A 56,529-nucleotide genomic window follows, 5' to 3' on the forward strand; every position below is an offset into this window, starting at 1 on the left:
TGACCAGCACCTCGGCGATGCCGCTCATGCCGATGCCGCCGATCCCGACGAAGTGGATGGGTCCAATCTCGCGCGGCAGTCTCATGCTCTGTTCCGTCGTTCCGTCGTCATGCCCGGGCATAAGCGCGAAGCGCGTCTTTGCGCAAGGTGCTCCCGGGCATCCACGAATCCCAAGCTACTTCATGCAAGACGTGGATGGCCGGGACAAGCCCGGCCATGACGGCAAAAATACGAAAATCGGTCCGTTTAGGCTCAGATTCCCGCGACTTTGACCACCAGATCGGCCAACCGCGCCGCCGCATCGAGCCGGCCGGCGCTACGGGCCGCCCCTGCCATGGCGGCAAGACGCGCGGGTTCGGCGGCGAAGGCGGAGATCTCGGCGGCGAGCCGGTCGGACGAGAACTCGGGCTGCGGGATGCGAATGGCGCCGTCAACCTTGGCCAGCACGCCGGCGTTGGCGAACTGGTCCTGGTCGATCGAGCCCGGCAGCGGCACCAGGATCGAGGGCCGGCCGATCGCGGCGAGCTCGGCCACGGTGCCGGCGCCGGAGCGCGACACCACCAGATGGTTGGAGGCGAGCCGCGCCGGCAAATCCGTGAAGAACGGCGCGAGCTCGGCATTGATCTTCAGCTTGTCGTACACCGCGCGCACGCGCGCCATGTCCTCGTCGCGCACCTGCTGGGTCAGGATCAGCTGGCCCCACAGCGCGGGCTCGAGCCGTTCGATCGCGCCCGGCACGACATCGGCCATGATGCGTGCGCCCTGGCTGCCGCCGACGACGAGCAGGCGCAGCGGACCATTCACTTCGGGTGCGGCATATGGCATGGCGGCAGCGGCAAGGACCGCCGGCCGCATCGGCGTGCCGACCGTTGTGGTCTTGCCCGATAGCGCGGGATCGCGGTCGAGCACGCCCGGCAGAGATGTTGCGATCGCGCGGACGCGGCCTGCGAGAAACCGGTTGGCGCGGCCGAGCACGGCGTTGGCCTCGTGGATGATCCCGGGCACGCCAGCGAATTTTGCAGCGACCAGCGGCGGCAATGTCGGATAGCCGCCGAAGCCGACCACAGCGACGGGCTTCAATCGCTTGATCAGGCGGTACGCGGACAGCGTGCCTGTGGCGAGCGTGAGCCCGGCATAGGCGAGCTGCAACGGATTGCGGCCGCGCGCGGTTTCACTCGCGACGACGTCGATCATGTCCTTGCTGAACAGACCGCTATAGCGCAGCGCGCGCTCGTCGGTGACGAGGCGCACGCGAAAGCCGCGCCGGATCAGTTCGACCCCAAGCGCCTCGGCGGGAAACAAATGGCCGCCGGTGCCGCCCGCGGCGAGCAGAATCAAGGGAGAATTGTCCATGCTGGGGAAGTTTTACAGTGTCTCTCCCGTCATTGCGAGCGCAGCGAAGCAATCCAGACTGCCACCGCGAAAGGATTCGTGAATTGCTTCGCTGCGCTCGCAATGACGAAGAACTATGCGTAGCTGCGCATCGCCTCGGCGTGGCCGCTTGCCTCGACCTCGGTGCGCGGTCGCAGCCGGGTCAGCGCCAGCATCATGCCGACGCCGTAGGAGAGTGACACGATCGAGGAGCCGCCATAGGAGATGAAGGGCAGCGTCATGCCCTTGGCTGGGATGAGCTGGAGGTTGACCGACATGTTGATCGCGGCCTGCACCCCGAACAGGATCGCAAGGCCGGACGCCGCAAAGCGCGAGAACATGTCCTCATTGGAATAGGCGCGCGACAGGGTGCGGATCACGACGAAGGCGAACAGCGCCAGCATGGCGAGGCACAGGATGATGCCGAACTCTTCGGCGGCCACCGCGAACACGAAGTCGGTGTGGCTGTCCGGCAGGCTGCGTTTCGCGATGCCCTCGCCCGGCCCGAGCCCGAACCAGCCGCCGTTGTAGAACGCCTCCATCGCGGTATCGACCTGGAAGGTGTCGCCGGAGGCCGGGTTCATGAAGCGCTTGATGCGTCCGGCGACGTGGGGAACGAAGAGATAGGCGCTGAACAAGCCCGCGGCGGCGGCGCCAGCGAGGCCGAACACCCAGATCATGCGCATGCCCGCGATGAAGAACAGCGAGCCCCACACCATCAGGATCAGCATGGTCTGGCCGAAATCCGGCTCCATGATCAGCAGCGATACCAGCATCAACAGCAGCACCAGCGCCATCGAGGTCGCGGGCATCTCCGGACGCTTGGTCGATTCCGCGAACAGCCAGGCCGCGATGACGACAAACGACGGCTTGGCGATTTCGGAGGCTTGGATGTTGACGCCGAGCAGCGTGATCCAGCGCCGCGAGCCCTTCACCTCGGGGCCAATAGCCAGCGTCACCACGATCAGGATGATGCTGACGGCAAAGATAATCAGCGCCGAACGCCGGATCGCCCGCGGCGACAGGAAGGAGACGCCGACGAGCACAATGCAGGACGGCAACAGGAACAGCACGTGGCGGCTGAAGAAGTGGAAGGGATCGAGCCCGATGCGGGTCGCAACCGGCGGGCTCGCGGCCAGCGACAGGATGACGCCGGTCAGCATCAGCACCAGAATCGCGCCGAGCAGCGGCTTGTCGACGGTCCACCACCACTCGGTAAAGGGCGTGCGTTCTTCACGGGAGAGCATGGGCGGCCGACTTTCGGACAGAGATCAGCCCATTGGTCGCCGACGTTGGTTACCGGGGGGTTAAGGAACGGTGGATGTTTGACGATAGAAGGAGAGTGCCACCTCAAATGCTCGTCATGCCCCGCGAAGGCGAGGCATCCAGTACGCCGCGGCTTCTCGATGAATCACAGCTGTCACGGAGTACTGGATCGCCCGCCTTCGCGGGCGATGACTGCGGGCATGAGGAGACTGCGCGTCTCACACCGCCGGCTTCACACCCGGCAGCGCCTGCACCAGCTCGCGGAACCTGGTGCCGCGGATTTCGAAGTTCCGATACTGGTCGAAGGAGGCGCAGGCCGGCGACAACAGCACTACCGGCTCGGTCAAGCCTGATGCTTCCGCATCGCGCGCGGCCTGCGCGACCGCGACATCGAGCGTCTGACTGATCTCGTGCGGGACCCTGGCACCCAGCGTGGCGGAAAATTCCGACGCGGCTTCGCCGATCAGGTAGGCTTTTCGGATCCGCGGGAAGTAGCCGGTCAAACTGGTGATCCCCCCCGCCTTGGGCTTGCCACCGGCGATCCAGAAGATGTCGGCAAAGGACGACAGCGCATGTGCAGTGGCATCCGCGTTGGTGCCCTTGGAATCGTTGACGAACAGCACGTTGGCGCGGCGGCCGACCTGTTCCATGCGGTGGGCGAGGCCCGGAAAGCTGCGCAGGCCGTCCTGCAGCACATCCTGGCTGATGCCCATCGCGAGCGCGGCGGCTGCGGCGCACGCCGCGTTCTGCGCATTGTGCAGGGCGCGCAACGAACCGATGCCGCCGAGCTTCGCGACCTCGCTCTTCGCGCCGCCCGCGGCGCGCACAATCGTGCTGTGCTCGACATAAATGCCGCTCGCCAGCGGGTTCTTGACCGAAATGCGCACAACGTTCTTGCCCGCGCGGTCGAGCCTGTCGGCGATATCGCGGCAGAAGCCGTCGTCGACGCCGACGATCGCGGTGCCAGCGGCCTGCACCCCGGCAACAAGGCGCTCCTTCACCGCGGCGTAATGCGCGATGGTGCCGTGGCGATCGATGTGGTCCTCGCTGACATTGAGCAGAATGCCGACGGAGGGATCGAGCGAGGGCGTGAGGTCAATCTGGTAGGACGACATCTCGATGACGTGGACGCGGCCCATGCGCGGCCGCTCCAGCGACAGGATCGCGGTGCCGATGTTGCCGCCCATCTGGGTGTTGTAGCCGGCGACCTTGGTCAGGTGCGCGATCAGCGCCGTCGTGGTCGACTTGCCATTGGTGCCGGTGATCGCGACGAACGGCGCATCAGGCGCATGCCGCCGCCGCTCGCGGCAGAACAGTTCGATGTCGCCGATCACCTCGATTGCGGCCTCGCGCGCCTTCAGCACGCTCCAATGCGGCACAGGATGAGTTAGCGGCACGCCAGGCGCGAGCACGAGAGCCGCGAAATTCCCCCAGGAGACGTTGCGCAAATCCGCAGTGACGAACCCGGCCTGGGCGGCCCTGGCGACATTCTCGGCGCTGTCGTCACCGGCGATCACCTCGGCGCCGCCGGCCTTCAGTGCATGGCAGGATGCCAGCCCCGAGCCGCCAAGGCCGAACACCGCGACCGTCTTGCCGGCAAAGGAGGTGACGGGGATCATGATGGCGGCTCTGTCATTCCGGGGCTCGCGAAGCGAGAACTATGGTGCGCAATTGCGCACCAGAGAATCTCGAGATTCCGGGTTCGACGCTGACGCGTCGCCCCGGAAAGACGGCAAGTTTGATTCACCGAGACCATCATCACCGCAGCTTCAACGTCGACAGCCCGGCGAGCGCCAGCATGACCGAGATGATCCAGAACCGGATCACGATCTGCGGCTCGGTCCAGCCGAGTTGCTCGAAATGGTGGTGGATCGGCGCCATGCGGAAGATGCGCTTTCCCGTGAGCTTGAACGACACCACCTGCACGATGACCGAGACCGCCTCCAACACGAACAATCCGCCGATCACCGCGAGCACGATCTCGTGCTTCACCGCGACCGCAATCGCACCCAGCATGCCGCCGAGCGCAAGCGAGCCGGTGTCGCCCATGAAGATCGAGGCCGGCGGCGCGTTGAACCAGAGGAAACCGAGGCCCGCTCCCAATAGCGCGCCGCAGAGCACCGCGAGTTCGCCGGTGCCCGCGACATATTTGATCTGGAGGTAATCGGCGAACACCGCGTTGCCGGCAAGATAGGCGATCATGGCAAAGCTCGCGGTCGCGATCATCACGGGGACGATTGCCAAGCCGTCGAGGCCGTCGGTGAGGTTCACCGCGTTGCCGGCGCCGACGATGACGAAGGCGCCGAAGACGACGAAGAACCAGCCGAAATGCAGGACCGTGTCCTTAAAGAAGGGAATCGTCAGCGCTGTGGATGCTGGATCGCGGTTCAGCCGCACCAACGCGTAGCAGGCGACCAGCGCGATCAGCCCCTCGATCAGCAGGCGAAGCTTGCCGCCGAACCCGGTCGTGGTCTGTTTCGTCACCTTGAGGTAATCGTCATAAAAGCCGACGAAGCCGAAGCCGAGCGTCACCGCGAGCACGATCCAGACATACGGGTTGAGCGGATTGGCCCATAGCACCGTGCCGACCGTGAGGCCGGACAGGATCATCAGGCCACCCATGGTGGGCGTGCCTTTCTTGCTGAGATGCGATTGCGGGCCGTCGGCCCGGATCGGCTGGCCCTTGCCCTGGCGGATGCGCAGATGATCGATGATCCAGGGCCCGAACAGGAACACGAACAGCGCGCCGGTGACGACGGCGCCGCCGGTGCGGAATGTGATGTAGCGGAAGACGTTCAAGACGGTGCGAATCGCACCAAAGCCCGGAAATGTGTTGGAGAGTTCGATCAGCCAGTAAAACATTCAGACGATCCTATGGCGCCTTTCGCACGCGGGCTTCTTCAGACGCAGACTCGCCTCGCGCGCATTGGCTGGTCTTCATCATGGGGCGGGCGACCTCTAGCAAACTTCACCACAAGAAACCTGCTAGCGTCGCTCCGCAACAAGCTGGGAATGGGAACAGCGCTTCCAAGCAGTTTACGCCTTTGCCTGCAAGGCGGCCACTAGGGCAGGCACAAACTTGTTGACCCAGAACATCTTCTTGCTGCCCTTGACAACCACGACATCGCCTGTCTTCAGAAGCGACGCAACATCGTTCGGCTTCAGCGTGGCGGGATCGTCGTGCCAGCCGAGGCCTTTGCCGGCGGGAAGCACGTCGTAGAGGTGGCGCATCAGGGGACCGACGCAATAGACGCCGTCGATACCGGCAAGATGCGCGGCCATGCCAGTGTGATAGCCGGGCGCGTCGTCGCCCAGCTCGAGCATGTCGCCGAGCACCGCAATGCGGCGGCCACCGCTCATGTGTCGCGCCTGGAGGCTTTGCAGCGCAGCAGCCACGCTGGCCGGATTGCCGTTGAAGCTGTCGTCGATCACGGTGACGCCGCCGACCGCCTGCTCGACACCTCGGCCGGTCATGATGCCGACCCGATCGAGCTTGATCGCGAGCGTCGCGGCATCGAGCTTCGCGGCATGGATCGAGGCGAGCGCAGCCAGCGCATTCTGCACCCGGTGCGGCGCCCCCGGCGTCAGGCTGAACGCGATTTCCGTCTTGCCGATCGCGGCGACCACTTGCCAGCTCTCGCCGTGCGGCGCGTGCGTGATCTCGTGCACCTCGGCGCTCTCGCCGAAACGGACCACCTTGCCCTTCCAATCGGGTGCCTTGATCCCGGCCGGCAGCACCAGCACGCCATCCGACGGCAGACCGAGCGCAATCGACACCTTCTCGCGGCGGATCGCGTCGAGCGAGCCGAGCTTCTCCAGATGCACGGGCTGGACGTTGACGACCAGCGCGACCGTCGGCCGCGTCAAGTCGCTGAGCCGCGCGATCTCGCCTCGCTGGTTCATGCCCATTTCGACAACCCAGAGACTGGCATCGGGCCTGGCATTGCACAGCGTCAGCGGCACGCCCCAGAAATTGTTGAAGCTCGACGGGCTCGCATAGGCGCCGGGATAGGCAGCGAGGAATTCCTTGGTGCTGGTCTTGCCGGCGCTGCCGGTGAGGCCGATCACAGGTCCGTTGAAGCGCGCGCGTGCAGCGCGCGCGAGACCCCACAAGCCATCGATCAGCGTATCCTTGACGACGATCTGGGGAATGCGGATGCCCGCGATCTCGTGCGGTACGATCATCGCCACCGCACCGGAGGCTTCCGCCTTGTCCGCGAACTCCCAACCGTCGCGCGCGCTGGCGAAGGCGGAGATGAAGCCGCCGCTCGGGGTGCCGCTCAGTGCGACGAAAAGGCTGCCCGGCTTCACCAGCCGGCTGTCCTGGGTGACGAAGTCGATCGGTGTGGCCGGAAATGAACCCGCAGCGCCCAGCGCGCGCGCCACTTCGGCCACGGTCCAGATTGGCGCGCTCATGCGACCCTCGACGCTAATGCGGCGGCGACCGCCTCGTGATCACTGAAGGGGAGCACCTCGCCGCCGACGATCTGCCCGGTCTCGTGGCCCTTGCCGGCGACAAGCAGTGCATCGCCCTCTTCCAGCTCCTCGATCGCCGTGCGGATCGCGGCGGCACGGTCGCCGATCTCTCGGGCGCCCGTCGCGGTCGCGAGAATCGCGGCGCGAATGGCTTCCGGCTTCTCGCTGCGCGGATTGTCGTCGGTGACGATGACACGATCGGCATTGTCCGCCGCGATCTCGCCCATGATCGGCCGCTTGCCGGCATCACGATCTCCGCCGGCGCCGAACACGACGACCAGCCTGCGCTTGGCGTAAGGCCGCAACGCCTGCAATGCCTTGGCCAGCGCATCGGGCTTGTGCGCGTAGTCGACGAAGATCGGCGCGCCGTTGCGCTCGCCGACACGCTCCAGGCGCCCCTTGGCGCCTTCGAGATGTTCGAGGCTCGCGAACACAATGGCCGCATCGCTGCCGGTGCCAATGGCAAGCCCGGCCGACACCAGCGCGTTCTCGATCTGGAATTCGCCGACCAGCGGCAGCCGGATCGCATGACGTTTGCCGCGATGCTCCAGTGCAAGCTTTTGCGAAAAACCATCGACCTCGGCTTCGGTGAGGCGGATGCCCTCGCCGGCGCCATCGCCGTTGCGGCCGACCGCCATCACACGCAGGCCGCGGGCCTTCGCCGCATCGATCGCTTCGGCCGAGCAATCATGATCGGCCGAGATCACGGCCGCGCCGCCCGGCGCGACCAGCTCCCGGAACAGCCGCAGTTTCGCTGCAAGATAGTGCGCGACGGTCGGATGGTAATCCATGTGGTCGCGCGAGAGATTGGTGAAGCCGCCGGCCGAGACGCGCACGCCGTCGAGGCGATATTGATCGAGCCCGTGCGAGGACGCCTCGAACGCAAGATGCGTGACGCCGTCGTGTGCGATCTGGTCGAGCTGCCGATGCAGCGCGATCGGATCCGGCGTCGTCAGCGAGCCATAGACTGTCCGCTTCGGCGAGACCAGGCCGATGGTGCCGATGCTGGCCGAGGCATGCCCAAGCCGCTCCCAGATCTGCCGCGTGAACGCGGCGACGGACGTTTTGCCGCTGGTGCCAGTGACCGCGGCAATGGTCGCAGGTTGGGCGGGGAAGAATTTGGCCGCGGCCAGCGCCAGCGCGCGGCGCGGATTGGCAATGGTGATGAAGGGCACCTTGCAACCGGCTGGCGCATGATCGCCGACGACCGCCGCCGCACCTGCAGCAATGGCAGCATCGACGAAGCGTGCACCGTCGGTCTTGCTGCCCGCGAGCGCAAAGAACAAATCCCCCGGCTTGACCGCACGGCTGTCGAGCGCAAGCCCGGTCACGTCGAGCGCCGCAACGGCGGGCTCGATTTCGGCATCGGTGCCCAGGACATCCTGACCTAAGAGGTCGCGCAGCTTCATGGTCTTCCAGTCGAGACGCCGTGGTGGAGGCCCAATCTTCGGGAAACCCCGACTCAGCGGCGGCAATGGCCTCCCCGTTTGATTACTGAGTTGTTCTCGATGCCGCAAGAATAAGGCGGTCGGACGGCGGCAAGTCGAAGCGGGGTTCGATGCCCAAAAGCGGTCCAATACGGGCAATGACATTGCCGGCCGTGGGCACGGCGTTCCAGCCCGAGGTGATGAAGCCGTAGGTCTCCTTCAGCGGCTGCGGCTCGTCGAGCATGATCAGGAGCTGATAACGCGGCTTGTCCGCCGGAAGGATCGCGGTGAAGGCGGTCAACACGCGCTTCTTGGCATAGCGGCCATTGACGACCTTCTCTGCGGTCCCGGTCTTGCCGCCGATGTAGTAACCCTTCACGTCGGCCTTGCGCGCAGTGCCGATTTCGGCGTTGAGCCGCATCAGGAAGCGCATCTTTTCCGAGGTCTCAGGCTTGATCACGCGCTTGGCGATGGCCCGTGCTTCCTCCTCCGAGCGTTTGAGGAAGGTCGGGGGAATCAGAAGACCGCCGTTCGCAAGCGCGCTGACGCCCATCACCGCCTGCAACGGCGCAACCGCCATGCCGTGGCCGAACGCGATGGTGATGGTGTTCAGCTCACTCCAGCGCCGCGGCAGGATCGGCGAGGCACTCTCCGGCAGTTCAGTGCGCAGCCGATCGAGCTGCCCCATCTTGCGCAGAAATGCCTTGTGCGCTTCGACGCCCTGCGCAAGGGCAATCCGCGCCGCACCGACATTGGAGGAGAAGGTGAAAACCTCCTTCATGGAGAGGAAGCGGCCCTTGGGCTCATCGTCATGGATAGCGAATTTGCCGTAGTGCAGGGCCCCTCGTGCGTCCCACATCGAGTCGAGACCGTACTTGCCGGTATCGAGCGCCATCGCCAGCGTGAAGGCCTTGAAGGTCGAACCCATCTCGTAGACGCCCGTGGTCAGGCGGTTGATGCGATCGGGATCGTGGGCTTCTTTCGGATTGTTCGGGTCGAAATCCGGCACCGACACCATCGCCACGATCTCGCCGGTGTTGACGTTGGTGACGAGGCCGGACGCGGCCTTGGAGTGGAACTTCGCCTTGGCCTTCAACAGTTCGTCACGCAGCGCGTGCTCGACGCGCAAATCGACCGACAGCTCGATCGGCTTTTGCAGGCGGTCGGTGGCAAAGCCGGCACGGTGGAGGTCGGCGAGCCCTTGATTGTCGAGCCACTTCTCCATGCCGGCGATGCCCTGGTTGTCGATGTTGACCAGGCCGATGAGGTGGGCGACCTCGTTGCCGCTCGGATAGACGCGCTTGTTCTCGCGCAGGAAGCCGATGCCGGGAATGCCGAGCTTGTGGATGTCCTGCTGCTGCTTCGCCGTGATCTCGCGCTTCAGCCAGACGAAACCCTTGCGCGACGACAGGCGCTCGCGCACCTCGGCCTCGTCGAGGTCGGGCACGGTCGCGGTCAGAAGCTCGATCGCCTCGTCCTTGTCGATGATACGGCGCGGCTCGCCGAACAGGCTCGACGCCTTGACGTCGGTCGCGAGGATCGCGCCGTTGCGGTCGACGATGTCGGGCCGCGCGGTCGCAACCACCTCCTGCGCCGCAGCGCGCCGCGCACTGTGGGCGTCGGCGCCGATCGCGAACATCACGAGCCGGCTGCCGATCAGGAGGTAGACCACCGCAAAGGCGAGTATTGCGAGCCCGACGCGTGCCCGCGCCTTCGCGGCGCGATCGACATTGCGCCCGTAGAGCAGGCTGCGGATCAATCGCTGCCGCCACGGTTCAACGGGTTTCGCAGGGGTCGCGGGACTCATTGCTTGTCCTCGGGATGAGGCACGGAGCCCGTCACCGTATCCGGATCGCTCGCGGCTTCGATGGTGCTGATCATGGACCCGATCGGATCGGGCTCGCCCGGCCTGAACAAGCGCGGCGGCCGCTCGGGCAGGTTCTTCAATGAGTCATATTGCGTGGCGTTGATCGGCTTGAGCGGCAGATGCCGCTCGGCGAGGCCTTGCAAGCGTAACGGCGCGTCGAGCTTGGCCCAGTCGGAACGCAGCGACGCGATTGCGTCGCGCTGCTCGCGGATTTCCGCATGCAGCCGCAGCACCTTCTCGGTGCGGGCGGTGGAGTCCATCTTGATCCGGTAGACATAGGCCGCCGCGAAGATCAGCGCGCCGATGACGAGGAGGTGGATGATGCGCATGCGCTAGCCACCCCTCATGACGTCGGAGAGTTTTGGCCAGGAGGACGGCTCGCTGTCCTCATGCGCCGGCGCCGAGGTGCGTTCGGCGGCGCGCAGCTTTGCGGAACGGGCGCGCGGATTGTGCGCGATTTCCTCCTCGCCGGCGACGACCGGCCGCCGCGTCAACAGCTCGAAGCTCGGCGCCGCCTGCGCCATTTCCGGCAGATGCCGCGAGCCGCCGCCGGTCTTTGAGCGCAGGCTAAGGAAATTCTTGACGATGCGGTCTTCCAGCGAATGAAACGAGACGACCACGAGACGGCCGCCCGGCCTGAGCACGCGCTCGGCCGCCGCAAGCGCGGTCTGAAGCTCCTCGAGCTCTTCATTGACGAAGATGCGCAGGGCCTGGAACGTCCGGGTCGCGGGATGAATGTCCCCGGGCTTGGAGCGAACCACCCTGCCGACGAGATCGGCGAGGGCTCGCGTCGTCGTGAAGGGAGTCTCCTGCCGGTCCGCCACAATGGCGCGGGCCACGCGTCGCGAATGCCGCTCCTCGCCGAAGAGATAGATGATGTCGGCGAGATCGCTTTCCGAGGCGCGGGCGACGATGTCAGCCGCGGTCGGCCCCGCCTGCCCCATCCGCATGTCGAGCGGCCCGTCGAGGCGGAACGAGAAGCCGCGACCGGCCTGGTCGAGCTGCATCGAAGAGACGCCGACATCCATCACCACGCCGTCGACGGCGTCGATGCCCTGCGCCACGCAGACCTCGGCGAGATTCGAGAAGCGGTCCTCGACCAGCGTCAGCCGGCCGGCGGAACGCTCGACCAGCTCGGCGCCACCGGCGATCGCCGTGCGGTCGCGATCGATCGCGATCAGGCGGGTTCCCGGCACGTCGAGTATCGCTCGGCTATAACCGCCGGCACCGAAGGTGGCGTCGATATAGATGCCGCCCTCGCGTGGGGCGAGATGATCGATCGCCTCGCGGCCAAGCACGGGAATGTGGGGCGCGGAGCTCATGCGCCGCGCCTGCCGAACGACCGGATGATATCGGGGGCGACAAAGCCCATCACGCCTCGAATGATTCCGCGTCGCGGCGGTTCCACGACCCAACCCCTGTCCAGCATGCTTGCCGAGCCCGGTCGTCCCTGATGGCACGCCCGGTGTTCCCAGTGGAATTTGTCGGGCAGCCATGGGATTTCGAGCCAAAAACGCTTTGGCCGCCTCCGGACGCGGGTCGGCTCTTCACCTCTTAGTAACGGCCCTTAGCGTTAAGAAAGTGTTGATCGCTCGGTTACAAGTCGAAAAGGTGAATGGACGGTGATGCCTCATCCACACACTAAGCCCAAAATGCACCCGTTAACCGCACCGCGCGATTGCGCGAAGCGGACGGTAAAGGAATAGTAAAGAGAAGGGCTTGGCCCACTCTCCTGTCCGACTTGAGCTGTTTATGCCGTCCGGTCCGTCCACGCCGTCTGGAACTGATTCGAAGCGTCAGCGCGTTCTCCCGGTTCCCAAGGCCGCGGCGAACATGCGGACGTTCGAGCCGGATTCCTCGATCGTCTCCGACATCATCCCCTCGCCCAATCACGGCGAGCGCAACAAGGGACGGCAGCCCGACATGATCGTGCTGCACTACACCGGCATGCCCGATGTCGAGGGCGCGCTGGCGCGTCTGTGCACGGCAGGGACCGAAGTGTCGGCGCATTACGTCGTGCTCGAGGACGGCCGCATCGTGCAATGCGTACCGGAAGCCAGGCGCGCCTGGCATGCCGGCGTCTCGTCCTGGGCCGGCGAGGACGACATCAACTCCTGCTCGATCGGGATCGAGATCGTCAATCGCGGCCACGATTGGGGCTATCCCGAGTACCCGCTGCGCCAGATCGCGGCCGTGATCGCGCTTTGCCGCGGCATCATGCTTCGCCGAAAAGTGTCGGCGCAGCGGGTGCTCGGTCATTCCGACGTGGCGCCCGCGCGCAAAAAGGATCCCGGCGAAAAATTTCCGTGGCATTCGCTGGCCAATTCCGGCGTCGGTCATTGGGTCACGCCCGCACCCGTGGTGCGCGGCGAAAGCCTGATGCTCGGCACCATCAGCGACGAGGTGCTGAGCCTGCAGCAGGCACTCGCCCGATATGGCTATGGCGTGCCGCTGACCGGCAAATACGACGCATCGACGATGGAAGTCGTCACCGCCTTCCAGCGCCATTTCCGCCCGGCGCGACTCGACGGTGTCGCCGATCACTCGACGCTGTCGACCTTGCAGGCGCTGCTGGCGAGCCTGCCGGCGGAAGGGACCAACGTCGCATCAAAGTGACGATGCTAACCACAGGCTCGTCATTGCGAGGAGCTCTTGCGACGAAGCAATCCAGACTGTTTCAGAGGAGGCAGACTGGATTGCTTCGCTGCGCTCGCAATGACGGAGGATGTGGCCGCTAGTCCATCTCCCTCACCCGCCGCGCATACAGCCTCCGCAGCGGCTCCAACTGCGTCGCCCCGGTCGCCGCTGCGTACGCTTCGCGCGCTTCCTCCTTGCGCCCAAGCCTTCGCAACAAATCCGCGCGCACCGCCGGCAGCAGCTCGTAGCCATCGAGCCGACCGCGTGCCGCGATGGCATCCACGAGATCGAGCGCGCGCGCAGGACCGTCGACCATCGAGACTGCGGCAGCGTGGTTGAGCTCGATCACCGGCGACGGACTGATACGCAGCAGCACTTCGTAGAGCCCCGCGATCTGCGGCCAATCGGTCTGCTCAAAGCTCGGCGCCCGGGCATGCAGCGCGGCAATCGCCGCCTGCACCACATAGGGCTGCGGCCGGCCGGGCACGCGCAACGCGTCGTCCACCAACTGCAATCCCTGCTCGATCTGCGCGCGATCCCACAGCGAACGGTCCTGCTCTTCCAGCAGCACGATGTCGCCCGCAGCCGTTTTGCGCCCGGCGCGGCGCGCATCGTGCAGCAGCATCAACGCAAGCAGGCCCTTGATCCCGGCGCGATCCGGCATCAGCCGGTCGAGCAACCGGCCGAGCCTGATCGCCTCGACTGCGAGATCGGGCCGCATCAAATCCGCGCCTGAGGTCGCGACATAACCTTCGGTGAAGACGAGATAGATCACGGCGAGCACGCCGTTGAGCCGCGGCGCCAGCGCAGCGTGCTCCGGCACCTCGTAGGGAATGCCGGCGAGCCTGATCTTCTGCTTGGCGCGGACGAGGCGCTGTGCCATCGCCTCCTCGCCGACGAGGAACGCGCGCGCCACCTGCGCTGTGGAGAGGCCGCAGACCGTGCGCAGCGTGAGCGCGACCTGGACTTCGGCCGCGAACGCCGGATGGCAGCAGGTGAAGATCAGCCGCAGCATATCGTCGTCGGGTGTCGCCGCCGCCTCGTCGGGCCCTTGGGCGTTGAGCTCGAGCTCGTGCACCAGCGCCTGCTGCCTGGCGCGAAACGCAACCTGGCGGCGGATGCGGTCGATTGCCTTGTTGCGGGCGACGTTGACCAGCCAGGCGCGCGGATTGTCGGGGACCTCGCACGCCGACCAGCGCTCCAGCGCGACGGCAAAGGCGTCCTGGAGCGCGTCTTCGGCAAGATCGAAATCACCGACGAGGCGGATCAGCGTGGCCAGCGCCCGCCCCGCCTCGTCGCGGAAGATCTTTTCGATGTCGGCAGGAGAGATCACTTGTAGATCATGATCGGCCTGACCTCGATCGACCCTTCCCTGGCTTCGGGAATCCGCGCAGCCAGGGCAATGGCAGTGTCGAGATCCTTGGCCTCGACCAGATAGTAGCCGCCGAGCTGCTCGCGGGTCTCCGCAAATGGGCCGTCGGTCGTCAGGGTCTTTCCCTCGCGCACGCGCACGGTGGTCGCCGTCGTTGTCGGCTGAAGTCCGTCGCCGGCCTTGAAGTTGCCACTCTGGATGATGGACTGCGTATAAACGCCGTACTCCGCCGACACCGCCTGACGGTCGGCGGGGGACATGTTGCTCAGTTTCGCTTCGTTCCGGTAGATCAGCAGCAGATATTGCATTCCTTAGCTCCTGTTGTTCGGCTGGATCGCCGACACCCAGTCGAACGGGGTGCACACCAGACGACATCTTCAGGATAAATTATTTGCAGGCCGCGTGCGCGGCGATCTCCGCTTGACGGAACCGTCACAAATGGCCCATGCGTAAGCCGTCAGTCGGCCGGACGGCCGCCCCTGCAAGTGCCGAAAGGCCGCCGGGGAGGAAAGTCCGGGCTCCCTTGACATGCGGTGCCGGATAACGTCCGGCGAGGGTGACCTCAGGGAAAGTGCCACAGAGAACGAACCGCCCGCCTTCGCCCCCTTCGGGGCTATGGCGTGACAAGCCCTCGGGCTCGCCACGCCGAAGCAGCGCAAGCTGCGCAGGCGGGTAAGGGTGAAAAGGTGCGGTAAGAGCGCACCGCGGCTCCGGCAACGGAGCCGGCATGGTAAACCCCACCGGGAGCAAAACCGAATAGGGACGGCAAATGCGGGCCGATCGCGCAAGCGATAACGCCGCGGGGCGATGTCAGGCCCGCCGTCCGGGTAGGTTGCTCGAGGCCATGTGCAAACATGGTCCCAGAGGAATGGCCGTCACGTATCGCCGGCGCAAGCAGGCGGTGCCCTACAGAACCCGGCTTACAGGCCGGCTGATACTCTAAAGCGTTTTCGCGCGAAGTGGTTTTCCGGTTCGCGTGAAGAAAACGCGTCTTGGTAAGGAAGCAACGAGGGGTTCGATGCTAACGCATCGGGCCCCTCACCATTTTGGCACCGTCATTCTGGGGCGCGACAAAGTCGCGAACCCGGGCTCTCGCTTCGCGAGCCCCGGAATGACGGCTGTGAGTCAGCCGACGATCTCGCTCAACATACCCATCAGCGCCTCCGGCGCCGTGACGTTCGGCGCATGACTCGCATCCAGCTCGAAATAGCGCCAGCCATCTTCGTTCTTGGTCCGCTTCGCGAACTGCCCGAACACATCGCCTGGTGGAATGCGCTTGCAGTAGATGTAGCTGCGCGGCATCGCCGGCTCGCCGTGTTGGAACTTCAGCCTCGTCTCGAAACATTTGATCGGCATGGCCACCCTGCGCGCATTGAGCCAGTCGAGATCGGCTTGCGGCGTATCCGGCGGCGGCGGGTTCGGCGGAATGCGATAGCCGTCACCCGAGCTTGCTGCCTTGCGCATCGGCTCACGCCCGCCTTCATTGAGATCAAACAGCGACTGGCCGTCGCGCGGCACGAAGGCGTCGAGATAAATCAGTTGCGTGATGCGCTCTCGCGCGCGATCGGCAACACCCGTGGCGACCATGCCGCCATAGCTGTGGCCGAGCAGCACGAGGTCACTGAGGTCCTCGAACTTGATGACGTTGAGGATGTCCTGGATATGGGTATCGAGATCGATCGCGGGAGTAGCCAGATGCGCGCGCTCACCGAGCCCGGTATAGGTCGGCGTGACCAGGCGGTGCCCGGCCTGCGCCATCAGCGGATGCATCTTCTTCCAGGACCATCCGCCGGACCACGCACCGTGACAGAGCAGGAAGGTCTTCGAGCGTGCGGTCATCGGCGTTTCCATCGCTTTTGTTGATGCGATGGAGTGTAGCGGCCGAGCCCGGGATGTAAACGTTGCTTAGGCCGCGCGCGTCTGCGCCTTCACCAGAACCGGCGCAAGCAGGCCGGCCTCACGCCGCAGCTTGCTCGCTTCGAAGCCATGCATGCCGATCTGCCATTGCAGCCCGACGATCGCGCCCTTGGTCGGTTGCAGCAGCGCGAGCGAGGCGAACAGCGTCACCGGGAGCCACACCGCGAGCTGCAGCCAGACGGCCGGCGCATAGGCGGTCTCGACCGCGAGGATCGCCGGCACCACGAGGTGGCCGACAACGACCATCACGAGATAGGCGGGAAAGTCGTCGGCGCGCTGGTGAGACAGCTCCTCGCCGCAATGGTCGCAGCTATCGGCCACCTTCAGGAAGCGGCCGAACGCATGCCCTTCGCCGCAGTTCGGGCACTTGCCCCGAAAGCCGCGCCACATCGCCCTTGCCAGAGAGACCGTCGCCATGGCCACACCTCTTCCCTTTCCTCGATCCATACAATAATGTCTTGCATCCATACATTCAAACAATATGGACTCACATTGCATGGATTGGACCCCTACAATCTCGGAGCTGAGCGGGCCGCGCTACCAGCGCATCGTCGAAGCCATGGAGGCCGACATCGCCGCCGGCCGTCTGGTGCGCGGACAACAATTGCCGACCCAGCGCGCGCTGGCAAAAGCTCTCGGCATCGACCTCACCACGGTGACGCGCGCCTACACCGAGGCGCGGCGCCGCGGCATCATGGAGGCCCGCGTCGGCCAGGGGTCGTTCGTGTCCGAGACCAGCGCGCGCCGCGCGGTCGACCTGCCCCATCCCGTCGCCATCGACCTCTCGATGAACGTGCCGCCGCATCCGCTGGAGGCGCAGCTCGACGAGCGCATCATGACCGGGCTGGAGGCGATCCGCGCGCAATCGGGCCTGACTGCGTATCTCAACTACCAGCCGCCCGGCGGCAGCGCACATGAGCGCGAGGTCGCGGCGAGATGGCTGCGCGCCCGCGTTCCGCATGCGCGCGCCGACCGGCTCGTGATCTTTCCGGGCGCGCAGACGATTCTGTTCAACCTGCTCGCCGATCTCGCGCGGCCCGGTGATGTCGTGCTGACGGAAGCGCTCACCTTTCCCGGCATCAAGGCTGCCGCTGCACGGCTCGACGTCAAGCTCGTCGGCGTGGCGATGGATGAGGGCGGCATCGTTCCCGACGCACTGGCAAAGGCCTGTCGCACGCACAAGCCAAAGGCCATCTACCTCATTCCGACCCTGCACAATCCGACCACAGCGACGCTCTCCGCCGAGCGGCGTGGCGCGATCGCAAAGATCATCCGCGATGCCGGCACTTTGCTGATCGAGGACGACGCCTATGGGCTGCTCGATCGCGCGGCGTCGCCAATCGCCAATCTCATTCCGGAGCGGACATATCTGGCGACCACGCTGTCGAAATGCATCGCGCCGGCGTTGCGTGTCGCCTATCTGCTGACGCCCGACAGCCATTCGCAGCAGGAGATGCGCGGCTATCTGCAAGCCAATGTACAGATGCCGGCGCCGCTGATGGTCGCGCTGGTAACGCATTGGCTGGAGAACGGCATCGCCGATCGCATTATCGCCGCCATCCGCAACGAGGCCGTCGGGCGCCAGCAACTGGCCCAGCGCGCGCTGAAGGGCTTTCAGTTCCTGGCCAAGCCAACTGCCCATCATCTCTGGCTCACACTACCCGATGGTCGGCCCGACGTCGCGGCGCATCTGTTGCGAAATGGGCTCGCGGTCGTTACCGGCGATGCCTTCGCAGTCGACGGAATACCGCCCCATGCGGCGCGTGTCTCGCTCGGCGCGGCGCGCAACCGACCGGAATTGACGGAGGCGCTGCGCATCCTCGTCGGCGCGCTGCACAGGCCCGCCGACGCGAGGCAGATCGTGTAGCAGAATTCGTTGATGCTGATACGGGTGGTGGGAGCGCAACGCAGGCAAGCGGCGACGGATAGCACTGAATTGACGCTCCCCGCCGCCGCCGTGCTATGCCGCAGACGGCGATCAACCGTTCGCGATGGCCGGTAACGACAGGGATTGATTGGTGGACACGTCCAACTACGCGCTGCTGCTGTTCGGCGCGCTGGCCGGCGGCTTCGTCTCGGGGCTGGCCGGATTCGGCACGGCGCTGATGGCGCTCGGCATCTGGCTCTACGTGCTGCCGCCCTCGCTCGCGGTGCCGCTGGTGCTGATCTGCTCGGTGATCGCACAGACCTCGACGTTGCCGTCGATGTGGAAGAGCTTTGACCTCTCGCTGGTCTGGCCGTTCCTGATCGGCGGGCTGGTCGGCGTGCCGCTGGGCACCATGATGGTGGCTTCCGCCGATCCAAAGGTCTTCAAGCTGAGCGTCGGCGTGCTACTGCTGATCTTCTCGACCGCGCTCTATCTGAACAAGAAGCCGCTCGCCATCAAGTTCGGCGGCCGCATCGTCGACGGCGCGATCGGCTTTGCCGGCGGCATCTTGGGCGGCCTTGCCGGATTGTCCGGGCCGCTGCCGATCCTGTGGGCCAACATCCGCGGCTGGAACAAGCACGAGCGGCGCGGCATCTTCCAGCTCTTCAATTTCACGGTGCTCGCGGCCGCGTTGGTGTTGCAGACGACGTCGGGCCTGGTCGCGCTGAAGGTGGTGTGGCTCGCGCTGGTCGCCTTTCCCGGCACGCTGATCGGCGCATGGGCCGGCGCGCGCGTCTATCACGCGCTGAGCGACAAGCATTTTGGCGACGTCGTGCTCGGCCTCCTGTTCCTGTCGGGCGTCGGCCTCGTCTGGAACAGTATCAGTACGCTCTAGCGACACCTGACAGCCCCGGCAAATGAGCCGGAGCTGCTGGGATGAAACATGCTGTCGTTACGCGGGCTCACGTGCGAGCGGCACGACGGGCTCAGGGCTCGCCGGTTCTGCAACTTTCTCTTTCGGACGCCCCAACTGCTTCCTGAATTCGCGGCGCAGCAGCCACAAGCTGAGAGACGCCTGCAACGTGGTCGCCGCGAGCGACAGGTACCAGACGTGCTCCATCCGAAAGCCCGGCCGCGTCGAGAGCCAGAGGGCAGGCAGCGAGTAGGTGAATACGCGCGTTGCCGAGCTCCACAGCACCGGCTTGGTGTTGCCGAGGCCCTGGAACATGCTCGAGCAGGTGAAGATCAGGCCCTGGGCCACCATGTTGAGCGAGATGATCCGCAGGAACAGGAAGGCGATCGCCATGGTTTCCCGGTCGTTCGAGAAGCCGGCGAGCAAGAGCTCCGGCTTGAACTGCGCAACGCAGAGGAAGCCGATCATCACACCGCTAGCGATCAGCGCGGCCTTGACGAAGGTTTCCCGCACGCGCGCGCTATTGCCGGCACCCACGTTCTGGCCCGCGATCGGTCCCGCGGCGAGCGCAACCGCAAGCGCGGGCATCTGGATCAGGCCCAGGACGCGCTGCCCGATCCCGAAACCCGCCTGCGCCGTCGCGCCGAAATCGCGCAGCACGTAATAGACCACCGCCATGAAGATGAACATCATCGCGAACTCGCCGCCGGCGGGCAGACCGACATTGAGGATGCGCTTCAGATGGCGGAGCTGCGGGCGCCACTGCGCCGGATTGAACGCGACGTAGCGCTCGACCTTGCGGAAATAAGCGAGCAGCATCGCAACGCCGATCAGCACCGCGATCGAACTTGCCAGCCCCGCACCGGCAACGCCGAGCGGATAGCCGGTGCCCCAGCCCATGATCAGGACCGGCGCCAGCGCGATGTTGATGCCGACGGCAAGCGCCTGCACCATCATCGCGGGCCGCACGATGCCGGTGGCCCGTAGCGCGGATGCCATCACCTGGGTCGCGAATTGCAGCGCGAGGGCCGGCATGAACCACAACAGATAAGTGGTCCCGGCCTCGATCGTGGCCTGGTCCGCGGCGATCGAACGCATGTAGAGCCGCGACAGCGCGGCACCTGCGACCAGGGTCAACACGCCGAACACCACGGACAGCACGATCGCCTGATTGAAGATCAGGTTCGCATCGTCGCGGTCCTTGCGTCCGACGGCGTGCGCGATCAGCGCCACCGCGCCGACGCCGAGCACCTGCATCAGTGCGTTGACGAGAAAGCCCGCATTGCCGGCCCCGGCGACCCCCGCAACGGCGGCGTCGCCCAATCCGGAGACGAAGTAGAGATCGACGAGCTGGCAGATCATGATCGTGACCATCCCGACCATGATCGGGGGCGCCATGTGCAGGATGTGGCTCACGATGGAGCCGCGTGTCAGGTCTTTCATGTCAGTCCATTCCTGGCGGCGTGGCTTTCCGGAGACTGCTCCGTCGGCCACGCGCCATTTTTCATTCCGCTGCTGCGATATGCCCGAGCTCCACCACCTGGCGCTCGAACAGGCTGCGATAGATGCCGCTCGGTTTGGCCGCGAGCAGGCCGTGCGTGCCCTGCTCGACGATCTCGCCGCGGTCGAACACCAGGATGCGATCGAGGCTGCGTACCGTCGACAGCCGGTGCGCGATCACGATCGAGGTGCGGCCTTTCATCAGCCGCTCCACGGCCTGCTGGATCAGCGCCTCCGATTCCGAATCGAGGCTCGACGTCGCCTCGTCCAGGATCAGCACCGGCGCATCCGCCAGGAAAGCACGCGCCAGCGCCACACGCTGCCGCTCGCCGCCGGACAGTTTGACGCCGCGCTCGCCGACCAGCGTGCCGTAGCCCTTCGGCAGACGCAGGATGAAGTCGTGCGCATTGGCGAGCCGTGCCGCCTGCTCGATCGCCTCCAGGCTGGCACCAGGCCGGCCATAGGCGATGTTCTCGGCGAGCGAGCGGTGAAACAGGATCGGGTCCTGCTGCACGATCGCGATCTGGCTGCGCAGCGATTGCTGCGTGGCCTTGGCGATGTCCTGCCCGTCAATCAGGATGCGGCCGCCGCTGACGTCATAGAGCCGCTGCACCAGCTTGACGAAAGTCGTCTTGCCGGAGCCGGAGCGGCCGACCAGGCCGACGCGCTCGCCGGCACGGATCCTCACCGACAGCCCGTCGTACAGCGGCGCGCGATGGCCGCCATAGTGGAACGTGACGTCGTCGAACACGATCTCGCCGCCAACGATCGCGATCGGCCGCGCCCCGGCCGCGTCAGCGATGCCGATCGGCTCGTCATGGATCGCCACCAGCTCCTCCATGTCGTTGACCGAGCGCTGGAGGTTGTTGATGTGCATGCCGACATCGCGCAAGTAAGCGTGGATGACGTAGTAGCTGGTCAGCACATAGGTGACGTCGCCGGGCGAGGCATGCCCGGACATCCACAGCAGCACCGATCCGCCGATCACCGACCCCCGCAGGCACAACAACAGCGAGAGCTGCGTCATGGCGGTGTAGTTGTAGCGCAACCAGGTTCGCCGCACCCGCACGCGCCATCGCTTGATCACGCGTGCAAGCCGCGCATCCTCGCGCGCTTCGGCACCGAACGATTTCACCACCGCATTGCAGGTCAGCGCATCCGCCAGCGTGCCGCCGACCTTGGTGTCCCAGGCATTGGAGACTCGAGCGGCCGGCGCGATGTAGCGCGTCGAGAACAGCACCGTCGTGATGACATAGGTCGCCGCGCCGAGCGCGATCACCGCGCCGAGCGAGGCCCAGTGCACGCCGAGCAGGATCATCGAGCCGACCAGCACGAACAGCGAAGGCAGTAGCGCCAGCAGGATGGTGTCGTTCAACAGGTCGAGCGCCCACATGCCGCGGGTGACCTTGCGCACCGTGGAGCCTGCGAACGAATTGGCGTGCCAATCGGTCGAGAAGCGCTGGACACGCATGAAGGCATCCTGCGCCACATCGGACATGATCTTGAGCGTGAACGGCACGATCACCTGGAGCCCGGTCAGCCGCAGCACCATCGAGGCCGCGCCGAGGACGACGATGCCGCCCAACGCGATCAGCGCCGCGTGACGCGCCTCGGGATCGGACGGGCCGCGCGTCAGCGCATCGATCAGGTGCCCCGAGAACACCGGCATGAACAGGTCGGCCACGGTCGCCCCTAACAGGCTGCCGGCAACGACGAGCGTACGCCCCGGCTGCTTGAGCCAGTGCCGGAATACGAACGGCAGCACCACGCGGATCGCCGCGGGCCGTTTGGACAGAGTGGTCATGGCATCATCCGGCCGCTCTGGCGCGGGCCGGCTCCATCGATGGACGCAGCCCGGCCGCGAGGGCCGAAACGGCGTCATTCAACTTTGACTTGGACTTGGGAAGCGGAGAGATCGGGACCCTGGGGCCCAATCGAAACTGGCGGAAAGGGCCTCTACAGGGCCGAGCACATACCGAGCCAGAACATCATCGAGCGCGGGCGTACGATCTGCGAATGCGACGAAATCATGCAAATCCCTCCCCGGTTTCAATGAATGAGGCGCGCTTTATAGATGTGTCGTCCGCGATTTGCAACGGGGCCCGCGCGAGATTGCGCGCGAGTATTGCAATTTGATGCGGGATGCCGTGGTGTGCAACCGCCGCTCCCCCATTCTGCGCTGTCATGCCCCGGCTTGACCGGGGCATCCAGTACGCCGCGGCTTCTCCTTAAGCTACTGATGTCTCTGGAATACTGGATCGCCCGGTCGAGCCGGGCGATGACACCGAGTGTATGGCTCGTCCTATTTGCGTAGCGTCAGTGCGCGTCGCCGCCGGCGCCGAACGGCGAGGCCGGCTTGTTCAGCAACGTGACCAGCAGGCTGAGGCCGAGATAGAACAGCGTCAGGATGAAGAAGGCGTCGCCGAAGCTCATCACCACGGCCTGCCGGTGCACGATCTGGCTGAGCTGCTTCATCGCCATCAGCGAGGAGTCGCCGAGCCCCTGGAATTTCTGCATGAACATGTTCAGCGTTTCGGTCGCGGTCGTGTTGCCCCAGGTCACGCGGTCCTGGAGGCGGGCGATGTGGAGGTCGGTGCGGTCGTTGAGCACGGTGTTGATGACGGCGAGCCCGACCGCGCCGCCGAGATTGCGCATCAGGTTGAACAGGCCGCTCGCGTTCTTCACCCGTTCCGGCGCCAGCGTGCCCAGCGCGATGTTGTTGGTCGGCACCATCGCGAACATCATGCCGATGCCGCGCAGGATCTGCGGCACGAGCAGCTCGTAGAAGTCGTAGTCGCGCGTGATCCAGGTCATCTGATAGGAGCCGAGCGCGAACACGACCAGGCCGAACGCGATCATGTAGCGCATGTCGACGCTCGCCATCAGCCGGCCGACCAGCGGCGCGACCAGGAACATGGTGATGCCCGACACGAACAAGGTGTCGCCGATCATCAGCGCGCTGTAGCCGCGCACCTCGGCGAGATAGCGCGGGTAGATGTAGGTCAGGCCGTAGAGGCCGATGCCGATGCAGAATTGCAGCGTCGAGCCGACGGCGAAATTGCGGTCGGTGAAGGTGCGCAGATTGACGATCGGCTCGGCGGCGGTGAAGACGCGCACGAAGAAGGCAATTGCGCAGACGAGGCAGATCCACGCGCAGATCGCCACGGTCGTGTCCTGCAGCCATTCATATTGCGGACCTTCCTCCAGCACATATTCCAGCGTGCCGAGGAAGCCGGCCATGAACATCAGGCCCCACCAGTCGAAGCGGTCGAGCAGCTCGAAATGCGGCTCGTCGAAATCGACCAGCGCCAGCACGCCGAGGGTGATGCCGATGCCGGGCACGACGTTGATGAAGAACAGCCAATTCCACGACATCAGATCGGTGATGTAGCCGCCGACCGTCGGTCCGATCGTCGGCGCCAGCGTCGCGACCAGACCGATGATGGGACCAACGATGTGGAATTTCGAGCGCGGGAACACGGTATAGGCGGAGGCGAACACCGTCGGGATCATGCCGGCGCCGAGAAAACCCTGGAGCGCGCGCCAGAGGATCATCTCCTCGATCGTGGTGGCAAAACCGCAGGCGAGGCTCGACAGGGTGAATCCGGCCGCCGAGATCGCGAACAGCAGCCGCGTGCCGAAGGCGCGCGACAGGAATCCCGACAGCGGGATCGCGATCACTTCGGCGATCAGATAGGCGGTCTGGACCCAGGAGACTTCGCTCGAGCTCGCCGACAGGCCGGCCTGAATCTCGCTCAAGGACGCCGAGACGATCTGAATGTCCAGGATCGACATGAACATCCCGAACACCATCACGATGAACGCGATCAGCCGCTTCGGCGCGATGCGCTCCGAAGCGGCGGCCGCCATCATGGCAGGTGAAGCAGTCGTGGCGGTTGCCATCTGTCAGCTCTGATCGCTGCAAGCCGCGGGGTCGGTGCACCTCTCCCGCAAGCGGGAGAGGGAGCGCACCTGCGCCTGGAGCAAGAGTGCGTATGACCTCATTGCAGCAATCCTACTGCGGATGGATCATGGTGGGATCGTCGAGATCGATCTCGCTGTCGGCGTCGGCGGCACCCTTGTTGGTGTCGACGCTCGCATAGACCGACATGCCGGCGCGCAGCAGGTTCTGCCTTGCGACCGACTTGGGCACGCGGATGCGGACCGGCACGCGCTGCACGATCTTGGTGAAGTTGCCGGTGGCGTTGTCCGGCGGCAGCAGCGTGAACACCGAGCCCGCGCCCGCCGCGATGCTGTCGACGACCCCGGAGAACTTGCGCATGCCGTAGGCATCGACCTTGATCGTCACCGGCTGGCCGGGGCGGATGCGCTTGAGCTGAGTTTCCTTGAAATTGGCGTCGATATAAACGTCGTCGAGCGGTACGACATTGCCGAGCCGCTGGCCGACGGCGATGAAGTCGCCCGCGCTGACCAGACGGTTGGAGAAGATGCCGTCGACCGGCGCGCGTACCGCGGTGAAGGAGAGGTCGCGCTCGGCCTTGGCGAGCGTGGTCTTGAGCTCGGCGAGCTGCGCCTGCGCTTCGGCCTGCTGCGCCTTGGCGACGTCGACATTGCTGACCGAGACGTCGTAGGCGGCCTGCGCGGCCTTGACCGCGGCGGCGCCCTGATCGCGTCCGGCTTCCGAGGTTTCGAACGTGGCGCGCGAGGCAAAGCCCTTGCTGCTCAGCGCCTGCTGGCGCTCATAGTCGAGATCGGCGCGCTTGAGGCCCGCTTCCGCCGAGACGAATTGCGCCTTGGCCTGCACGACCTGGCTGTCGAGCGCCGCGATCTGCCGACCGATCCGGTCGATGGTGGCCTGCTGGGTCGCTATCCTGGCCGCCGCGGCGTCGACCGCGATCTTGTAGTCGCCGTCGTCGATGCGCAGGATAGTGTCGCCGGCATGCACCAGCTTGTTGTCGGCCGCCAGGATCGTGGAGATATGGCCAGCCACGCGCGCGCCCAGCATGGTGTTGTTGGCGCGGACATAGGCGTCGTCGGTCGAGACGAAGAAGCGTCCGACCAGCGTGTAGTAACCGGCATAGCTCGCCGCCGCGAGCGCCAGCACGAGGCCGATGCCCATCATGACGAATTTGCGTTTGCCGGATTTGGGAGCACCCGCAGCAGCAGTCGGGGCCGGCTTGTCGGTCACGGGCTTCTCCGGCGCTTCGCTGGTGCGGCGCTTGGTCTCTTCGGCCACATGAGAGCGCAATTGCTCGGTGAGCACGGCCGATTTCTCGGTCGCAGCTTCGCTGCCCGCCTGCTCCGCCGCCGTCTCCACCGGTTCCTGACGGAGGACGCGCGCAGCCTGATCTCTCGACACGGCCATCACGGCCTCCCCAATAAAGAGCACGAACAGGGAGGGCCGTCATGCAGCCGAGTCCCCCTCGCCCATCCCAAATACCATTGACCGAACGGTTCGGTCAATATAGAAAATGTCCGGGACGAACCCTACAGGGCCGAATCCTTTGTTCGGGCTTCAAGGCCCTGGACCCGACCCAAAAACCTTTCGAGACGCTGAACCAATGGTTGTCACCAGCCGCGAACATCGGGACCTCGTCCCGGAGGAGGACAGCTCCAAGCGCCGCCAGATCCTGGACGGTGCCCGCAAGGTGTTCATGGATCTCGGCTTCGACGGCGCCAGCATGGGCGAGATCGCGCGCGCCGCCGCCGTCTCCAAGGGCACGCTCTACGTCTACTTCGCCGACAAGTCGGCGCTGTTCGAAGCCATCCTCGAGCAGGAAGCGCTCCAGCACGGGCAGGTCGTGTTCAATTTCGACCCAGCCCGCGATGCCGAGACCACGCTGAAGGATTTCGGCCAGGCTTACATCCATTTGCTCTGCCGGCCCGGCGGCGGATCGGCGATCCGCACCGTGATGGCGATCGCCGAGCGCATGCCCGATGTCGGCCGCCGCTATTACTTGCGCGTGCTGGACAAGACCATCAACCGACTGTCCGACTATCTCAAGGCCCATGTCGCCTCCGGCGATCTCAAGATCGACGATTGCGATCTTGCCGCCTCGCAGTTCATGGAACTGTCCAAGGCCTCGCTGTTTCTCCCCTTCGTCTTCCAGGCCGCACCGCTGCCGTCGGAAGAACGCATCGCCGAAGTCGTCGACAGCGCGACGCGGATGTTTCTGGCGGCCTATCGGGCGAAATGAACTTGCCTACTCGGTCACCTGCTTGCGCAGCGCGGCGAGATCGTTGACGACCATCTTGGTCGGACCGGTCGAGATGATGCCATCGTCCTGGAGACGATTGAGGATCAGGCTGATCGACTGGCGGGTCGCACCGATCATGCGCGCGAGATTGGCTTGCGTGATGCGGCCGAGCGAGATCGGGCCGTGCTCGTCCTGGGCGGCGTTCTCGCACAGCTTGACCAGAAGCAGCACCAGCCGTTCGGCCGCTTTCTGGCCCGCCAGCGTCTGCGCCAGCATCGAATAGGTCTCACCTTTGAAGCCGAGGCACTCGATCAGCGCCACCGCGAATGAAGGCGATTGCGCGATCAGCCGGCGGACCGCGTCCTGGTCGAGATGCAGCGCCTCGACCCGGCCGAGCGCGCGTGCCGACCAGCTATGGCGGTGATCGCCGAGAATATAGGGAGCGCCGACGAAGTCGCCGGCCTCCCAGGTCGACAGCATCAGTTCGCGGCCTTGCGTGCCTGCATGTGTGCTCTCGACGATTCCGCTCAGGATGATGTGGATGCCGTCCGCCGGCGCGCCTTCGCGCAACAGATATTCGCGGTTCTGATAGGTCGCGAGACGGCCGGTCCGCATCACCAGATCGAGATCGGGCTTGTCCAGGGCCTTCAGCACATAACGTCCAGTCCCGGCCGTTCGCAGCTCGGCGCACGGCTCAAGAGCATCGACCACCTCATGCGCATCACTGCGCCCCACAATCGCTCTCCCTTCGAGTGACTGCCTCGAAGGCTAGGAGGTCTCCGGTCGGATTGCAACGCAGCGCACATACTCAGGACGGGCTGCCACCCCATGATCGCGTCCAACTCGTCAGTGGCCGACCACCTTTTCGAGATAGGCGGGCTGGATGAAGGTTTCGAAGTCGGTGCGCGGCAGCAGTTTCGGCAGGCGTTCCTGCTTGACCAGGAAGTCGGCGGTCGACAGCAGCGTCTCGACGAACTTGCCCTTCTTCGCCGACGTGCCGAGATACTCCTGCGTGAGCTGCTTGCTGCAGGGGACCATCCCGGTGCCGTTCATCATCCGGGTCGCATCCGGCAACGGCAGCGACAGTTCTTCGGCGATGATTTCGGCCGTCTTCTCCGGGTTTTTCAGCCAGAAATCGATGCCTTCGCACTCGGCCTTGACGAACTTCTCGACGTAAGACGGATATTTCTCCGCGAACGCGTTCATCACCACGCCGATGTCCCAGGTCGGGTACCCGCGCTTTGCCATCTCACCCGAGGTCACGAGGATCTTTCCGCCGTTCTTCACGGCCTTGTCGAGATTGGGCTCCCAGAACCAGGCGGCATCGATGTCGCCGCGCAGCCAGGCCGCCGCGATGTCCGACGGCGCGAGGTCCAGGATCTTCAGCGAGGTGGGATCGACGCCCTCGTCCTTCAGCGCCTGAAGCAGCAGATAATGCGTGGTCGAGCCGAACGGGGCCGCGACCGTCTTGCCCTTGAGGTCCTTTAGCGACGTGATGTTCTTGTCGGTGCGAACCACCATTGCCTCGACATAGTCGAGCATGTTGATGACGAGAATGCCCTTGATCGGCAGAGCCCTGGTCGTGCCGATCGCGGTCGGCGGATTGCCGAGGCCGCCGAAGTCGAGGTCGTTGCCGGCGATCGCGCGTAGCATGTCGCCGCCGCCGCCGATCTTGACGTATTTGATATCGATACCCGGCATCTCCTTGGCGAGCAGCCCGAGATGTTTCGTTACGAGCTGGGCGTTCACCAGGTTGAGATAGCCGACAGTCACTTTGGTCGGCTTGTCCTCGGCACGCGCGATGGCCGTAAGCGCCAGCGTTGTGACAGCGAGCGTGGCAACAAGTCTCTTGATCATATCGATTTCCCCTCGATCAGAATTGAATTCAGGCCCACGGCATCAGCAATTTCGCGATGGCGCGCATCGCGAGGTCGAGTACAACGCCAGTGAGGCCGAGCACGATCAGGCCCATGATCACCACGTCGGACAGCAGGAATTTCGCGGCATCCCAGATCATCCAGCCGATCCCGGCGGATGCCGCGACGATCTCGGCGGCAACGAGAACGGTGTAGGTGAAGCCGAGCGAGATGCGCATGCCGGCCAGGATCAAGGGTCCCGCCGCCGGCAAATAGACGTGGAACAGCAGGTCGCGACGGGTCGCGCCGAGCGATTGCGCGGCGCGCACATAGACGGGATCGACGCTGGTAACGGCCTGGATGGTCGAGATGACGATCCCCGGCAGGCCGGCGAGGAACAGCAGCGACAGCTTCGAGCTCTCGCCGATGCCGAGCCACATCACCAGCAGCGTATAGAGACCGAGCGGCGGCAGCGGCCGGTAGAATTCGATCAGCGGATTGAGCAGCGCACGTGCATTGCGCGACACGCCCATGAGCACGCCGAGCGGAATGCCGACGACGCAGGCCAGCGCGAAAGCCGTGAGGATGCGATACAGGCTCGCACCGAGATGCTGGAGCAGCGTCGCGCCCTGATAACCCTTGGTCATCGTCTTGACGAACGCAGCCCACACCGCCTGCGGCTTCGGCAGGAACAGCTCGTTGGCCCAGCCCATCTCCGTCACGACGGTCCATGTCGCCAGCAGCACGGCGACGGTGAGCGCCGAAAGCAGGATGGATCGCGGGATCTTCGGAAAACGCAGGCTGCCCCGTCCGGTGCGATCCGCGGAGATCGGAACGACCATGTGGCTCGCCTCGACGCTCATATGCGCACTCCCAGAATCTGCATGATGGTCAGCGCGTAGATCCGCGTTGCCATCACCGATTTGGTGATCGAGATGTTCTCGTTGTCCACGGCCCAGCCGTCCTCACCGGGACCGAAGGTCACGGCATTGATTCCGGCCTCGCGAAAGCGGATGGTGTCGTTGAAGGCGTTCTTGCGATTGACGCCGGGCTCGCGCCCCATCAGGCGCCGGTAGACCGCGCGCAGGGAGCGGCAAGGCTCTTCCTCGATCGGCACCGGCTCGGTGGCGTTGACGAACAGCGATCCCGGGACCTGGCGGACTTCGACCTTCACATCGTTGAGGCCGGCAAATGTTTCGCGCCCGAGGCCTTCGATGTCCGAGATCACGCTCGCAAGCGTCATGCCGGGCACGATCCCCACGACTGCGAGCGTAATGGTGCAGGCATCGGGCGAGAACTGCATCTCGCCGGGCAAGCCAGCGCGGATTCGCACCACCGAGCAGCAGGGTGGCGTGTGCCCCATGAACTTGCTCGGCACATGCGTGAACGCCATGTCCTGCAGCTTCGGCAACAGCTTTGCCGCTTCCATGATGGCATTGACGCTGATGTCCGGGCGCCAGATGTGCGACTTGATCCCCTGGACCGCCACCTCGATCAGGCAATGGCCCGAATTGGCGACCGAGAGGTTCATGCCCCAATCGCTGGACGCGTCGCCCCACGCCGTCGGCTCGGCGGTGATCTCGTAATCCGCCGTGAGGCCGACCTTGTCGAGCATGTAGATGGAGCCTTCGGTGCCGTTGCGCTCCTCGTCGACGGTGTAGCAGCACATCAGGGTTCCGTTGAGCTTGACGCCGGCTTCGACGAGCGCCTGCACCGCGAGCAGCGACGCGGCGAGGTTGCCGCGCGTATCGGAGGTGCCGCGCGCATAAAGCAGGTCGCCGTGACGGGTGGCCTTGAACGGATCGAAATCCGTCATGTGCCATTTCTCGGGTTCGGCGACCGGATAGGTGTCGAGGTGATCGTTGAGGATCAGCGAGGGCGCGCCCTCGCGTCCCCTGAGGACGCCGAGCACATTCGGCCGATGCGGCTGCGCGCTGTGCTTGGTGACCTCCATGCCCATGGCTTCGAGCTTGCCGGCGACCAGCATGGAGATGGCCTCTTCCTCCGCGGGCGGCAGGTCGGGATCGAGCGGGTTGCCGGAGCGCGGCTGGCCGGTCCGGATCAACTCGGATGCCAGCTCGAGCCAGCGCTGCTCCGTGATGCGCGACAGCACGCGCTGCTCGAGATCGGAGTGAGGCGGGGTCACTGGCATCTGCATGACGGTTCCGTTGGCTCACAGCGCCGGCAGCGCCGCTTCGTTGCAGCACTCTCATTGCAGCGACTGTGCCAACTCCCGGCGAAACCCGTCAGGGAGCGATTAATGATCGCAATTCAACGACTTGGGTTAAAATCCCGGCCGCGCAAATTTTTGCGCCCCAGCCTGGCCCTGCTGAAGATGCGGCGTACTGCGCGCGACGCCTAATCGTCCGAGAACTCGTCTTCCTCGTTGATCTTCTCGTGCTTGCTCTTGTGCGCACCGAGGGAGCCGGTGACGGAGGGATCGCGGGCGTTCGCGTAAGGATTGCGGCCACCCGCGCGCGCGGCGACCTCTTCGCCGGAAACGGCGGCGGGCTGGCAGATCAGGCGGCGGCTGGCGCGGCGCATCAGATCGACGTGGATGTGATCGTAGTGGTAGACGTTCGAGCCCGGCGCGAGCACCGTGGTGAAATGCGCGCAGGCACCGGATTGCACGTCGCGCAAGAAGCCCTGCTCTTCCGGCATGCCGCGCCAGCCGTCCTTCACGGTGATGCGGCGACCGTCGGCGAGCACGAAGGCAGCGACGTCGAGCGCGTTGCCGAATGCGTGCTCGGAAATGTGGGCGCTCGGGTTGCCGTTCATGCCGCGGCAGGAATAGGCGGAGATCTGTTTGATTTCGACCACGCGGGCGCCGAACCAGCGCATCGCCGCGGGCTGCACGCTGTCGGCGAACCAGCGGTCGAGCTCGGACACGATCGGACACGCCAGCGTCGCGGTCGGCTTCACTGCGACTGGACCGACAGCGGTGACGGGGTTGCCCTGCGCGGGACCGAAGCGTGGTGGCGGTTGCTGCGCAGGGGCTTGCGAGTACGGCGTAGGCTGCCGCGCGGGATAGCTCGGCGCATTCATGTAGCGCGCGGCACCCGCGGCGTCGGTGCCTTCGGGCGGCAAATCAATCTCGTCTTCCTGCGGGGCCACGCCGGGCGCGCTGAGCGACACCGGGCCGGAAGACCCGCCATAACCGGAGGGCTGGCGCACCGCGCTCTCGGGATAGTTTGAGCGCTGCGGATAGCCGGCCGGCGGATAGTTCGACTGCGGCTGGGCCACCGGCCAGCGCGGTTGGTTGCCGATGCTGCCGGGCGGGCGCAACTCCTCGTCGGCAAAACCATAGCTCGATGAGCCTTCGCCGATGGCCGCGACCTTCAGCGGAAACTCGGCGCCGCACATGCCCGGGCCGGAGATCGGATCGATGCGAACAATGTCCGCGTTCTCCTTGACCGCGCCGGATTTCAGGCATGCGGCCTCGGCCTCGGCCCGCCACGGTTCACGTTCGGCCTGGAAGAAGCCGCGTCCGCAACCCGCGAGCGAAACAAGGACGATGGAGCCGACGAGATACAAACGAACTCCGCGCGTCATGCGCGCACGTTCGGTGAATTTACTTAAAGACTCTTCAACGTGTTGATTTCAGGCTTCGTTAACCATGCCGGGGCGCCTGGTTCTCGCCGCGGGGAGACGAATGACAGCGAGGCTGACTTTTTCGGAAGGTCATATTCTGTTAACCATGATCGTGGCACGCAAAGCAGCGCGCCGAGAGAGAGCGATCTCAGGGAGCAGCGTCATGACGTTCGTCGGAAGACTGAGCGTTATCACCGCGTACCTCGCGATGGCCTTCGTCGGCGCCATCGTGCTCGGCATGATCTAGCAGCGCCGTCGCTTGCACCGATTGGGGCTCACCGGTCGCCGGGCGGTTTGCCGCATTCAAAATTGACGCAATCCAATGGCGGCTGAACGTGCGCTTGCCTCACTCTGGCGGCCCCGGATTCGTTGTGACCTTCATCACAGAACATGGCACCAGCCCGGCCTAGGGTCGAACCACATTCAGTCGTTCACCGACTTCAGGTCATCGGGACCATGAATTCTGGGAGGTTGTCATGAACAAGCTCTACATCGCCGCCACCGCGCTCTTCCTCGCTTCGACCGCCACAGCCCATGCCGGCAATTCGATCTCGTTCCAGATCGAAGGCCAGCGCGTCCGCATCGAGACGCCGCGCAACTGCGCCTCGCTCGACTGCGTCACCATCATGGCGCCCGGCCTTTCGGACAAGCCGATCAAGCTGAACAACATCAACCTCAACGGTCTCGGCTCCAAGGACGACGACACCACGCCGAGCGCGACGACGCAGCCCGCGCCGGCGCCGGTGCAGCAGGCGCCGGTGCAGCCGCCGCCAGTGCAGGCGACTGTTCCGGCAGCCCCGGCGGTTGCTCCGGCTACCCCGGCTACGACTGTTGCTGCCGCGCCGTCCGTCGACACGACCATGCAGCCGCCGCCCGTTGCCGCGCCCGCGCCGGTTGCGACTGCACCAGCTGATGCGCCCGCTCCGGCTCCGATCGCCGCTGCGCCTGCGCCGGCCGCGAACACGCCGCTCGGCGTGTGGGCGACCGAAGAGAACAAGGGCAACGTCCGCGTCGAGCAGTGCGGCACCAATCTCTGCGGCTATGCCGAGAAAACCAATGAGCGGATCCTGATCAACATGAAGCCTGACGGCGCCAAGTGGAGCGGCCGCATCCACGATCCCAACTCTGGCCGCAACTACGACTCCACGATCGCGATGAGGGGTCCGAATGCCATGCGCGTGCAGGGCTGCGCCTTCGGCGGCATGTTCTGCGGCGGCCAGACCTGGAAGCGGGTGAGCTGAGAGTAACGCGGTCGCAACGGCATACTCATGGTCATGCCCGGGCTTGTCCCGGGCATGACCATTTGAAATATCCCAGACCCATTCCCTGACACCGCAGGGCCATCGCATATGAGGCAGATTTCTCTGTGGCCATCCTTCGAGACGCCTGCCCTTGGCCGGCCCTCAGGATGAGGACCGAGTTTGCGGCAGCAGTTCAACGGGCTCCGATTCCGATTAGCCTCATCCTGAGGAGATCGCGAAGCGGTCGTCTCGAAGGACGAGGCGCGCGCTCACAGCGCCCAAATCCCATATGCGATAGCCCTGCCCTGACGCCGGACGTGGCGTTTGAACGTTGGCCCCTCCTATGCAACAGATGTTCATCCGCCATTCAGCCAGCTCCGGTTGATATCGGTCGATCTCGCCCTCGCGCTCTCACCGGGACTTCATTGTGACTTTGATGGTGGCTTGGCGCCGCTTCGTGTTTGCGCTTCCGCTGCTGGTGTTGCCGCTGGCCGGCGCGGGCAATGCGTGTGCGTCCGACACGATCGAGCTTGCGCAGGCGCAGCCGCAAACACAGCCGACGCCCGCTCCGTCCCCGACACCATCGGCCTCTCCGGCGCCGGCGGCGGATGCGCAGCCTGCCGCTGTCGAGCCGATCGGCAACGTCGCGACCGTGACGGGAATCGCGACCGTGATCCGCGACAAGAATTCATATCCCCTGAAAGTGCGCGACGACATCTATCTCAACGACGTCGTGCAGACCTCGTCGAGCTCCGCGCTCGGCATCACCTTCAACGATGCGACCACGTTCAACCTTTCCGCCAGCGCCAAGATCACCATCGACAACTACGTCTACGAGGACGGCGGCAAGCAGAATTCGGCGATCTTCGACATCGGCAAGGGCACGGTCGCCTTCGTTGCGGCGGCGGTGGCGAAAACCGGCGACATGAAGATCGCGACGCCGACCGCAACGCTCGGTATCCGCGGCACCACCGGCGTGGTCGACGTCCCCGAGAATGCGGCCGCGAGCACCGCCAACAACGTCAATATCAAGCTCTATCCCGATGCCGACGGGCGGGTCGGGCATATCGACGTCAACGACCGCAGCAGCGGCGCGCGGCTCGGCGCGCTGACGCAAGCCGCGAGCGGCTTTGCGATCCGGCCCGGTGCAGTCGGCGCCGGCGGCATGCGCTTTGCGGCGATCCCGATCACGATTCCGCCGCAGCAGATCGCGCGCGACCGCGGCTTCGTCAGCCAGGTGCATGCGGCGCAGGCCACCGGCCGGCAGATCGTCACCGAACAGCGCGAGTTCCGCCGCGCCAATCCCGCCGCGAGCAGCCGCATTCCGCGACCGGCCCAGCCGCCGCGGCAGCAGCAATTGCGGCCGACCACCACGCCCGGCCAACAACCGCAGCGGCCGAACGGCCAGCCGGGACAGAACAATCGTCCGGGCCACCAGCAGCCCGGAGCGCCGAATCGCCAAGGCGTGCAGCCGCCGCAACGTCAGGGCGGCCCCGCGCAGCCGGCCGCGCCGCGCGCGGGCCAGGGTCAGCAGGGCACCAGTCAACCGGCAGGCGCGCCGCGCACCGGAGCTGGCACGCAACCCGGCGGCGCACAGCAGACCCAGCCCCTGCGCGGCGGACAGACTCCGGCGCAGCCTGGCGGAGTCGTGCCATCGCAGCCGGGTACAGCGCCGCAGGCGCAACCGCCGCGCACCGGATTGCAGCCGGGCCAGCCGGCCCCGGCTCAACAGCCAGGCATGCAGCGACCGGGTGGATTCCAGCAGCGCATCCCCGGCGCGCAACGCCCCGCAGCGCCGCGCAAGCAGGCGCCAAGAGAGAAAAACGAGCGGCGGTGACTCTTCCTTCTCCCCTTGCGGGAGAAGGTGGCGCGAAGCGCCGGATGAGGGGTTGCTTCAGCGAACTCCAATGCGAGGGGCTTGCACGCGGAGAGAGACCCCTCACCCGTCTCGCCGCTCTGCGGCGAGCCACCCTCTCCCACAAGGGGCGAGGGTGCACCGTCGACGCGGCGCGATAGTCCTCTCGTTACGGCTCACGCCTCGCCGCGCAGCCACGCTTTCATCTTCTGCAACAAGCCCTGCCGCAGTTCGCCGGCCGAGGCAGCTTCGGCCGGCCTCAGCCTCTGCAAGGCTGCATCGACATTCCCGGTCGCGAGCGGCGGCATGATTTCGGCATCGGCGGGCGCAACGCCTGCGGCCGCGAGCGCGATCGGACCGATCTGGGTCAGGAAGATGCGCTCATACTCGCGCGAAAGGCGTGCGATTGCCTGCTCCAGCGGCAGCCAGTCGACCGCCTTGACGTCGTTCATCAGCATTCGGATCTGGCCGCCCTCGGCCTCCATGCGCCAGAAATGCACGGCCTTGGAGCGCCCGCCGGACTGGTAGACGAGCGTACCCAGAAACTCGTGGATTGCGACCTCGTGTCCGGTCTCCTCCAGCACTTCGCGGTGCGCGGCTTGCTTCGGCGTTTCGCCGTCGTCGAGCTTGCCCTTGGGCAAGACCCACTCATTGCGTTTGCGCTGGCGCACGATCGCGATCAGCGGCGTCTCGCCACGCCGCAGCACAATACCACCCGCCGCGATGACCGGCGCCCGCGCCATAACCACATCCGTATCGTCGAAGAGCCCCGCCGACGATATAGGCGGCCGACGCGGCAGATTGAAGGCTAGTGTTTCCTCAGCAACGCTTCTCCAGCGCGGATGCGCGTGCCCTCAGTGATGCCGTCGCAGAAAGTAAAATCGCCGGGCGCCAGGATGATGATGGTCGAGCCGTGCTCGAACCAGCCGAGCTCCTCACCCTTGCTCACCTTGACGTCGCAGGGGAAGTTGACCGGGCCGCGTGTCTGCGCGTTCAGCACCGTATCGAGGAAATGCAGGCGGATGCTCGCGACCAGGATCGCCGCGACCGGCACCAGCGTCACCGCCTCGCCGGTCGACAGATGTGTGCGGATCACCGCACGCTCGTTCTTGCAGAACAGCCGCTCGACCCGTTTCAACGCGATCGGATTGACGTTCCAGACGTCGCCATGGATCAACGTGACGCGATCGATATGCGCATCATACGGGGCGTGGAAGCGGTGATACATGCTCGAGGTCAGCCGCAGCGTCACGAAGCTTCCGTTGCGGTGCTGCTCGACCAGCGCGGGATCGCCGAGCAAGTCGAGCAGCGAATAGGGCGCGCCCTTCACCTGGAACAGCTCGGTGTCGGCGATCCGTCCGTGGGCTCCGACAATGCCGTCCGAGGGGCTCGCGACCACCGCAGGGTCCGGATCGAACGGCCGCAGGCCCGGCTTGAGCTCCCGGGTGAAGCAATCGTGCAAGCTCTTGAAATGGGTCTTGCGTGCCTCCGACAGATCGAGATCGGAGAACAGCTTCCACAGCGCGATCGAGCCGTCCCGCAGCAGCGGATTCTCGATCTTCGAGAACCAGCCCATGAAGCGGGTCAGCGCGGCGCGGGGGATGCGATTGGTCAGCAGGAAGTTGAGGTCTTCCTGCTGGGTGAAAGAGGCGATGAGGGCTTTGACTGTCATGAATCTGTCAGCTCGCAGTATTAGCGCTTGTTGTCATGGAAACGACACTCCCGATTCTCTCGATGTCCGCGGCCGCCGCAGCGTCCGCTGCCGCCGCCTTTCCGAAGATCAAGGCGCGGATTGCGTTGTCCCGCGCCAAGCACCGGTCGCTCGCCGGGCACTCCAAGATGTCGCGCCGGGTGGCCCGGCTGCTGCCGTTCTACGAGTTTACCGGCGATCAGTATTTCGGTTGCGACGGCGCGCCGGCGAATGTGGTGATGCAGCGCAAGGATGCCTTCTTCCGTCTCGCATCCCTCTACGCCGAGCGCTACCCCAAGGGCCGCGCGATGACGAAGGAAGCAGCCGAGAAGATCTCCGACCTGAATTTCACCGAAAGCTATCGCGTGCCGTTCCAGTTCTCGCGCCTGGTCCGCGAGCATCTGGGCACCTCGACCTTCATGGAGTCCTCGCGCGGCGTTACCGTCACTGATGTCGACGGCAACACCTTCTACGATCTTACCGGCTCCTACGGCGTCAACATCTTCGGCAACGACTTCTACAAGGAGTGCATCGAGGGATCCGAGAAGCGGGCGCACGCGCTCGGACCGGTGCTCGGACCCTACCATCCCGTCATCCTCGAAAACGTCACGCGGCTGTGCCAGATCTCGGGCCTCGACGAGGTCTCGTTCCACATGTCCGGCACCGAGGCCGTGATGCAGGCGGTGCGGCTTGCGCGCTACCACACCAAACGCACGCATCTGGTTCGTTTTGCCGGCGCCTATCACGGCTGGTGGGGCGACGTGCAGCCCGGCGTCGGCAATCCCGTCACCGCGCACGAGACCTACACGCTTGCCGAAATGTCCGAGAAGACGCTGCACGTGCTGCGCACCCGCCGTGACATCGCCTGCGTGCTGGTCAATCCGCTGCAGGCGCTGCATCCGAACGGCAACGCGCCCGGCGATTCCGCGCTGGTCGACTCGTCCCGCGGCGCCAATTTCGATCGCGCCGCCTATACCGAATGGCTGAAGCAGCTGCGCGAGGTCTGCGACCAGCGCGGCATCGTGCTGATCTTCGACGAAGTCTTCGTCGGCTTTCGTCTCGCCGCCGGCGGCGCCCAGGAATATTTCCACGTCAAGGCCGACATGGTGACCTACGGCAAGAGCCTCGCCGGCGGCCTGCCGGTCGGCGTGGTCTGCGGCAGACGCGAGCTGATGCGCCGCTTCCGCGACGATCGTCCCGCCGACGTCTGCTTTGCCCGCGGCACCTTCAATTCGCATCCCTACGTCATGACGGCGATGGACGAGTTCCTGAGCCGGCTCGCCAGCCCGAACTTCCGCGCGATCTATGACGGGCTGGAGGAGACCTGGAACGGCCGCGCGCAACAGCTCAACCGGATGCTGACCGACGCAGGCCTGCCGGTGCAGGTCGCCAACCTGTCGTCGATCTGGACGGTGAAATACATCACGCCGTCCCGCTACAACTGGATGCTGCAATATTATTTGCGCGCCGAAGGCCTGTCGCTGAGCTGGGTCGGCAGCGGACGGCTGATCTTCAGCCTGAACTACACCGACGCCGATTTCACCGAAGTCGCCGAGCGCTTCGTCCGCGCCGCCGGGAAGATGAAAGCCGACGGCTTCTGGTGGCACGACGGCGTGCTCACCAACAAGGCCATCAAGCGGCAGATCCTGAAAGAGATGCTGGCCAAGCGCTTTGGACGCTGAGGCTAATTGCTCCAACGCCGTCATGGCCGGGCTTGTCCCGGCCATCCACGCGTGCGCAACGGCTCCAACACGTGGATGCCCGGGACAAGCCCGGGCATGACGCACGCAATAGACATTTGTGGTCTGGACAACGGCGCGTTCAGGCGTGCTGCTCTTCGAGCGTGGGCTCGCCGATGAGGCCCAGCGTGTGCTCGGGGTTGAGGTGCAGGCCGGGATCCATCAGCTCGCCACGCATCAGCGCGAGCGGAGCAGCGCGATACAGCATCAGGTCGTGGAACGGGTCGGTCAGGATCTTGGTCATCCAGACCAGGCCGGTCTCCACGTCGCGGATGAAGAATAGGTGCACGGTGCGGAACAGAAGTCCGCCGATCCCGACTGCGAGCCAGATCTTCGCCACCTGCCGCATGAAGTCGGCCGCGCCGGCCCAGGGCTTGAACAAGCCGAACAGCGAGGGATCGACGAACAGGACCAGCGGCGATGCCGCCCAGATCGACATCAGCACCACCTTGCGGTGGAGATTGTAGCCGACCTTGATGTCTTCCTTGTACTCGTGCGTCGCCTGGTTGATGTGATCGTAATCATGCGGCTCGAAGAAGAAGTGACCGGCCTGGCGCGAAGTCATCGAGACCAGCCAGCCGACCAGCGCAGAGATCATCGGATCGACGAACATCCAGAGATAGGCGAACAGGAAGCTCAGCGCGCTGACGAAGTGCAGGCTCTGGTTGATCCGGCTGTGGTGATAGTAACGATGGTCGTCCCAGCGCTGGATCCGCAGCTGCTCGAGATAATTCTTGATCATGCTCTCCCCCAAAATGCTTTCGGGTACGGGATTTACAGGGATTCGATGTAGGCCGTGTGACATCATCATTTTGTCATGTGACGATGCGCAGCGGCGCGATGACGCACGCGACGCGTAAGCTTCAGGTCAAGCCGCCTTGGCGACGTCGACCTTGCGGAAGCGCACCAGCGAGAAATGGCCGAGCGGCGGAATCAGGCGGCGCTCGGCGAGCTCGATGCCTTTCGCACCGGCCAGCCACTTCGCGTAGCGCGACCAGGCGAACTCCGCGGTGCGGAAGCCGAGCGGGCGCACGACCGGCTGCAGCTTCTGCTCGATAAAGCGGCGCATGCCGGCATCGGCGCTGACGCGGGTCAGGATGATGAGCTCGCCGCCCGGGCGCAGCACGCGCGCGAATTCGTCGAGCGCCACTTCTGGATTCGGCACGGCGGTGACGACATATTGCGCCATCACGACGTCGAAGGAGTTGTCGGGGAATTCGAGCTTTTCGGCGTCCATCACCGCGAGGCCCTCGACGTTTTTCAAGCCGCCCTCGGCGACGCGCTGGCGCGCCTTGTCGAGCATCGCTTCCGAAATATCGGTGCCGAAAATGCGCAGATGCGGCGCGTAGAGCGGCAGCGAGATGCCGGTGCCGACGCCGACCTCGAGTACGCGGCCGCCGATCTTGTTGGTGGCCGCGATCGCTGCCTGCCGGCCCTTGGCGAACACGCCGCCGAACACGAGATCGTAGACCGGCGCCCAACGGTCGTAAGCCTGCTCGACCGTGCCACGGGTGAGGTCAAGCTGCTGGGTGCCGTCAAGGTTCATGATCTTGGCCATCTCTGAGGTTCTCGCTGTGGTTCAAAACAAAGGAATCAGCCGCGCACCGGACGCCGCGCCATGACCGGCGAGGCGCGCAAGGCACGGCTGGGCTGAAGTGAGGTGAGATTGCCGACGAACTGGCGCGCGCTGTTCTCCCAGGAGCGCTCCAGCGCGAAATTGCGGCAGGTCTCGCGCGACATGGTCAGCGCACGCAGGCAGGCGGCACGCAAATCGTGATCGATCGCGCCGATCGGATGATCGGCGATGACATCCTTCGGCCCGGTCACGGGAAACGCCGCGACCGGCGTGCCGCAGGCGAGCGCCTCGAGCTGCACCACGCCGAACGTGTCGGTCAGGCTCGGAAACACGAACACGTCGGCGGCGGCGAGATGGGCAGTGAGATCGGCGCCCTTCTTCTCGCCGAGAAACACAACGCCCGGATATTTCTTTTCGAGCGCCGCCTTCTGCGGACCGTCGCCGACGACGACCTTGGTGCCGGGCAGATCGAGCGAGAGGAATGCCTCCAGATTCTTCTCCACTGCGACGCGCCCCATGGTCATGAAGATCGGCCGCGGCAGATCGAGCCGCGCCGGAGCGTCTGGGTGGAATAGCTCGGTGTCGACGCCGCGCGTCCAGAAGCCGAGGCGCTTGAAGCCGCGCTCGGAGAGCTCCTGCCGCAGCGAGGTCGTCGCCACCATGATCATGGCGGCGGCATCGTGGAAGTGGCGCAGCACGGCATAACCGACCGCGGCGGGAATGCCGGTCCGCACCGCGACATATTCCGGAAAGCGCGTCGTATAGGAGGTGGTGAAGGCGAGCCTGTTGCGGCGGCAATAGGCCCGCGCGGCCCAGCCGATCGGTCCCTCGGTCGCGATGTGCAGCGCGTCCGGCGCCGCCTTCTCGATCCGCCGCGCGATCTCCTTGCCGCTCGGCAGCGCGACGCGCAGGCCCGGATAGGTCGGTAGCGGCCATGAGCGGAAGCCATCGGGCGTCAGGAAATCGACCTCGACGTCGAGGGCCTTGGCGGCCGCAGCCAGCGAGGTCAGCGTCCGGACCACGCCGTTGACCTGCGGATGCCAGGCGTCAGTCGCGATTAATACCCGCATGGGAAAATCCCGAGAGTTTGATGATTCTCGGCTTAGGACCATCAACCACGGATATTTCAGGCGTGTGACGTCACAGAAGTGTCGGCCTGCTGTTTTGTTCGTTAACGGGTCCGCCGGGCCACGAAACCGTCATGAAATAATCCTTGCCGCCATGAAACCGTTTTCGGTTTTCCGCGCAAACGTCCCGAAACCTTTTGGCGTTAGTGATTTAGGCAACAGAGCACCGCAAGCGGTGCCGGGGTGACCAAGAAACACCGCGCAAACAGGGGCAATCAATGTTCAATCTGGACACGTTGAAGAATTATTCGCGCGCAATTGCCGTGAGCGCTGTGGCCGTGACCGCAATCGCATTCGCCGGCCCGGCCAAAGCCGCGCCCGTGCAGCTCTTCCCGTTCTTTCAGCCGCTGCCGCCGATGACTGCGCCGGTTCAGCCGTATCAGGCAACGCCCTACCAGGCCGCGCCGTCCGAGGATCAGGACGCCGTGGAAACGCCGGCCCGCTTCCGCCGGCAGACCGTTGCCTACGCGACGCGCGAGGCGCCGGGCACCATCATCATCGATACGCCCAACACCTATCTCTATTACGTGCTCGGCAACGGCCAGGCCGTGCGCTACGGCATCGGCGTCGGCCGCGACGGCTTCACCTGGTCCGGTACCCAGTCGGTGACCAAGAAGGCCGAGTGGCCGGACTGGACCCCGCCGCCGGAGATGATCGCCCGCCAGCCCTATCTGCCGCGCCACATGGCCGGCGGTCCGGGCAACCCGCTCGGCGCGCGCGCCATGTATCTCGGCGGCACCGTCTACCGCATCCACGGCACCAACGCCCCCGACACCATCGGCAAGCACGTCTCCTCCGGCTGCATCCGCCTCACCAATGACGACGTCTCCGACCTCTACTCCCGCGTCAACGTAGGCACCAAGGTCGTGGTGCTGCCGATGACGGAGCGGAGAGCGGAGCTTGGCAGCGCGATGCGGTAAAGCGACAGGACATTGTGACGATAGCGGCCCCGATGAATTCGGGGCCATTTTCGTTTGGTGTCGGCGCTCGTGGCACATCCTTCGAGACGCCCGCCTGCGGCGGGCCCTCAGGATGAGGATTGAATTTGCGGCTCGGCCGGATCAAGCACCAGTCGTCGCTTGCGCCAGGTCACGGATGCCAGTTAGCCTCATCCTGAGGAGCGCGCTCTTGCGCGCGTCTCGAAGGACGAGGCGGGCACGATGACGGAAGGCGCGCACCTCTACATTCTCAAATGTGCTGATGGCAGTTACTACATCGGCACGACTCGCACCGAGATCGAGATCAGAATCGCGCAGCACAACGCCGGCACGTTCGGCGGCTACACAAAGTCACGCAGGCCCGTGACGCTGGCCTTCTCGCAATGGTTCGACCGCATCACCGATGCGGAAGCTCAAGAAATGGAGCCGCGCCAAGAAGGAAGCCTTTATGCGCGGTGACTTTGCCCAAGTCCATGAGCTGGCGAAACGCCGATCACATCATCCTTCGCGACGCCCGCCTTCGGCGGGCCCTCAAGATGAGGACTGAGGTTCGGGCGAGCAAAAGCCAGGTTGCCGCCAAACTGCCACGCGCTAATCCTCTGCCAGCCCTGCAGATGCCAGTTAGCCTCATCCTGGGGAGACCGCGGAGCGGTCGTCTCGAAGGGCGAGGCGTTCACTCCGGCGACAGCCCCTCACACCTCTCCGCGCGCCTTCGCTCCGACACCAACCTCAGCCACGCCGCTGAATGAAACGCCGCCATCAGCAGATACATCGGCACCATCCCGCGCAGCGACAGCCCGTGCCCGCTGGAGCAGAGCATGTCCGCCGGGCCGCCGCCGAGACCGGCCGTCAGCAAGGCCATGACCGCGAAGGTCGGCGTGGCCGCAAGACCCAGCCATCTGGCGAGGTGAAGCGCGGCCACGGCCTCCTTGCCATCGCGACCGCCATCGGCGGCCGCGTTGACTGAACAGATCTCGCTCACGCACCCGCCTCGCGGAACGCCTTCTCTCCGGCGGTCGACACCTCGACCCACTTTTTGTCGGGCGCAGCGCCTTCCTCGTAGCTATCGTGCCAGTTCCACCATTTATACGTCGGTGTCTGCGGATAGCCTGCCGGCGAATCCTCCCAGACCTCCTGGCGGCCCAGCGGCGTGATGTCGAGATAGTTCCAAGTGCCGCCCATCTGCTCGTCGCCGCGGCTCTTGACGAAATAGGTGCGGAAGATGCGGTCGCCATCGCGGAAAAACACGTTCGTTCCGTGCCACTCGTCCACGCTGAAATCGGCGTCAAAGCTGTCGGTGATGGTGACCCACGGAATCTCCCAGCCCATCCGCTGCTTCAGCCGCGCGATATCGGCTTGCGGCGCGCGCGAGGCGAACACCAGCGTCGTATCGCGGGCATTCAGATGCGACACATGGGCGACCTGGTCGGCCACCATCGAGCAGCCGCGGCAGGCATGATCGGGCCAGCCGAACACGCCCGGCTCGAAGAAGGCGCGGTAGACGATCAGCTGCCGCCGGCCCTGGAACAGGTCGTGCAGACTGACCTTGCCGCCGGGCCCCTCGAACGCATAAGTTTTGTCCACTGCCATCCACGGCATGCGCCGGCGCTCGGCGGCCAGGGCGTCGCGGGCCCGGGTATGCGCCTTCTCCTTCACGAGCAGTTGCTGACGGGCTGCCTCCCAGTCTTGCGGCGACACCACAGGCGGTGTTTGCATGGCGGGCTGTCCGGCGTTCTGTCCGTTCTTGGCTGATTGATTGGCTGTTGTCATGGCTTTCCAAACCTCTTGCTCGGGCGATGGTCCTGCGCCTTACCGGCGCAAATCCGCTCGCCTCCTGTCCTACGTCGTCGCTCGTGAGCCAGTTCTCGCACCGGACGATGGCGCGGTGGGAGTAACAAGTGTGGCGGGATTTTCATGGAATCGCTGATCACTGCCGCCGCGCGCGCGCTCGAAGCCGGCGATCCGCTCGGCGCGTTGAACCGCGTGGCGCTGCGCAACGATGCGCCCTCGCTCGCGTTGCGCGGCATCGCGATGGCGCAGCTCGGCGACCTCCCGAAAGCCAAGGCACTGCTGCGAAGCGCCGCACGTGCGTTCGGTCCAAGGGAGGCGGTCGCGCGCGCACGCTGCGTAGTGGCCGAGGCCGAGATCGCGCTCGTGTCACGGGACCTGAGCTGGCCGGTGAAGACGCTCACTGCCGCCCGCGCGACGCTGGACAAGCACGGCGATCTCGCCAATGCAGCCCATGCGGGTCACATCGAGGCGCGCCGTCTTCTCCTTGTCGGACGTCTCGACGAAGCCGAGCGCACGCTGGCCGAGCTCGGACCCACTCCGCTCCCGCCTGCATCGCAAGTAGTCCGCGAGCTCGTGATCGCCGGCATCGCCATCAGGCGGCTCAGAACGAAAGATGCGCGCGCGGCGCTCGACCGCGCTGCCAGCGCCGCCCGGCAAGCGAACGTCCCGGCGCTCGTGGCCGAGGTCGAGAGCGCGAACCTCGTCCTCGACACGCCGGCGGCGCGTTTGATCACACGCGGCAGCGAACACCCGTTGTTGCTGGGAGAGGTCGAAAGGCTGGCGACGTCGACGGCGCTGGTCGTGGACACCTTTCATCATGCCCTGCGCAGGCAAGGCCGCATCGTATCGCTCGGAACACGGCCGGTGCTGTTCGCGCTCGCCCGTCTCCTGGCGCAGGCATGGCCCGCTGATGTCTCGCGAGAAACTCTGATCGCCGGCGCGTTCCGCGCAAGGCACGCCGATGAATCGCATCGCGCGCGGTTGCGGGTCGAGATCGGCCGGCTCCGCACCGAGCTCAAGACCTTGGCGGATATCAGCGCAACGAAGCAGGGTTTTGTGCTGGCGCCGCGCAAAACGCACGACGTGATCGTGCTGGCCCGGCCGGTGGAGGAGAAGCACGCGGCCTTGCTCGCCTTTCTCTCGGATGGCGAGCCCTGGTCGAGCTCGGCGCTGGCGCTTGCGCTTGGCATGAGCCCACGCACCGTGCAACGCGCGCTGGAGCAGCTCGCAGGATCAGGCAAGGTGCAGTCGTTCGGACGCGGGCGGGCGCGCCGCTGGATGACCCCGCCGGTCCCGGGTTTCCCGACAGGCTTGTTACTCCCCGGACCGCTCCTGAAGACATAGGATCGATCAATTCACAGGGATCACGCAATGAAACGTTCAGCCGCCGAAATCATCCGCGAGTACGGACCGTTCACCGGCGTCGAGCATGTGCATGGTGTCACCTATGACGGCACGCATGTCTGGTTCGCATCGGGCGACAGATTGAATGCGGTCGATCCGGCCGACGGCAAGGTCGCGCGCTCGATCGATGTCGCCGCACATGCGGGAACGGCGTTCGACGGCCGGCACCTGTTCCAGATCGCCGAGGATCGCATCCAGAAGATCGACGCCGCGACCGGAAAACTGCTCACCACCATCCCTGCGCCCGGTGGCGGCGGGGATTCCGGATTGGCCTGGGCCGAAGGCTCGCTGTGGGTCGGGCAATACCGCGAGCGCAAGATCCATCAGATCGATCCGGACACGGGGACGGTTCTTCGCACCATTGAAACCAAGCGCTTCGTCACCGGGGTCACTTGGGTCGACGGTGAGCTCTGGCATGGCGCCTGGGAAGGCGACGACAGCGACGTGCGGCGGATCGATCCCGAAACGGGAAAAGTGCTGGAGCAGCTCGATCTGCCTGCCGGGACGATGGTTTCAGGGTTGGAGTCCGATGGCGGCGATCGCTTGTTCTGCGGCGGCGGCGACCGCGGCACTGTGAGAGCGGTGCGCCGTCCCAGGCGCAGCTAGGGCGCGATGACGGGCTGAATACAGAGAAACAGCACGGCCGCAGCCGTTAACCCGTTCGCCCCAATTCCACCCCATCGGTGCGCTCTAGCGCCTTCCTCGCCCGCCCTGTAAAATCCCCACCGGGCGGCTTGGGGGATTGATGCGTCTGACGTTGAATTTCAAAACTGTCCTGATCGCGGTCGTGGTGGTCGCGACGTCGTTTTTCATCAGCCTGAAGGCGATGGATTGGCTGTCGCCGCGCGCGACCAATTCGGCACCGGCGATTGCGCAATTGCCGCCGCTGCCGCCCGTCTCCAAGAGCTCGATCGTGGTGGCGCCGGTCGCGATCGCGCTGTCGGCGATCCGGGATCAGGCCGAGAGGGCCTCGCCGCGCAATTTCGCGGGCAAGGCCGAGAACCCGATCTCGCAGATCCTGCAAAACGCCGATATCGGCTGGAGCGCCGTCCGCGGGCCGATGTCGGCCACCGGCGACAAGGACGTGCTGACGCTGTCGACCGCGCTGACCGGGAAGCTGAACGTGACCGGCTCGCTGTCGTCGAAAGCCACTGGCGCGCTCGGCGAGGCGCTGGGCAGCGTGCTCGGCGGCAATGCCGCCAAACAAATTGGCGCGGTCAATATCAAGAACCTGAATGCCAGCGCCGAGATCAAGGGCAACGTGGTCGTCACCTCGCGCCCGAAGCTTGCCGCCAACTGGCATCTCGAGCCCAATCTCGGCGCCCAAGTCAATCTCGGCAACACCGATCTGTCGGTTGCGGGCGCCAAGGTCAACGTGCCGGCACAGGTGAAGCCGCTGATCGACAAGACGGTCGGCGAGCAGCTCAACGTGGTCTCCGAGCGCATTCGCAACGACCCGAGTCTGCGCGACAACGCGAAGACGCAATGGGCCAAGGCCTGCCGCTCGATCCCGTTGCAAGGCACCGGCTCCTCGGCCGCGCTGCCGCCGCTCTGGCTGGAGATGAAGCCAGTGCGGGCGATCGCGGCGCAGCCGCGCGTCGACGCACAGGCCGTGACGCTGCTGCTCGGTCTGGAGGCTGAGACGCGCGTCACGACGACGCCGACCAAGCCGGACTGCCCGTTCCCCGACAAGATCTCGATCGTGCCGCCGACCGGCAGCGGCGTGAACATCGGCGTCCCCATCGACGTGCCCTTCACCGAGATCAACAAGCTGATCGCAGCGCAAATGGTCGGCCACACCTATCCCGAGGACGGCTCCGGCCCGGTCGACGTCACCGTGAAAAGCGTCAACGTAGTCCCGTCGGGCGAGCGGCTGCTGATCTCGCTCCTGGTGCGCGCCAAGGAGAAGAAGAGCTGGCTCGGCCTCGGCGCCGAGGCGACCGTGCACATCTGGGGGCGGCCGATGCTGGACCAGGCGCAGCAGACGCTGCGGCTTGCCGACGTCCAGCTCGCGGTGGAGTCCGAAGCGGCCTTCGGCTTGCTGGGGGCTGCTGCGCGCGCAGTGGTGCCCCAGATGCAGCAGGCGCTGGCGCAGAAGGCGTCACTCGACCTGAAGCCGATCGCTGCCAATGCCCGCGAGAAGATCGCGGCCGCGATCGCCGACTACCAGAAGAGCGAGGACGGCCTCAAGGTCGAGGCCAGGATCGACAGCCTGACGCTCGCCGACATCGCCTTCGATTCCAAGACGCTGCGCATCGTCGCCCAAGCCGGCGGTTCGCTGAATGTGTACGTGACGAAGCTGTCGGGAATGTAGCGCGGTTTCACTCGCGGGGCGCGCGCTTGCGCCGCTGGCATTCTCGTTGGAGGATGCTAAGCTGTTCCAGCCTCGGACGAGGTGACTGACAGCAATGTGGCTGACAACGCGAGGACGACATGGAAGCCGGCATGGTTACGCCTGCGCCGGCGCTGGTGCGCTTTTCCGGCATTCAGAAGACCTACGATGGCGAGCACCTCGTGGTGAAGAACCTCGATCTCGACATCAGGAAGGGCGAGTTCATCACCCTGCTCGGCCCGTCGGGCTCGGGCAAGACGACGACGCTGATGATGCTGGCTGGTTTCGAGGTTCCGACCCATGGCGAGATCTACCTCGCTGACCGGTCGATCAAGAACATGCCGCCGCACAAGCGCGACATCGGCATGGTGTTCCAGAACTACGCGTTGTTTCCGCATCTGACGATCGCGGAGAATATCGCCTTCCCGCTCTCCGTTCGCAACGTCAGCAAGGCGGAAGCGCAGGAGCGCGTCAACGCGGCGTTGCGCATGATCAAGATGGAAACCATGGCGCAGCGGCGGCCCGGGCAGCTGTCCGGCGGTCAGCAGCAACGCGTGGCGCTGGCCCGCGCGCTGGTTTTCAACCCGCAGCTCGTGCTGATGGACGAGCCCCTGGGCGCGCTGGACAAGCGCCTGCGGGAGCAGATGCAACTGGAGATCAAGCAACTGCACGAGACCATGGGCATCACCGTCGTCTACGTCACCCACGATCAGAGTGAAGCCCTCACCATGTCGGACCGCATCGCCGTGTTCAACGACGGCATCGTGCAGCAGATCGACCGGCCCGACGCGCTGTATGAGCATCCGGTGAACAGCTTCGTCGCTCACTTCATCGGCGAGAACAATGTGCTGGCCGGCACCGTCGAGACGGTCGACAAGGACTATTGTCGCGTCGCGCTGGCCAGCGGCGGCATCGTGACCGCACGGGCGGTCAACGTATCAGGCGCGGGCGCATCGACTTCCCTGTCGGTGCGGCCCGAGCGGATCTCCATTGTCCTGGACGGCACCTCCAGCGAGGGACCCAACCGTCTGCCCGCCAGGGTGCAGAACACCATCTATCTCGGTGACCACGCGCTGGCGGTGCTCGATGTCGCCGGCAACGGGGAGTTCATGGTCAAGCTTCAGCCCGACGCACATGACGGCCTGAGACCTGGAAGCGTAACACCTGGACGCCTGACACCTGGCGAAAGCGTGTTCATCACCTTCCGCCCCGAGGACTGCCTGGCCCTCGATCCCGTCTGATCTCAACCCAAGCGAACCTGCATCGACCAACCTCAACGCAATGCATATGAAGAAGGAACAAGGACCATGCTGAAGCACAAGATTGGCAAGATTGCCCTGGGTTTCGCCGCAGCGCTCACTGCCAGCGCCGCGCTGGCGACAGCCGCGCAGGCGCGTGATCTCACAGTCGTGTCGTGGGGTGGCGCCTATCAGGATGCGCAGAAGAAGGTCTATTTCGAGCCGTTCAAGAAGGCGACCGGCACGCCCATGAACGATGAGTCCTGGGACGGCGGCGTCGGCGTGCTGCGCGCCAAGGTGCAGGGTGGCGCCGCCACCTGGGACCTCGTCCAGGTCGAAAGCGACGAGCTGGCGGTCGGCTGCGAGGAAGGCCTGTTCGAAAAGCTGGATTATTCCAAGATCGGCGGCGAGGCCGCCTATATCCCGCCGTCGGTCAACCCCTGCGGCGTCGGCGCCATCCTCTATGATTTCGTGCTCGGCTACGACAAGGATAAGCTGAAGGACGCGCCCAAGGGCTGGGCGGACTTCTTCGACACCAAGAAGATTCCGGGCAAGCGCGCCCTGCGTCAGGGCCCGAAGACCACGCTCGAGATCGCCCTCATGGCCGACGGCGTCCCGCCGAAGGACGTCTACAAGGTACTCGCGACCGACGAAGGCGTCGACCGCGCGTTCAAGAAGCTCGACACCATCAAGGGCGACCTCGTCTGGTGGAAGGCCGGCGCCCAGCCGCCGCAATTGCTCGCCTCCGGCGAGGTGGCGATGACCTCGGTCTACAACGGCCGCATCGACACCGCGAACAAGAACGAGAAGAAGAATTTCGGCATGGTGTGGGACGGTGCGCTGTTCACGCTCGACAGCTGGGTCATCCTGAAGGGCAGCCCGAACAAGGACGCGGCCTACAAATTCCTGGACTTCGCAGGGAAGGCGGAGAACCAGGCCAAGCTGTCGGAGAACATCGCCTACGGCACCTCGAACAAGGACGCCGCCGCTCTGATCCCGCCGGCCGTCCTGAAGGATCTGCCGACCGCGCCTGACAACATCAAGAACGCGGTCGAGATCAACGTGGCCTTCTGGCTCGAGAACATCGACCGCCTGACCGAGCGCTTCAACAAATGGGCCGCGAAATAGCGCGGCCGAACCGGCGTGCGGCGCACATCGACAGCAGTTTCGTCGCGGCCATCCTTCGAGACGCCCGCCTTAGGCGGGCTCCTCAGGATGAGGACGGAGCGTGCGGCGGCGAGTTCGGAGAGCCTCATCCTGAGGAGACCGCGAAGCGGTCGTCTCGAAGGACGAGGCGCTTGCTCAGGTCGCTCCGAAAGGCCACACGCCATTGCCACAGCCAAAATCGCGAGAGATGTCCGGTCACGATGGGGGTCCCGATGACGGCAGCCGCCTTATCCGGCGCCGATGCCAAGGCCGAGATGCCGCTCAAGCTCCGCCTGAAGCGGGCGGAGCGAGCGCGCCAGGTCAAGGCATTGGCGCTGGTGCTGCCGCTTCTGCTGTTTCTGCTCTTCACCTTCGCAGGTCCGATCGCCGGCATGCTGTGGCGCGCGGTCGATGACAGGGAGGTGCGTCAGGCTCTGCCGCAAACAATAGCGGCTCTCGCAAGCTGGGATGGCAAGGACCTGCCGGACGAAAAGGCCTACGCGGCGCTGGCAAGCGACATCCTGGCGGCGCGCGCCTCCGGCACCATTGCCATCGCGGCCAAGCGGCTCAACTACGCGCAGAACGGCTTCCGCACCATCCTGACCAGCACGGCGCGCAATCTGAAGGCGGTGCCGGAGCCCGGCACGGCCAAGGAAACGCTGGGCAAGATCAACCCGGCCTGGCACGAGCGCAGCACTTGGACGACGATCAAAGACGCCGGCGGTCCCGTCACCGGCTTTTATCTTCTGGCGGCACTCGACCTGACGCGAAACGCGGACGGCGCGATCATCGCAGCCCCGCCGGATCAGGCCATCTACCGCGACGTTTTCGCCCGCACCTTCCTCATCAGCCTCAGTGTCACGGTACTCTGCCTGATCCTCGGCTTCCCGGTCGCCTATCTCCTGGCGACGCTGCCGCCGGGCCCGTCGAACCTGCTGATGATCTTCGTGCTGCTGCCGTTCTGGACCTCGCTTCTGGTCCGCACCTGCGCCTGGATCGTGCTGTTGCAGAGCAACGGTGTGGTCAATGACAGCCTGCACTGGCTTGGCATCATCGACGAGCCGTTGCGCCTGATCTACAATCGCTTCGGCGTCTGCGTGGCCATGACCCACGTCCTGCTGCCGTTCATGATCCTGCCGTTGTACAGCAGCATGAAGGCGATTTCCCCTGCTTACATGCGTGCCGCCGCCTCGCTGGGCGCGCCGCCGCTCACCGCCTTCCTGCGGATCTACCTGCCGCAAACCTTGCCCGGTATCGGCGCGGGAGGCCTGCTCGTCTTCATCCTGGCGCTCGGCTACTACATCACACCGGCACTCGTCGGCGGCGCCGCCGATCAGATGATCAGCTATTTCATCGCGCTTTACACAACCGAGACCGCCAACTGGGGTCTGGCTTCGGCGCTCGGTGCCGTGCTGCTACTCGCTACCATTCTGCTCGCTCTCGTCTACGGCAAGCTGGTGCAGGGACAGCAGGTCACGGGAGGAATGAAGAATTGAGCGATCATGTCTCCCTCCGCACGCCCAGCCAGCGCATCGCGTGGACCGCGACCATCGTTGTCTCCACGCTGGTGTTCATCTTCCTGATCGCGCCGATCCTGGCGATCATGCCGCTGTCGTTCAGCTCGGGCTCCTATCTCACCTATCCGCTGCCCGGCCTTTCCCTGCGCTGGTACGACGACTTCATCAATTCGCCGCGTTGGATGAATTCGTTGAAGAACAGCATGATCATCGGCGTCGCCTCGACCATGCTGTCCATGGTGCTTGGCACGCTGGCCGCGCTGGGGCTGGCGCAGTGGAAGAGCCGCTTCAAGCCGCTGGTGCTGGCTTTCGTGCTCTCGCCGGTCGTCGTGCCCGGCGTCATCACCGCGGTCGGTCTCTATTTCTTCTTCGCGCCGATCGGGTTGACCGGCAGCTATCTCGGCTTGATCCTGGCCCACACCGCGCTGGCGACGCCCTTTGTGGTGATCACAGTCGGCGCGACGCTGCAAAGCTTCGACACCAATCTGGCACGCGCCGCCGCCTCGCTCGGCGCCTCGCCGCTCTACGCGTTCCGCCGCGTGATCCTGCCGCTGATCCTGCCCGGCCTCGCATCAGGCGCGCTGTTCGCCTTCGCGACCAGCTTCGATGAGGTGGTGATCGTGCTGTTCATGGCAGGGCCCGAGCAGCGCACCCTGCCGCGCGAAATGTTCAGCGGCATCCGCGAGAACATCAGCCCGACGATCACGGCAGCCGCGGTGATTCTGACGACGGTCTCCGTCATCCTGCTCGCCACCCTCGAAGGCTTGCGCCGCCGCAACGAACGGCTCAAAGGCAGCAGCGTGTGAGCGGCGGCGGGGTCGTGCCCGCGAATTCCTCGTGGCGGGATTAGTCGCGAAACACCCTCACTTGCGCTCGCCTGACGTTGCGGCGAGCCGCGATTGCGGCTAGAGGGCCCTTGCAACAACATCCCATACAACAATCCCAAGGGAGAACAACAATGCACAAACTATGGGCCGCCGTCGTGGCCAGCTTCGCCATCGCCGCATCCTGCGGCGCAGCGCAGGCGCAGATTTCCGACGACGTCGTCAAGATCGGCGTGCTCACGGACATGTCGAGCCTCTATGCCGATGCGACCGGCAAGGGATCGCTTGCCGCAGTGGAGATGGCGGTCGCCGATTACGGCGCCAAGGTCGCCGGCAAGCCGGTTCAGGTGGTCGCGGCCGATCACCAGAACAAGCCCGATGTCGGCGTCAACATCGCCCGCAACTGGTACGACAACGAGAAGGTCGACGCGATCTTCGACGTGCCGACATCGTCGGTGGCGCTGCCGATCTCGGCCCTGACGCGCGAGAAGAACAAGATCAACATCAATTCCGGCGGCGGCTCCTCCGATATCACCGGCGTGGCCTGCTCGCCCAACACGGTGCACTGGACCTACGACACCTATGCGCTGTCGAACGTCGCCGGCAAGGCGATGGTGAAGCGCGGCGAGGACACCTGGTTCTTCATCACGGCCGACTACGCCTTCGGCCAGGCGCTGCAGCGCGACGCCGCCAATGTCGTCAAGGAGAGCGGTGGCAAGGTGCTGGGCGAGGTCCGTCACCCGCTCAACTCCTCGGACTTCTCCTCCTTCCTGCTTCAGGCGCAGGCTTCGAAGGCCAAAGTCGTCGCGCTGGCGAACGCCGGCGGCGACACCACCAACGCCTTGAAGCAGGCCGCGGAGTTCGGCCTGACCCAAGGCGGCCAGAAGATGATCGCCCTGCTGATGGAGATCACCGACGTTCACTCGCTCGGGGTCAAGGCGACGCAAGGCCTGATCATCACCGACGCGTTTTACTGGGACACGAACGACGAGACGCGGGCCTTCTCGAAACGCTTCAACGACAAGGTCGGTCACATGCCGACCATGATCCAGGCCGGCCTCTACTCGGCGACGATGCATTATCTGAAGGCGATCGACGCCATCAAGACCGACGAGGCGCCGAAGGTGATGGAGCAGATGCGCGCCACGCCGATCAACGACTTCTTCGCCAAGAACGGCAAGATCCGCATCGACGGCCGCATGGTCCACGACATGTCGCTGTATGAGGTGAAGAAGCCGGAAGAGTCCAAGGGCGAGTGGGATCTCTACAAGCTGATCGCCACCGTCCCCGGCGACGAAGCCTTCCGCCCGCTCGACAAGGGCGGCTGCCCGCTGGTGAAGTAAAGCCTGCTGACAGCAGAAAAAAGAACACGACAGCGCGCCCGGTGAAAACCGGGCGCGCTTCGTTTATGCCGTCACGTGACCCGCATTACTCCGAGTACTTGAACTCCGGCATTTTCTTCAGCTCGTCCTTGCTCGCATTGAACACGGCGTGGTCCGGATACCATTTCGACGAGGACGTCGTCGTGGTCGCGGTCTTGTCGGTGCCGGTCGCAGCGCCTGTGGTCGTGGTGGTGGAAGCGGGCCGGTTGGCAGCCGTATTGGTGGCAGCATTGTTGTTGGCGCCGGTGCCATTATAGGCCACCGCCTGGTTGACGAATTTGAGCTTGTCATAGGGAATAGCGACAAGGTGCTCGCCCATGCCGAGGAAGCCGCCGACGCCGATCACGGCGATCTTGATGCTACCGCTCTTGTCCATCAAGAGATCGTTGATTGAGCCAATGTTCTCGTTGGCGTCATTGTAGACCTTCAACCCGGCCATTTTTGACGCACGCCAGTCGCCCGAGGCGGAGGTGGTGCTCGTCGTCGCGGTGTTCGCGGCGGACTTGTCGGTGGTGGCGGACGGGTTTTGTGCAAACGCGACGGTCGCAAGCAGTGCTGTGCCGGCGAGACCGGCGGCGATCGATTTCATCAACATGTTGTCCTCTCCTTCAGAAACCTTGTGCGGAGAGAACGGTCCCGATCAGTTGCAGTTCCGAAGCTGCGGCAATTTCGTCGCGCGATGATGGCGCTGCATTGCAACGAGAGTTCCAGTCGGCTGCGAAACGTTGTCCCGCAGGAACGTTCGCCCTGCACGGTTCCTCGCCGACGATGATGCGCCCTGGGCGACGCATCATCGCGGCGAAGGACGTGCGGACCTGCTTCGCCCAGGTCAGCTCTTGTAGTCGATCAAGAGCGCTGAAAAATCCGAGCTGCTCGACGCGCTCGCCGTGCTGCCATTCGCGCCGTAAGACGAACTTGACGAGGACTGCGACTGCTGCAGTGCCTGGAGGAACTGCTCGAGGATCTTGGCCGTGGTGGAAACGGTCGAGCTGCTGTCCGTCGAATCCGCGGACGACGAATCCGAAGACGCGCTGTCGTCCGACGGCGGCGGACCGGGCGGCGGGCCGCCCGCACCACCGGGGCCGCCGGCGCCGCCTGGACCTTTGGCGAACGCCGACTGAAACACGCCCTTCAGCTCGGTGGCCTGGTCGGAGCTCAGGGTCCCGTTCGACACCTCATTGGCGATGAGGTCGTCGATCTTCGACTTCACGTCGTGCCTGGACGATTTGGTGCCGCTCGACTGATCGCTGGAGCGGCTCTGCTGGAGCGCCGTGTCGATGTCGGTCAGGGCCGTCGAGAGCGCGGACTGGTCCGAGGAGGAGACCGTGCCGGCGGAAACTTCGGATTGCAGCTCCTGCTGCAATTTTTGCAGTGGCGACTGGTAGCTGCTGGGCGAGGCCGCCGAAATTGAGGTCATGATGGCTCCGTGGGGTTGTGCGGGGTTTCGTAGCGGACCACACGACGCTATGGTTAACGCGCTTAACGAGACCTTGCCGTCCCACTTCGCACTATTTGCGGGGTGTTGCGGGCCGAGGTCCAGCAACAATCCGAAACAAAAATCTTCGCCTTTTGGCCCGAATCTTGGACAAACAAAGCTCATGGCCATTTCCTCCCCCAACATCCTGGTCGTCGAAGACGATCGCGAAACCCGGACGCTGATTGCGAAGTACCTGCGCAACAATTCCTGCAACGTCACCGCAGTGAGCGACGGCCGCGAGATGTCGCGCGCCATCGCCGATCACCGCGTCGATCTCATCATCCTTGACGTGATGCTGCCCGGCGAAGATGGGCTCAGCCTGTGCCGCAAGGTGCGCTCGGGGGCGCAAACGCCGATCATCATGCTGACCGCGCGCGGCGAGGACGTCGACCGCATCGTCGGCCTCGAGATGGGCGCGGACGATTATCTGCCGAAGCCATTCAACCCGCGCGAGCTGCTCGCCCGTATCAACGCGGTGCTGCGCCGCCAGGCCTCGGCGCAAGCCGCAAGCGCGATCGAAGGCGCCGCCACGCTGGCCTTCGAGGGCTGGCGCATCGACCTGCGGCTGCGCGAGCTGCGCAATCCGCAAGGCGCGCGGGTCGCGGTGACCAGCGCCGAATTCGATCTGCTCAGGACGTTCTGCGAACGGCCCGGCCGCGTGCTGTCGCGCGACAGCCTGCTCGACCTCACGCAGGGCCGCAACACCGGCTCGTTCGAACGCTCCATCGACGTGCTGGTCAGCCGCATCCGCCGCAAGATCGAGCCCAATCCGCAGGATCCGTCCATGATCAAGACGGTGCGCTCCGGCGGCTATCTGTTCACACCCAGAACGGAAGCGGTCGCGGCGCCCCTGAGCAGCTGACGAGGCGTGCGCGCATGAAGCCGCTCGGGTTCTTCCACCTCAAGGGTATCGGCGGGCAGATTGCCGCGCTGGTGCTGGCGTCGACCGTCGCGCTGCATCTCGTCGTCACCACCGCCTTCCTGATCAGCCGGCCGGATCGCCCGGACACCGCGCCTGACGGCGCGCCGCAATT

General features: G+C 65.1%; 51 protein-coding genes, 1 other RNA gene and 1 pseudogene (2 of these 53 only partly in view). 21 read left to right on the forward strand and 32 right to left on the reverse strand.

Annotated elements, in window-relative coordinates:
• From murC to rsmH, 10 genes are all read right to left on the reverse strand, one after another.
• Positions 1-85, reverse strand: partial view of a UDP-N-acetylmuramate--L-alanine ligase gene (gene murC / locus AC0L2O_RS05880; RefSeq protein ID WP_369721731.1) — the beginning only. The gene continues 1,319 nt to the left of window position 1, outside the view; 85 of the gene's 1,404 nt are visible here — the first part of the coding sequence; its start codon is at positions 83-85; its stop codon lies beyond the left edge, outside the window.
• A gap of 167 nt (positions 86-252) precedes the next feature.
• A complete protein-coding gene (gene murG, locus AC0L2O_RS05885) occupies positions 253-1,353 on the reverse strand; it encodes an undecaprenyldiphospho-muramoylpentapeptide beta-N-acetylglucosaminyltransferase (RefSeq protein WP_473369032.1) in 1,101 nt (366 codons plus the stop codon).
• 113 nt (positions 1,354-1,466) lie between these two features.
• On the reverse strand, positions 1,467-2,618 hold the full coding sequence (ftsW, locus tag AC0L2O_RS05890; RefSeq protein WP_369721730.1) for a putative lipid II flippase FtsW: 1,152 nt from the start codon (positions 2,616-2,618) through the stop codon (positions 1,467-1,469).
• A gap of 237 nt (positions 2,619-2,855) precedes the next feature.
• Entirely contained in the window at positions 2,856-4,256 is a 1,401-nt protein-coding gene (gene murD / locus AC0L2O_RS05895; protein ID WP_473369033.1) for a UDP-N-acetylmuramoyl-L-alanine--D-glutamate ligase, read from the reverse strand.
• Positions 4,257-4,395: 139 nt separating this feature from the next.
• Complete coding sequence (gene mraY, locus AC0L2O_RS05900; RefSeq protein WP_473369034.1) at positions 4,396-5,499, reverse strand: phospho-N-acetylmuramoyl-pentapeptide-transferase; 1,104 nt, start codon at positions 5,497-5,499, stop codon at positions 4,396-4,398.
• Positions 5,500-5,673: 174 nt separating this feature from the next.
• The gene (locus tag AC0L2O_RS05905) at positions 5,674-7,053 is read right to left on the reverse strand and encodes a UDP-N-acetylmuramoyl-tripeptide--D-alanyl-D-alanine ligase (protein ID WP_473369035.1); all 1,380 of its coding nucleotides are present in this window, start codon (positions 7,051-7,053) and stop codon (positions 5,674-5,676) included.
• Positions 7,050-8,522, reverse strand: a complete 1,473-nt coding sequence (locus AC0L2O_RS05910; protein ID WP_473369036.1) for a UDP-N-acetylmuramoyl-L-alanyl-D-glutamate--2,6-diaminopimelate ligase — start codon at positions 8,520-8,522, stop codon at positions 7,050-7,052. The genes AC0L2O_RS05905 and AC0L2O_RS05910 overlap by 4 nt, the downstream gene beginning before the upstream one ends.
• An 82-nt stretch (positions 8,523-8,604) precedes the next feature.
• Positions 8,605-10,347 carry a peptidoglycan D,D-transpeptidase FtsI family protein gene (locus AC0L2O_RS05915; protein WP_369721726.1) on the reverse strand — a complete coding sequence of 581 codons (1,743 nt, stop codon included), beginning with the start codon at positions 10,345-10,347 and terminating at the stop codon, positions 8,605-8,607.
• Complete coding sequence (gene ftsL / locus AC0L2O_RS05920; RefSeq protein WP_369721725.1) at positions 10,344-10,736, reverse strand: cell division protein FtsL; 393 nt, start codon at positions 10,734-10,736, stop codon at positions 10,344-10,346. The genes AC0L2O_RS05915 and ftsL overlap by 4 nt, the downstream gene beginning before the upstream one ends.
• Before the next feature lie 3 nt (positions 10,737-10,739).
• Positions 10,740-11,729: a 16S rRNA (cytosine(1402)-N(4))-methyltransferase RsmH gene (rsmH, locus tag AC0L2O_RS05925; RefSeq protein ID WP_473369037.1), complete on the reverse strand. Its 990-nt coding sequence runs from the start codon at positions 11,727-11,729 to the stop codon at positions 10,740-10,742.
• A 511-nt stretch (positions 11,730-12,240) separates the two neighbouring features.
• Here rsmH and AC0L2O_RS05930 point away from each other — a divergent pair.
• Positions 12,241-13,023, forward strand: coding sequence for an N-acetylmuramoyl-L-alanine amidase (locus AC0L2O_RS05930; RefSeq protein ID WP_369721723.1), 783 nt, complete (start codon positions 12,241-12,243; stop codon positions 13,021-13,023).
• Positions 13,024-13,141: 118 nt separating this feature from the next.
• Here AC0L2O_RS05930 and AC0L2O_RS05935 read toward each other — a convergent pair whose 3' ends face one another.
• Positions 13,142-14,374, reverse strand: coding sequence for an RNA polymerase sigma factor (locus AC0L2O_RS05935; RefSeq protein ID WP_473369256.1), 1,233 nt, complete (start codon positions 14,372-14,374; stop codon positions 13,142-13,144).
• Complete coding sequence (locus AC0L2O_RS05940) at positions 14,374-14,724, reverse strand: YciI family protein (protein WP_473369038.1); 351 nt, start codon at positions 14,722-14,724, stop codon at positions 14,374-14,376. Before AC0L2O_RS05940 ends, AC0L2O_RS05935 begins: the two co-directional genes overlap by 1 nt.
• Positions 14,725-14,873: 149 nt before the next feature.
• Here AC0L2O_RS05940 and rnpB point away from each other — a divergent pair.
• An RNA gene (gene rnpB, locus AC0L2O_RS05945) (RNase P RNA component class A) lies at positions 14,874-15,355 on the forward strand.
• Between the two features lie 186 nt (positions 15,356-15,541).
• On the opposite strand, the gene AC0L2O_RS05950 is transcribed toward rnpB, so the two are convergent.
• Both AC0L2O_RS05950 and AC0L2O_RS05955 read right to left on the reverse strand, forming a co-directional pair.
• Positions 15,542-16,255 (reverse strand): alpha/beta hydrolase, encoded by a 714-nt coding sequence (locus tag AC0L2O_RS05950; RefSeq protein WP_473369039.1) that lies wholly within the window; start codon positions 16,253-16,255, stop codon positions 15,542-15,544.
• Positions 16,256-16,321: 66 nt separating this feature from the next.
• Positions 16,322-16,756 carry a DUF983 domain-containing protein gene (locus tag AC0L2O_RS05955; RefSeq protein ID WP_473369040.1) on the reverse strand — a complete coding sequence of 145 codons (435 nt, stop codon included), beginning with the start codon at positions 16,754-16,756 and terminating at the stop codon, positions 16,322-16,324.
• Positions 16,757-16,829: 73 nt separating this feature from the next.
• On the opposite strand from AC0L2O_RS05955, the gene AC0L2O_RS05960 reads away from it, so the two are divergent.
• Both AC0L2O_RS05960 and AC0L2O_RS05965 read left to right on the forward strand, forming a co-directional pair.
• On the forward strand, positions 16,830-18,200 hold the full coding sequence (locus AC0L2O_RS05960) for an aminotransferase-like domain-containing protein (RefSeq protein ID WP_473369041.1): 1,371 nt from the start codon (positions 16,830-16,832) through the stop codon (positions 18,198-18,200).
• A 151-nt stretch (positions 18,201-18,351) separates the two neighbouring features.
• Positions 18,352-19,095 carry a sulfite exporter TauE/SafE family protein gene (locus AC0L2O_RS05965; RefSeq protein WP_473369042.1) on the forward strand — a complete coding sequence of 248 codons (744 nt, stop codon included), beginning with the start codon at positions 18,352-18,354 and terminating at the stop codon, positions 19,093-19,095.
• Between the two features lie 57 nt (positions 19,096-19,152).
• Here the strand turns inward: AC0L2O_RS05965 and AC0L2O_RS05970 are convergent, their stop codons facing one another.
• The 4 genes from AC0L2O_RS05970 to AC0L2O_RS05985 form a co-directional block, all read right to left on the reverse strand.
• Complete coding sequence (locus tag AC0L2O_RS05970; RefSeq protein WP_473369043.1) at positions 19,153-20,556, reverse strand: MATE family efflux transporter; 1,404 nt, start codon at positions 20,554-20,556, stop codon at positions 19,153-19,155.
• Positions 20,557-20,617: 61 nt separating this feature from the next.
• Positions 20,618-22,417, reverse strand: a complete 1,800-nt coding sequence (locus AC0L2O_RS05975; protein ID WP_473369044.1) for an ABC transporter ATP-binding protein — start codon at positions 22,415-22,417, stop codon at positions 20,618-20,620.
• Between the two features lie 512 nt (positions 22,418-22,929).
• Positions 22,930-24,516, reverse strand: coding sequence for a DHA2 family efflux MFS transporter permease subunit (locus tag AC0L2O_RS05980; RefSeq protein ID WP_409192298.1), 1,587 nt, complete (start codon positions 24,514-24,516; stop codon positions 22,930-22,932).
• Between the two features lie 112 nt (positions 24,517-24,628).
• Complete coding sequence (locus AC0L2O_RS05985; RefSeq protein ID WP_473369045.1) at positions 24,629-25,939, reverse strand: HlyD family secretion protein; 1,311 nt, start codon at positions 25,937-25,939, stop codon at positions 24,629-24,631.
• A gap of 196 nt (positions 25,940-26,135) precedes the next feature.
• Between AC0L2O_RS05985 and AC0L2O_RS05990 the strand changes: the two genes are divergently transcribed.
• Entirely contained in the window at positions 26,136-26,771 is a 636-nt protein-coding gene (locus AC0L2O_RS05990) for a TetR/AcrR family transcriptional regulator (protein ID WP_369721714.1), read from the forward strand.
• 6 nt (positions 26,772-26,777) lie between these two features.
• Here the strand turns inward: AC0L2O_RS05990 and AC0L2O_RS05995 are convergent, their stop codons facing one another.
• The 5 genes from AC0L2O_RS05995 to AC0L2O_RS06015 form a co-directional block, all read right to left on the reverse strand.
• On the reverse strand, positions 26,778-27,506 hold the full coding sequence (locus AC0L2O_RS05995; protein ID WP_369721713.1) for a Crp/Fnr family transcriptional regulator: 729 nt from the start codon (positions 27,504-27,506) through the stop codon (positions 26,778-26,780).
• A gap of 111 nt (positions 27,507-27,617) precedes the next feature.
• Positions 27,618-28,628 carry a taurine ABC transporter substrate-binding protein gene (locus AC0L2O_RS06000; protein WP_473369046.1) on the reverse strand — a complete coding sequence of 337 codons (1,011 nt, stop codon included), beginning with the start codon at positions 28,626-28,628 and terminating at the stop codon, positions 27,618-27,620.
• A 28-nt stretch (positions 28,629-28,656) separates the two neighbouring features.
• A complete protein-coding gene (locus tag AC0L2O_RS06005) occupies positions 28,657-29,490 on the reverse strand; it encodes an ABC transporter permease (protein WP_473369047.1) in 834 nt (277 codons plus the stop codon).
• Positions 29,487-30,785: a M20 family metallopeptidase gene (locus AC0L2O_RS06010; protein WP_473369048.1), complete on the reverse strand. Its 1,299-nt coding sequence runs from the start codon at positions 30,783-30,785 to the stop codon at positions 29,487-29,489. Before AC0L2O_RS06010 ends, AC0L2O_RS06005 begins: the two co-directional genes overlap by 4 nt.
• Positions 30,786-30,985: 200 nt before the next feature.
• Positions 30,986-32,179 carry an extensin-like domain-containing protein gene (locus AC0L2O_RS06015; RefSeq protein ID WP_473369049.1) on the reverse strand — a complete coding sequence of 398 codons (1,194 nt, stop codon included), beginning with the start codon at positions 32,177-32,179 and terminating at the stop codon, positions 30,986-30,988.
• A 100-nt stretch (positions 32,180-32,279) separates the two neighbouring features.
• On the opposite strand from AC0L2O_RS06015, the gene AC0L2O_RS06020 reads away from it, so the two are divergent.
• The 3 genes from AC0L2O_RS06020 to AC0L2O_RS06030 all read left to right on the forward strand — a co-directional run bounded on the left by AC0L2O_RS06020 (position 32,280) and on the right by AC0L2O_RS06030 (position 35,296).
• Positions 32,280-32,465 carry a hypothetical protein gene (locus AC0L2O_RS06020; protein WP_409192291.1) on the forward strand — a complete coding sequence of 62 codons (186 nt, stop codon included), beginning with the start codon at positions 32,280-32,282 and terminating at the stop codon, positions 32,463-32,465.
• Positions 32,466-32,694: 229 nt separating this feature from the next.
• Positions 32,695-33,459 carry a DUF2147 domain-containing protein gene (locus AC0L2O_RS06025; protein WP_473369050.1) on the forward strand — a complete coding sequence of 255 codons (765 nt, stop codon included), beginning with the start codon at positions 32,695-32,697 and terminating at the stop codon, positions 33,457-33,459.
• 436 nt (positions 33,460-33,895) lie between these two features.
• Positions 33,896-35,296 carry a FecR domain-containing protein gene (locus tag AC0L2O_RS06030; RefSeq protein WP_473369257.1) on the forward strand — a complete coding sequence of 467 codons (1,401 nt, stop codon included), beginning with the start codon at positions 33,896-33,898 and terminating at the stop codon, positions 35,294-35,296.
• Between the two features lie 194 nt (positions 35,297-35,490).
• On the opposite strand, the gene AC0L2O_RS06035 is transcribed toward AC0L2O_RS06030, so the two are convergent.
• Together AC0L2O_RS06035 and asd are read right to left on the reverse strand one after the other, a co-directional pair.
• Positions 35,491-36,057: an NUDIX hydrolase gene (locus AC0L2O_RS06035; protein ID WP_473369051.1), complete on the reverse strand. Its 567-nt coding sequence runs from the start codon at positions 36,055-36,057 to the stop codon at positions 35,491-35,493.
• A gap of 65 nt (positions 36,058-36,122) precedes the next feature.
• Positions 36,123-36,986 carry an archaetidylserine decarboxylase gene (gene asd / locus AC0L2O_RS06040; RefSeq protein ID WP_473369052.1) on the reverse strand — a complete coding sequence of 288 codons (864 nt, stop codon included), beginning with the start codon at positions 36,984-36,986 and terminating at the stop codon, positions 36,123-36,125.
• Between the two features lie 35 nt (positions 36,987-37,021).
• On the opposite strand from asd, the gene AC0L2O_RS06045 reads away from it, so the two are divergent.
• Positions 37,022-38,686: an aminotransferase class III-fold pyridoxal phosphate-dependent enzyme gene (locus AC0L2O_RS06045; protein ID WP_473369053.1), complete on the forward strand. Its 1,665-nt coding sequence runs from the start codon at positions 37,022-37,024 to the stop codon at positions 38,684-38,686.
• Positions 38,687-38,825: 139 nt separating this feature from the next.
• On the opposite strand, the gene AC0L2O_RS06050 is transcribed toward AC0L2O_RS06045, so the two are convergent.
• From AC0L2O_RS06050 to AC0L2O_RS06060, 3 genes are all read right to left on the reverse strand, one after another.
• A complete protein-coding gene (locus AC0L2O_RS06050) occupies positions 38,826-39,485 on the reverse strand; it encodes a hypothetical protein (RefSeq protein ID WP_473369054.1) in 660 nt (219 codons plus the stop codon).
• 126 nt (positions 39,486-39,611) lie between these two features.
• Complete coding sequence (locus AC0L2O_RS06055) at positions 39,612-40,301, reverse strand: class I SAM-dependent methyltransferase (RefSeq protein WP_369721703.1); 690 nt, start codon at positions 40,299-40,301, stop codon at positions 39,612-39,614.
• 35 nt (positions 40,302-40,336) lie between these two features.
• Positions 40,337-41,389: a glycosyltransferase family 4 protein gene (locus AC0L2O_RS06060; protein ID WP_473369055.1), complete on the reverse strand. Its 1,053-nt coding sequence runs from the start codon at positions 41,387-41,389 to the stop codon at positions 40,337-40,339.
• A 275-nt stretch (positions 41,390-41,664) separates the two neighbouring features.
• Between AC0L2O_RS06060 and AC0L2O_RS06065 the strand changes: the two genes are divergently transcribed.
• Both AC0L2O_RS06065 and AC0L2O_RS06070 read left to right on the forward strand, forming a co-directional pair.
• A complete protein-coding gene (locus AC0L2O_RS06065) occupies positions 41,665-42,366 on the forward strand; it encodes a L,D-transpeptidase (RefSeq protein ID WP_473369056.1) in 702 nt (233 codons plus the stop codon).
• Between the two features lie 240 nt (positions 42,367-42,606).
• A pseudogene (locus AC0L2O_RS06070) lies at positions 42,607-42,931 on the forward strand (GIY-YIG nuclease family protein).
• A gap of 126 nt (positions 42,932-43,057) precedes the next feature.
• Here the strand turns inward: AC0L2O_RS06070 and AC0L2O_RS06075 are convergent.
• Together AC0L2O_RS06075 and AC0L2O_RS06080 are read right to left on the reverse strand one after the other, a co-directional pair.
• Positions 43,058-43,357 carry a hypothetical protein gene (locus AC0L2O_RS06075; protein WP_473369258.1) on the reverse strand — a complete coding sequence of 100 codons (300 nt, stop codon included), beginning with the start codon at positions 43,355-43,357 and terminating at the stop codon, positions 43,058-43,060.
• A 5-nt stretch (positions 43,358-43,362) separates the two neighbouring features.
• The gene (locus tag AC0L2O_RS06080) at positions 43,363-44,154 is read right to left on the reverse strand and encodes a DUF899 domain-containing protein (protein WP_473369057.1); all 792 of its coding nucleotides are present in this window, start codon (positions 44,152-44,154) and stop codon (positions 43,363-43,365) included.
• A gap of 144 nt (positions 44,155-44,298) precedes the next feature.
• Here AC0L2O_RS06080 and AC0L2O_RS06085 point away from each other — a divergent pair, with 144 nt between their 5' ends.
• From AC0L2O_RS06085 to AC0L2O_RS06120, 8 genes are all read left to right on the forward strand, one after another.
• Entirely contained in the window at positions 44,299-45,519 is a 1,221-nt protein-coding gene (locus AC0L2O_RS06085; protein WP_473369058.1) for a helix-turn-helix domain-containing protein, read from the forward strand.
• 27 nt (positions 45,520-45,546) lie between these two features.
• Entirely contained in the window at positions 45,547-46,185 is a 639-nt protein-coding gene (locus AC0L2O_RS06090; RefSeq protein WP_473369059.1) for a Vgb family protein, read from the forward strand.
• Positions 46,186-46,324: 139 nt separating this feature from the next.
• Positions 46,325-47,893, forward strand: a complete 1,569-nt coding sequence (locus AC0L2O_RS06095; RefSeq protein ID WP_473369060.1) for a DUF4403 family protein — start codon at positions 46,325-46,327, stop codon at positions 47,891-47,893.
• Positions 47,894-48,012: 119 nt separating this feature from the next.
• Positions 48,013-49,152, forward strand: coding sequence for an ABC transporter ATP-binding protein (locus AC0L2O_RS06100; RefSeq protein ID WP_473369061.1), 1,140 nt, complete (start codon positions 48,013-48,015; stop codon positions 49,150-49,152).
• Between the two features lie 66 nt (positions 49,153-49,218).
• Complete coding sequence (locus AC0L2O_RS06105; protein WP_473369062.1) at positions 49,219-50,277, forward strand: ABC transporter substrate-binding protein; 1,059 nt, start codon at positions 49,219-49,221, stop codon at positions 50,275-50,277.
• 251 nt (positions 50,278-50,528) lie between these two features.
• Entirely contained in the window at positions 50,529-51,791 is a 1,263-nt protein-coding gene (locus tag AC0L2O_RS06110) for an ABC transporter permease (RefSeq protein WP_473369063.1), read from the forward strand.
• On the forward strand, positions 51,788-52,618 hold the full coding sequence (locus AC0L2O_RS06115; protein ID WP_473369064.1) for an ABC transporter permease: 831 nt from the start codon (positions 51,788-51,790) through the stop codon (positions 52,616-52,618). Before AC0L2O_RS06110 ends, AC0L2O_RS06115 begins: the two co-directional genes overlap by 4 nt.
• Positions 52,619-52,770: 152 nt before the next feature.
• Positions 52,771-53,979, forward strand: a complete 1,209-nt coding sequence (locus tag AC0L2O_RS06120) for an ABC transporter substrate-binding protein (RefSeq protein ID WP_473369065.1) — start codon at positions 52,771-52,773, stop codon at positions 53,977-53,979.
• An 85-nt stretch (positions 53,980-54,064) separates the two neighbouring features.
• Here the strand turns inward: AC0L2O_RS06120 and AC0L2O_RS06125 are convergent, their stop codons facing one another.
• Both AC0L2O_RS06125 and AC0L2O_RS06130 read right to left on the reverse strand, forming a co-directional pair.
• Positions 54,065-54,613 carry a PRC-barrel domain-containing protein gene (locus AC0L2O_RS06125; RefSeq protein WP_409192276.1) on the reverse strand — a complete coding sequence of 183 codons (549 nt, stop codon included), beginning with the start codon at positions 54,611-54,613 and terminating at the stop codon, positions 54,065-54,067.
• Between the two features lie 234 nt (positions 54,614-54,847).
• Complete coding sequence (locus tag AC0L2O_RS06130) at positions 54,848-55,435, reverse strand: hypothetical protein (protein WP_473369066.1); 588 nt, start codon at positions 55,433-55,435, stop codon at positions 54,848-54,850.
• 181 nt (positions 55,436-55,616) lie between these two features.
• Here AC0L2O_RS06130 and AC0L2O_RS06135 point away from each other — a divergent pair, with 181 nt between their 5' ends.
• Positions 55,617-56,357, forward strand: coding sequence for a response regulator (locus tag AC0L2O_RS06135; protein ID WP_473369067.1), 741 nt, complete (start codon positions 55,617-55,619; stop codon positions 56,355-56,357).
• 14 nt (positions 56,358-56,371) lie between these two features.
• Positions 56,372-56,529: the beginning of an ATP-binding protein gene (locus tag AC0L2O_RS06140; RefSeq protein ID WP_473369068.1), read on the forward strand. The gene runs 1,171 nt beyond the window's last position; 158 of the gene's 1,329 nt are visible here — the first part of the coding sequence; its start codon is at positions 56,372-56,374; its stop codon lies off the right edge, out of view.

The organism is Bradyrhizobium sp. Kon10 (genome assembly GCF_055807395.1).

Coding starts and splice junctions, on each gene's coding strand:
- AC0L2O_RS06080 (WP_473369057.1), bottom strand. CDS start 44,154: ATGACAACAGCCAATCAATCAGCCAAGAACGGACAGAACGCCGGACAG.
- AC0L2O_RS06015 (WP_473369049.1), bottom strand. CDS start 32,179: ATGACGCGCGGAGTTCGTTTGTATCTCGTCGGCTCCATCGTCCTTGTT.
- AC0L2O_RS05910 (WP_473369036.1), bottom strand. CDS start 8,522: ATGAAGCTGCGCGACCTCTTAGGTCAGGATGTCCTGGGCACCGATGCC.
- AC0L2O_RS06020 (WP_409192291.1), top strand. CDS start 32,280: ATGACAGCGAGGCTGACTTTTTCGGAAGGTCATATTCTGTTAACCATG.
- AC0L2O_RS05930 (WP_369721723.1), top strand. CDS start 12,241: ATGCGGACGTTCGAGCCGGATTCCTCGATCGTCTCCGACATCATCCCC.
- AC0L2O_RS05940 (WP_473369038.1), bottom strand. CDS start 14,724: ATGCAATATCTGCTGCTGATCTACCGGAACGAAGCGAAACTGAGCAAC.
- asd (WP_473369052.1), bottom strand. CDS start 36,986: ATGACAGTCAAAGCCCTCATCGCCTCTTTCACCCAGCAGGAAGACCTC.
- ftsW (WP_369721730.1), bottom strand. CDS start 2,618: ATGCTCTCCCGTGAAGAACGCACGCCCTTTACCGAGTGGTGGTGGACC.
- AC0L2O_RS06035 (WP_473369051.1), bottom strand. CDS start 36,057: ATGGCGCGGGCGCCGGTCATCGCGGCGGGTGGTATTGTGCTGCGGCGT.
- murG (WP_473369032.1), bottom strand. CDS start 1,353: ATGGACAATTCTCCCTTGATTCTGCTCGCCGCGGGCGGCACCGGCGGC.
- AC0L2O_RS06045 (WP_473369053.1), top strand. CDS start 37,022: ATGGAAACGACACTCCCGATTCTCTCGATGTCCGCGGCCGCCGCAGCG.
- AC0L2O_RS05980 (WP_409192298.1), bottom strand. CDS start 24,516: ATGGCAACCGCCACGACTGCTTCACCTGCCATGATGGCGGCCGCCGCT.
- AC0L2O_RS05960 (WP_473369041.1), top strand. CDS start 16,830: ATGGATTGGACCCCTACAATCTCGGAGCTGAGCGGGCCGCGCTACCAG.
- AC0L2O_RS06100 (WP_473369061.1), top strand. CDS start 48,013: ATGGAAGCCGGCATGGTTACGCCTGCGCCGGCGCTGGTGCGCTTTTCC.
- AC0L2O_RS06050 (WP_473369054.1), bottom strand. CDS start 39,485: ATGATCAAGAATTATCTCGAGCAGCTGCGGATCCAGCGCTGGGACGAC.
- rsmH (WP_473369037.1), bottom strand. CDS start 11,729: ATGAGCTCCGCGCCCCACATTCCCGTGCTTGGCCGCGAGGCGATCGAT.
- AC0L2O_RS05985 (WP_473369045.1), bottom strand. CDS start 25,939: ATGGCCGTGTCGAGAGATCAGGCTGCGCGCGTCCTCCGTCAGGAACCG.
- AC0L2O_RS06005 (WP_473369047.1), bottom strand. CDS start 29,490: ATGAGCGTCGAGGCGAGCCACATGGTCGTTCCGATCTCCGCGGATCGC.
- AC0L2O_RS05950 (WP_473369039.1), bottom strand. CDS start 16,255: ATGACCGCACGCTCGAAGACCTTCCTGCTCTGTCACGGTGCGTGGTCC.
- AC0L2O_RS06010 (WP_473369048.1), bottom strand. CDS start 30,785: ATGCAGATGCCAGTGACCCCGCCTCACTCCGATCTCGAGCAGCGCGTG.
- AC0L2O_RS06095 (WP_473369060.1), top strand. CDS start 46,325: ATGCGTCTGACGTTGAATTTCAAAACTGTCCTGATCGCGGTCGTGGTG.
- AC0L2O_RS06030 (WP_473369257.1), top strand. CDS start 33,896: ATGGTGGCTTGGCGCCGCTTCGTGTTTGCGCTTCCGCTGCTGGTGTTG.
- AC0L2O_RS06135 (WP_473369067.1), top strand. CDS start 55,617: ATGGCCATTTCCTCCCCCAACATCCTGGTCGTCGAAGACGATCGCGAA.
- AC0L2O_RS06000 (WP_473369046.1), bottom strand. CDS start 28,628: ATGATCAAGAGACTTGTTGCCACGCTCGCTGTCACAACGCTGGCGCTT.
- AC0L2O_RS06120 (WP_473369065.1), top strand. CDS start 52,771: ATGCACAAACTATGGGCCGCCGTCGTGGCCAGCTTCGCCATCGCCGCA.
- AC0L2O_RS06025 (WP_473369050.1), top strand. CDS start 32,695: ATGAACAAGCTCTACATCGCCGCCACCGCGCTCTTCCTCGCTTCGACC.
- AC0L2O_RS06130 (WP_473369066.1), bottom strand. CDS start 55,435: ATGACCTCAATTTCGGCGGCCTCGCCCAGCAGCTACCAGTCGCCACTG.
- AC0L2O_RS06105 (WP_473369062.1), top strand. CDS start 49,219: ATGCTGAAGCACAAGATTGGCAAGATTGCCCTGGGTTTCGCCGCAGCG.
- AC0L2O_RS06090 (WP_473369059.1), top strand. CDS start 45,547: ATGAAACGTTCAGCCGCCGAAATCATCCGCGAGTACGGACCGTTCACC.
- murD (WP_473369033.1), bottom strand. CDS start 4,256: ATGATCCCCGTCACCTCCTTTGCCGGCAAGACGGTCGCGGTGTTCGGC.
- AC0L2O_RS06060 (WP_473369055.1), bottom strand. CDS start 41,389: ATGCGGGTATTAATCGCGACTGACGCCTGGCATCCGCAGGTCAACGGC.
- AC0L2O_RS05990 (WP_369721714.1), top strand. CDS start 26,136: ATGGTTGTCACCAGCCGCGAACATCGGGACCTCGTCCCGGAGGAGGAC.
- AC0L2O_RS05915 (WP_369721726.1), bottom strand. CDS start 10,347: ATGAGTCCCGCGACCCCTGCGAAACCCGTTGAACCGTGGCGGCAGCGA.
- AC0L2O_RS06085 (WP_473369058.1), top strand. CDS start 44,299: ATGGAATCGCTGATCACTGCCGCCGCGCGCGCGCTCGAAGCCGGCGAT.
- AC0L2O_RS06110 (WP_473369063.1), top strand. CDS start 50,529: ATGACGGCAGCCGCCTTATCCGGCGCCGATGCCAAGGCCGAGATGCCG.
- AC0L2O_RS05970 (WP_473369043.1), bottom strand. CDS start 20,556: ATGAAAGACCTGACACGCGGCTCCATCGTGAGCCACATCCTGCACATG.
- mraY (WP_473369034.1), bottom strand. CDS start 5,499: ATGTTTTACTGGCTGATCGAACTCTCCAACACATTTCCGGGCTTTGGT.
- ftsL (WP_369721725.1), bottom strand. CDS start 10,736: ATGCGCATCATCCACCTCCTCGTCATCGGCGCGCTGATCTTCGCGGCG.
- AC0L2O_RS06055 (WP_369721703.1), bottom strand. CDS start 40,301: ATGGCCAAGATCATGAACCTTGACGGCACCCAGCAGCTTGACCTCACC.
- AC0L2O_RS05975 (WP_473369044.1), bottom strand. CDS start 22,417: ATGACCACTCTGTCCAAACGGCCCGCGGCGATCCGCGTGGTGCTGCCG.
- AC0L2O_RS05905 (WP_473369035.1), bottom strand. CDS start 7,053: ATGAGCGCGCCAATCTGGACCGTGGCCGAAGTGGCGCGCGCGCTGGGC.
- AC0L2O_RS06065 (WP_473369056.1), top strand. CDS start 41,665: ATGTTCAATCTGGACACGTTGAAGAATTATTCGCGCGCAATTGCCGTG.
- AC0L2O_RS06125 (WP_409192276.1), bottom strand. CDS start 54,613: ATGTTGATGAAATCGATCGCCGCCGGTCTCGCCGGCACAGCACTGCTT.